General features: G+C 72.8%; 55 protein-coding genes and 1 pseudogene (1 of these 56 running past the window's edge). 19 read left to right on the forward strand and 37 right to left on the reverse strand.

What is annotated here, in order from left to right:
- A partial coding sequence (locus tag SM573_RS18905) for a C39 family peptidase (RefSeq protein WP_474616716.1) occupies positions 1-250 on the forward strand: 250 nt, incomplete at its 5' end.
- A 164-nt stretch (positions 251-414) separates the two neighbouring features.
- Here the strand turns inward: SM573_RS18905 and SM573_RS18910 are convergent.
- The gene (locus SM573_RS18910; protein WP_474612463.1) at positions 415-1,056 is read right to left on the reverse strand and encodes a DedA family protein; all 642 of its coding nucleotides are present in this window, start codon (positions 1,054-1,056) and stop codon (positions 415-417) included.
- Between the two features lie 78 nt (positions 1,057-1,134).
- Positions 1,135-1,491 (reverse strand): VOC family protein, encoded by a 357-nt coding sequence (locus SM573_RS18915; RefSeq protein ID WP_474616717.1) that lies wholly within the window; start codon positions 1,489-1,491, stop codon positions 1,135-1,137.
- Between the two features lie 156 nt (positions 1,492-1,647).
- Between SM573_RS18915 and SM573_RS18920 the strand changes: the two genes are divergently transcribed.
- Complete coding sequence (locus SM573_RS18920) at positions 1,648-4,503, forward strand: aconitate hydratase (protein ID WP_474612461.1); 2,856 nt, start codon at positions 1,648-1,650, stop codon at positions 4,501-4,503.
- A gap of 89 nt (positions 4,504-4,592) precedes the next feature.
- On the opposite strand, the gene SM573_RS18925 is transcribed toward SM573_RS18920, so the two are convergent.
- The 7 genes from SM573_RS18925 to SM573_RS18955 form a co-directional block, all read right to left on the reverse strand.
- On the reverse strand, positions 4,593-5,195 hold the full coding sequence (locus tag SM573_RS18925; protein WP_474612460.1) for a GTP-binding protein: 603 nt from the start codon (positions 5,193-5,195) through the stop codon (positions 4,593-4,595).
- Positions 5,176-5,562: a DUF742 domain-containing protein gene (locus tag SM573_RS18930; protein WP_474612459.1), complete on the reverse strand. Its 387-nt coding sequence runs from the start codon at positions 5,560-5,562 to the stop codon at positions 5,176-5,178. Before SM573_RS18930 ends, SM573_RS18925 begins: the two co-directional genes overlap by 20 nt.
- 5 nt (positions 5,563-5,567) lie before the next feature.
- A complete protein-coding gene (locus tag SM573_RS18935) occupies positions 5,568-5,990 on the reverse strand; it encodes a roadblock/LC7 domain-containing protein (protein WP_474612458.1) in 423 nt (140 codons plus the stop codon).
- A gap of 92 nt (positions 5,991-6,082) precedes the next feature.
- Positions 6,083-8,608 carry a sensor histidine kinase gene (locus SM573_RS18940; protein ID WP_474612457.1) on the reverse strand — a complete coding sequence of 842 codons (2,526 nt, stop codon included), beginning with the start codon at positions 8,606-8,608 and terminating at the stop codon, positions 6,083-6,085.
- Positions 8,609-8,752: 144 nt separating this feature from the next.
- Complete coding sequence (locus tag SM573_RS18945) at positions 8,753-10,375, reverse strand: prenyltransferase/squalene oxidase repeat-containing protein (RefSeq protein WP_474616718.1); 1,623 nt, start codon at positions 10,373-10,375, stop codon at positions 8,753-8,755.
- Positions 10,372-11,265, reverse strand: a complete 894-nt coding sequence (locus SM573_RS18950; RefSeq protein ID WP_474616719.1) for a terpene synthase family protein — start codon at positions 11,263-11,265, stop codon at positions 10,372-10,374. Before SM573_RS18950 ends, SM573_RS18945 begins: the two co-directional genes overlap by 4 nt.
- A gap of 1 nt (position 11,266) precedes the next feature.
- Positions 11,267-12,598 (reverse strand): cytochrome P450, encoded by a 1,332-nt coding sequence (locus SM573_RS18955; RefSeq protein ID WP_474612454.1) that lies wholly within the window; start codon positions 12,596-12,598, stop codon positions 11,267-11,269.
- Between the two features lie 429 nt (positions 12,599-13,027).
- Here SM573_RS18955 and SM573_RS18960 point away from each other — a divergent pair, with 429 nt between their 5' ends.
- Positions 13,028-13,282, forward strand: a complete 255-nt coding sequence (locus SM573_RS18960; protein ID WP_474612453.1) for a DUF2630 family protein — start codon at positions 13,028-13,030, stop codon at positions 13,280-13,282.
- Between the two features lie 48 nt (positions 13,283-13,330).
- On the opposite strand, the gene SM573_RS18965 is transcribed toward SM573_RS18960, so the two are convergent.
- The 3 genes from SM573_RS18965 to SM573_RS18975 form a co-directional block, all read right to left on the reverse strand.
- Positions 13,331-14,263: a serine protein kinase RIO gene (locus SM573_RS18965; protein ID WP_474616720.1), complete on the reverse strand. Its 933-nt coding sequence runs from the start codon at positions 14,261-14,263 to the stop codon at positions 13,331-13,333.
- 198 nt (positions 14,264-14,461) lie between these two features.
- Positions 14,462-15,106, reverse strand: a complete 645-nt coding sequence (locus SM573_RS18970; protein WP_474612451.1) for an HAD family hydrolase — start codon at positions 15,104-15,106, stop codon at positions 14,462-14,464.
- Positions 15,107-15,161: 55 nt separating this feature from the next.
- On the reverse strand, positions 15,162-16,025 hold the full coding sequence (locus SM573_RS18975) for a carbon-nitrogen hydrolase family protein (RefSeq protein ID WP_474612450.1): 864 nt from the start codon (positions 16,023-16,025) through the stop codon (positions 15,162-15,164).
- A 97-nt stretch (positions 16,026-16,122) separates the two neighbouring features.
- On the opposite strand from SM573_RS18975, the gene SM573_RS18980 reads away from it, so the two are divergent.
- The 6 genes from SM573_RS18980 to mug all read left to right on the forward strand — a co-directional run bounded on the left by SM573_RS18980 (position 16,123) and on the right by mug (position 20,583).
- Positions 16,123-16,695 (forward strand): TetR/AcrR family transcriptional regulator, encoded by a 573-nt coding sequence (locus SM573_RS18980; protein WP_474612449.1) that lies wholly within the window; start codon positions 16,123-16,125, stop codon positions 16,693-16,695.
- 117 nt (positions 16,696-16,812) lie between these two features.
- The gene (locus SM573_RS18985; protein WP_474612448.1) at positions 16,813-17,724 is read left to right on the forward strand and encodes a TIGR04222 domain-containing membrane protein; all 912 of its coding nucleotides are present in this window, start codon (positions 16,813-16,815) and stop codon (positions 17,722-17,724) included.
- Positions 17,721-18,539, forward strand: coding sequence for an MbnB/TglH/ChrH family RiPP precursor modification enzyme (locus tag SM573_RS18990; protein WP_474612447.1), 819 nt, complete (start codon positions 17,721-17,723; stop codon positions 18,537-18,539). The genes SM573_RS18985 and SM573_RS18990 overlap by 4 nt, the downstream gene beginning before the upstream one ends.
- Positions 18,540-18,652: 113 nt before the next feature.
- Positions 18,653-19,117, forward strand: a complete 465-nt coding sequence (locus SM573_RS18995; protein ID WP_474616902.1) for an SCO6045 C-terminal-like domain-containing protein — start codon at positions 18,653-18,655, stop codon at positions 19,115-19,117.
- A gap of 24 nt (positions 19,118-19,141) precedes the next feature.
- On the forward strand, positions 19,142-19,903 hold the full coding sequence (locus SM573_RS19000) for an SDR family oxidoreductase (protein ID WP_474612446.1): 762 nt from the start codon (positions 19,142-19,144) through the stop codon (positions 19,901-19,903).
- A gap of 80 nt (positions 19,904-19,983) precedes the next feature.
- On the forward strand, positions 19,984-20,583 hold the full coding sequence (gene mug, locus SM573_RS19005) for a G/U mismatch-specific DNA glycosylase (protein WP_474616903.1): 600 nt from the start codon (positions 19,984-19,986) through the stop codon (positions 20,581-20,583).
- Positions 20,584-20,634: 51 nt separating this feature from the next.
- Here the strand turns inward: mug and SM573_RS19010 are convergent, their stop codons facing one another.
- The 3 genes from SM573_RS19010 to SM573_RS19020 form a co-directional block, all read right to left on the reverse strand.
- Positions 20,635-22,611: an ABC transporter ATP-binding protein gene (locus tag SM573_RS19010; RefSeq protein WP_474616904.1), complete on the reverse strand. Its 1,977-nt coding sequence runs from the start codon at positions 22,609-22,611 to the stop codon at positions 20,635-20,637.
- Positions 22,612-22,727: 116 nt separating this feature from the next.
- On the reverse strand, positions 22,728-23,495 hold the full coding sequence (locus tag SM573_RS19015) for an enoyl-CoA hydratase/isomerase family protein (protein WP_474616721.1): 768 nt from the start codon (positions 23,493-23,495) through the stop codon (positions 22,728-22,730).
- Between the two features lie 46 nt (positions 23,496-23,541).
- Positions 23,542-23,769 (reverse strand): helix-turn-helix domain-containing protein, encoded by a 228-nt coding sequence (locus tag SM573_RS19020; protein ID WP_007462679.1) that lies wholly within the window; start codon positions 23,767-23,769, stop codon positions 23,542-23,544.
- A gap of 329 nt (positions 23,770-24,098) precedes the next feature.
- Here SM573_RS19020 and SM573_RS19025 point away from each other — a divergent pair, with 329 nt between their 5' ends.
- The gene (locus SM573_RS19025) at positions 24,099-24,698 is read left to right on the forward strand and encodes a cadmium resistance transporter (protein ID WP_474616722.1); all 600 of its coding nucleotides are present in this window, start codon (positions 24,099-24,101) and stop codon (positions 24,696-24,698) included.
- A 21-nt stretch (positions 24,699-24,719) separates the two neighbouring features.
- Here the strand turns inward: SM573_RS19025 and SM573_RS19030 are convergent, their stop codons facing one another.
- Entirely contained in the window at positions 24,720-26,324 is a 1,605-nt protein-coding gene (locus SM573_RS19030; RefSeq protein WP_474612443.1) for an ABC-F family ATP-binding cassette domain-containing protein, read from the reverse strand.
- 243 nt (positions 26,325-26,567) lie between these two features.
- On the opposite strand from SM573_RS19030, the gene ypfJ reads away from it, so the two are divergent.
- On the forward strand, positions 26,568-27,479 hold the full coding sequence (gene ypfJ / locus SM573_RS19035; RefSeq protein ID WP_474612442.1) for a KPN_02809 family neutral zinc metallopeptidase: 912 nt from the start codon (positions 26,568-26,570) through the stop codon (positions 27,477-27,479).
- A 189-nt stretch (positions 27,480-27,668) separates the two neighbouring features.
- Here the strand turns inward: ypfJ and SM573_RS19040 are convergent, their stop codons facing one another.
- The 10 genes and pseudogenes from SM573_RS19040 to SM573_RS19085 form a co-directional block, all read right to left on the reverse strand.
- Positions 27,669-28,346 (reverse strand): acVLRF1 family peptidyl-tRNA hydrolase, encoded by a 678-nt coding sequence (locus SM573_RS19040; protein ID WP_474616723.1) that lies wholly within the window; start codon positions 28,344-28,346, stop codon positions 27,669-27,671.
- A gap of 150 nt (positions 28,347-28,496) precedes the next feature.
- A complete protein-coding gene (locus SM573_RS19045) occupies positions 28,497-29,132 on the reverse strand; it encodes a LysE family transporter (protein WP_474612440.1) in 636 nt (211 codons plus the stop codon).
- 289 nt (positions 29,133-29,421) lie between these two features.
- A complete protein-coding gene (locus SM573_RS19050) occupies positions 29,422-29,790 on the reverse strand; it encodes a metal-sulfur cluster assembly factor (protein ID WP_474614722.1) in 369 nt (122 codons plus the stop codon).
- 76 nt (positions 29,791-29,866) lie between these two features.
- Positions 29,867-30,340, reverse strand: coding sequence for a Fe-S cluster assembly sulfur transfer protein SufU (gene sufU / locus SM573_RS19055; protein ID WP_474614721.1), 474 nt, complete (start codon positions 30,338-30,340; stop codon positions 29,867-29,869).
- On the reverse strand, positions 30,340-31,644 hold the full coding sequence (locus SM573_RS19060; protein ID WP_474614720.1) for a cysteine desulfurase: 1,305 nt from the start codon (positions 31,642-31,644) through the stop codon (positions 30,340-30,342). The genes sufU and SM573_RS19060 overlap by 1 nt, the downstream gene beginning before the upstream one ends.
- Positions 31,645-31,672: 28 nt before the next feature.
- Positions 31,673-32,446, reverse strand: a complete 774-nt coding sequence (gene sufC / locus SM573_RS19065) for a Fe-S cluster assembly ATPase SufC (RefSeq protein WP_474616724.1) — start codon at positions 32,444-32,446, stop codon at positions 31,673-31,675.
- Complete coding sequence (locus tag SM573_RS19070) at positions 32,446-32,772, reverse strand: non-heme iron oxygenase ferredoxin subunit (protein ID WP_474614718.1); 327 nt, start codon at positions 32,770-32,772, stop codon at positions 32,446-32,448. The genes sufC and SM573_RS19070 overlap by 1 nt, the downstream gene beginning before the upstream one ends.
- Positions 32,772-33,914: a Fe-S cluster assembly protein SufD gene (gene sufD, locus SM573_RS19075; RefSeq protein WP_474616725.1), complete on the reverse strand. Its 1,143-nt coding sequence runs from the start codon at positions 33,912-33,914 to the stop codon at positions 32,772-32,774. Before sufD ends, SM573_RS19070 begins: the two co-directional genes overlap by 1 nt.
- A gap of 262 nt (positions 33,915-34,176) precedes the next feature.
- Positions 34,177-35,604, reverse strand: a pseudogene (gene sufB, locus SM573_RS19080) (Fe-S cluster assembly protein SufB); the annotation flags it as partial.
- A complete protein-coding gene (locus SM573_RS19085; RefSeq protein WP_474614715.1) occupies positions 35,601-36,368 on the reverse strand; it encodes a helix-turn-helix transcriptional regulator in 768 nt (255 codons plus the stop codon). The pseudogene sufB and the gene SM573_RS19085, both read right to left, overlap by 4 nt.
- 152 nt (positions 36,369-36,520) lie before the next feature.
- Here SM573_RS19085 and SM573_RS19090 point away from each other — a divergent pair, with 152 nt between their 5' ends.
- Positions 36,521-37,468, forward strand: a complete 948-nt coding sequence (locus SM573_RS19090; protein ID WP_474614729.1) for a COX15/CtaA family protein — start codon at positions 36,521-36,523, stop codon at positions 37,466-37,468.
- Between the two features lie 163 nt (positions 37,469-37,631).
- Here the strand turns inward: SM573_RS19090 and SM573_RS19095 are convergent, their stop codons facing one another.
- The 3 genes from SM573_RS19095 to SM573_RS19105 form a co-directional block, all read right to left on the reverse strand.
- Complete coding sequence (locus tag SM573_RS19095; protein ID WP_474614714.1) at positions 37,632-38,543, reverse strand: ATP-grasp domain-containing protein; 912 nt, start codon at positions 38,541-38,543, stop codon at positions 37,632-37,634.
- Between the two features lie 18 nt (positions 38,544-38,561).
- Positions 38,562-38,891, reverse strand: coding sequence for a hypothetical protein (locus SM573_RS19100; RefSeq protein ID WP_474614713.1), 330 nt, complete (start codon positions 38,889-38,891; stop codon positions 38,562-38,564).
- 325 nt (positions 38,892-39,216) lie between these two features.
- A complete protein-coding gene (locus tag SM573_RS19105) occupies positions 39,217-40,176 on the reverse strand; it encodes a heme o synthase (protein ID WP_474614712.1) in 960 nt (319 codons plus the stop codon).
- A gap of 264 nt (positions 40,177-40,440) precedes the next feature.
- On the opposite strand from SM573_RS19105, the gene tkt reads away from it, so the two are divergent.
- The 6 genes from tkt (at position 40,441) to pgl (ending at position 48,820) form a co-directional block, all read left to right on the forward strand.
- Positions 40,441-42,576, forward strand: a complete 2,136-nt coding sequence (gene tkt / locus SM573_RS19110) for a transketolase (RefSeq protein WP_474614711.1) — start codon at positions 40,441-40,443, stop codon at positions 42,574-42,576.
- 16 nt (positions 42,577-42,592) lie between these two features.
- Positions 42,593-43,771 carry a transaldolase gene (gene tal, locus SM573_RS19115; protein WP_474616726.1) on the forward strand — a complete coding sequence of 393 codons (1,179 nt, stop codon included), beginning with the start codon at positions 42,593-42,595 and terminating at the stop codon, positions 43,769-43,771.
- Positions 43,772-43,779: 8 nt separating this feature from the next.
- Positions 43,780-45,414, forward strand: coding sequence for a glucose-6-phosphate isomerase (locus SM573_RS19120; RefSeq protein ID WP_474614728.1), 1,635 nt, complete (start codon positions 43,780-43,782; stop codon positions 45,412-45,414).
- A gap of 2 nt (positions 45,415-45,416) precedes the next feature.
- Entirely contained in the window at positions 45,417-46,967 is a 1,551-nt protein-coding gene (gene zwf / locus SM573_RS19125; protein WP_474614727.1) for a glucose-6-phosphate dehydrogenase, read from the forward strand.
- A complete protein-coding gene (locus tag SM573_RS19130; protein ID WP_474614709.1) occupies positions 46,964-47,977 on the forward strand; it encodes a glucose-6-phosphate dehydrogenase assembly protein OpcA in 1,014 nt (337 codons plus the stop codon). The genes zwf and SM573_RS19130 overlap by 4 nt, the downstream gene beginning before the upstream one ends.
- Positions 47,978-48,049: 72 nt before the next feature.
- A complete protein-coding gene (pgl, locus tag SM573_RS19135; protein ID WP_474614708.1) occupies positions 48,050-48,820 on the forward strand; it encodes a 6-phosphogluconolactonase in 771 nt (256 codons plus the stop codon).
- An 87-nt stretch (positions 48,821-48,907) separates the two neighbouring features.
- Here pgl and SM573_RS19140 read toward each other — a convergent pair whose 3' ends face one another.
- From SM573_RS19140 to rapZ, 8 genes are all read right to left on the reverse strand, one after another.
- Positions 48,908-49,249 carry an RNA polymerase-binding protein RbpA gene (locus tag SM573_RS19140; RefSeq protein ID WP_474614707.1) on the reverse strand — a complete coding sequence of 114 codons (342 nt, stop codon included), beginning with the start codon at positions 49,247-49,249 and terminating at the stop codon, positions 48,908-48,910.
- Between the two features lie 133 nt (positions 49,250-49,382).
- Positions 49,383-49,637, reverse strand: a complete 255-nt coding sequence (gene secG, locus SM573_RS19145) for a preprotein translocase subunit SecG (protein ID WP_474614726.1) — start codon at positions 49,635-49,637, stop codon at positions 49,383-49,385.
- 98 nt (positions 49,638-49,735) lie between these two features.
- Positions 49,736-50,527 carry a triose-phosphate isomerase gene (gene tpiA / locus SM573_RS19150; RefSeq protein ID WP_474614706.1) on the reverse strand — a complete coding sequence of 264 codons (792 nt, stop codon included), beginning with the start codon at positions 50,525-50,527 and terminating at the stop codon, positions 49,736-49,738.
- Complete coding sequence (locus SM573_RS19155) at positions 50,527-51,726, reverse strand: phosphoglycerate kinase (RefSeq protein WP_474616727.1); 1,200 nt, start codon at positions 51,724-51,726, stop codon at positions 50,527-50,529. The genes tpiA and SM573_RS19155 overlap by 1 nt, the downstream gene beginning before the upstream one ends.
- Positions 51,723-52,727: a type I glyceraldehyde-3-phosphate dehydrogenase gene (gap, locus tag SM573_RS19160; protein ID WP_474614704.1), complete on the reverse strand. Its 1,005-nt coding sequence runs from the start codon at positions 52,725-52,727 to the stop codon at positions 51,723-51,725. Before gap ends, SM573_RS19155 begins: the two co-directional genes overlap by 4 nt.
- A gap of 324 nt (positions 52,728-53,051) precedes the next feature.
- Complete coding sequence (whiA, locus tag SM573_RS19165) at positions 53,052-54,032, reverse strand: DNA-binding protein WhiA (protein ID WP_474614703.1); 981 nt, start codon at positions 54,030-54,032, stop codon at positions 53,052-53,054.
- A gap of 54 nt (positions 54,033-54,086) precedes the next feature.
- Positions 54,087-55,058 carry a gluconeogenesis factor YvcK family protein gene (locus SM573_RS19170; protein WP_474614702.1) on the reverse strand — a complete coding sequence of 324 codons (972 nt, stop codon included), beginning with the start codon at positions 55,056-55,058 and terminating at the stop codon, positions 54,087-54,089.
- Complete coding sequence (gene rapZ / locus SM573_RS19175; RefSeq protein WP_474614725.1) at positions 55,055-55,939, reverse strand: RNase adapter RapZ; 885 nt, start codon at positions 55,937-55,939, stop codon at positions 55,055-55,057. Before rapZ ends, SM573_RS19170 begins: the two co-directional genes overlap by 4 nt.
- A 238-nt stretch (positions 55,940-56,177) precedes the next feature.
- Here rapZ and recQ point away from each other — a divergent pair, with 238 nt between their 5' ends.
- Positions 56,178-57,155, forward strand: the 5' portion of a protein-coding gene (gene recQ, locus SM573_RS19180) for a DNA helicase RecQ (RefSeq protein ID WP_474616728.1). The gene runs 858 nt beyond the window's last position; the window shows 978 of its 1,836 coding nt (coding positions 1-978); the start codon lies at positions 56,178-56,180; the stop codon falls past the right edge of the window.

Below are 57,155 nucleotides of genomic sequence, written 5' to 3' on the forward strand. Positions count from 1 at the left end.
GCGTGACGACGTCGTCCGCACCGTCGACGACGGCCGCGCCGTGGTCGCCAACATCGCCGGCACCACCACCGACACCGACGGCAACACCCACTCCTTCGAAGGCGGGCACTACATCAGCGTCGTCGGCTACCGCGACGGCGGCCACGAGGTGAAGATCGCTGACTCGGCCGACCCGGCCACCGCCTCCTACTGGGTGAGCGTGGACCACCTGGCCGACTGGATCGCCACCCGCGGCTACTCGGCCAGCTGACCCGAGCAACACACACCAACCGAAAGGGCCGGCCCCCACCAACGGGGGCCGGCCCTGTCCGCGTCTCCACGAGGCGAACGTCGCCGTTCAGCTCGACCCGGCGCGGCGGCCGCGACGGCCCGCACGCGGAGGGCCACCCCGACCAGGGGCGGCCCTTGCTCGTCTCATCGGGGCCCGGCCGAGACGGTGTCGTCGTTCTCGGGCGTGGCCGGGTGTGCGCGCCGGCGCAGCCACCAGGTGCTGCCCGCACCGGCGGCGAGCGCCAGGGCGAGCCCCGCCCAGGAGAGGTCCTTGAGCCAGTGCTCGGCGACCCGGCCGAGGTGGAAGAGCAGGTACGTGGTGGCGAACGCCCAGACCAGGCCGCCGGCCGCGTTGGCGACCAGGAACCGGCGGTACGGCACGTGCAGCGCGCCGGACAGCGGCCCGGCGAGGATCCGCAGCAGCGCGACGAACCGGCCGAAGAAGACGGCCCACACGCCGTGGCGGGCGAACGTCGCCTCGGCGCGAGCGAGCTGGGTCGGGCCGAGGTGTCGCGGGAAGCGTCGACCGAGGCGGGCGAGCAGCGGACGGCCGCCCCGGCGGCCCACCGTGTAGCCCAGCGAGTCGCCGGCGATGGCGCCGAGCGCGGCGGCCGCCGCCACCCACTCGGGCCGGACGACCCCGGTGGCGGCCAGCAGCGCCGCGCTGAGCAGGGTGATTTCGCCGGGCAGCGGTACCCCCATGCTCTCCACCCCGATGATGCCGGCGACGGTCAGGTAGACCGCCAGCGGCGGCAGAGCCACGAGCCAGTGTTGTACGTCGAGCACGCCCACCCTCCCCGGTCCGGCCCTGGAACGCTACCCGTGGCCGGACGGGGGCGGCGAGGTGCGACGACGCGGCGCGGGTCACTCCGCCGGGGCGAGGAACTCCAGCCGGTTGCCGTGGACGTCCTCCGTGTGGAACCGCCGCATCCCGGGCAGTTCGTCGTCGCCCCAGACCACCGGGGCGCCGGCCGCGGCGAGCCGGACGGCCAGGGCGCCCAGGTCGGGGCGGAGCAGGGCGGGGTGGGCCTTGCGGGCGGGCCGGAAGTCGTCCTCGACCCCGAGGTGCAACTCCGCGCCGTGCCCGCTGAACCAGCATCCGCCCCGGGCGGCGAGCGCCGGCGGCTTGGGCTTCTCGGTCATCCCGAGGAGACCGACGTAGAACGCGCGGGACGCGTCCTCGGAGCCGCGCGGACAGGCGAGTTGGACATGGTGGATCATGGAACACCTCCTCGTACCGCAGCGTGGCACGAGGTTGCGTTCATAGCAAGACGGACGTACGGTTTGGTTGAGCGCGGGATGCGGGTAAGTGTTGCCTTACCTCGGCGACACCCCTGCCGGTGCGACAGACTGCTCAGGACTACTCACGGTCGCTGTGTGAAGGAGTACGACGTGGCGAGCCTCGACACCTTCGGTGCGAAGACCCAGCTACGCGTCGGTGACGCGAGCTACGAGATTTTCAAGATCGACAAGGTGGACGGCCACGCCCGGCTGCCGTACAGCTTGAAGATCCTGCTGGAGAACCTGCTGCGGACCGAGGACGGCGCGAACATCACCGCCGACCACATCCGCCAGCTCGGCGCGTGGGAGCCCACCGCCGACCCGAGCGTGGAGATCCAGTTCACCCCGGCGCGGGTGCTCATGCAGGACTTCACCGGCGTGCCCTGCGTGGTCGACCTGGCCACCATGCGCGAGGCCGTCCGCGACCTCGGCGGGGACCCCAGCAAGGTCAACCCGCTCGCCCCCGCCGAGTTGGTCATCGACCACTCGGTCATCGCCGACCTGTTCGGTCGCGAGGACGCCTTCGCCCGCAACGTCGAGCTGGAGTACGAGCGCAACAAGGAGCGCTACCAGTTCCTGCGCTGGGGCCAGACCGCGTTCAACGAGTTCAAGGTCGTCCCGCCCGGCACGGGCATCGTGCACCAGGTCAACATCGAGTACCTGGCCCGCACGATCATGGAGCGCAACGGCCAGGCGTACCCGGACACCGTCGTGGGCACCGACTCGCACACCACGATGGTCAACGGCCTCGGCGTGCTGGGCTGGGGCGTCGGCGGCATCGAGGCCGAGGCCGCGATGCTCGGCCAGCCCGTCAGCATGCTGATCCCGCGGGTCGTCGGCTTCAAGCTCTCCGGCGAGATGCCGGCCGGCACCACCGCCACCGACCTGGTGCTCACCATCACCGAGATGCTGCGCAAGCACGGCGTCGTGGGCAAGTTCGTCGAGTTCTACGGCCCGGGTGTGAGCGCCGTGCCGCTGGCCAACCGCGCCACCATCGGCAACATGTCGCCGGAGTACGGCTCCACCGTCGCCATCTTCCCGATCGACGGGGAGACCATCCGCTACCTCCAGCTGACCGGCCGCAGCGAGCAGCAGGTCGCGCTCGTCGAGGCGTACGCCAAGGAGCAGGGCCTCTGGCACGACCCGGCCGCCGAGCCGGACTACTCCGAGCGGCTCGAGCTGGACCTCAGCACCATCGAACCGTCCCTCGCCGGCCCGAAGCGGCCGCAGGACCGGGTGCCGCTGGGCAGCGCCAAGACGCTGTTCCGCTCGGCGTTGACCGACTACGTGGCCGCCGACGAGACCGGTGGCGACCGCGGCCGCAAGCCGGGCGTGCCACAACAGGAGAAGCCGTTCGGGGTCGAGGGCCACGCCGACGAGGCCAGCGCCGAGTCGTTCCCGGCGAGCGACTCCCCGGCCAACGGCGTGACCGACCCGGCCGACGCCCCGCGCGACCTGGAGACCGCGGCGGTCGGCTCCGGCGGGCGGGCGAGCAACCCGATCCGGGTCACCGGCGCGGACGGCACCGAGTTCGAGCTGGACCACGGCGCCGTGGTGATCGCGGCGATCACCTCCTGCACCAACACCTCGAACCCGCAGGTCATGATCGGCGCGGCCCTGCTGGCGCGCAACGCGGTGGAGCGCGGCCTGTCCCGCAAGCCGTGGGTCAAGACCACCCTGGCGCCCGGCTCCAAGGTCGTCATGGACTACTACGAGCGCGCCGGCCTCACCCCGTACCTGGAGAAGCTCGGCTTCCACCTGGTCGGCTACGGCTGCACCACCTGCATCGGCAACTCGGGCCCGCTGCCGGAGGAGATCTCCGCCGCGGTCAACGAGGCCGACCTCGCGGTCGTCTCGGTGCTCTCCGGCAACCGGAACTTCGAGGGCCGGATCAACCCGGACGTCAAGATGAACTACCTGGCGTCCCCGCCGCTGGTGGTGGCGTACGCGCTGGCCGGCACGATGGACATCGACCTCGCCAACGAGCCCATCGGCGAGGACAGCGCCGGCCAGCCGGTCTTCCTGCGCGACATCTGGCCGAGCAGCGCCGAGATCCAGGACGTCATCGCCTCGGCGATCGGCGCCACCGGGTTCAGCTCCGCGTACGCCGACGTCTTCGCGGGCGACGAGCGCTGGCAGTCCCTGCCCACCCCGACCGGTGACACGTTCGCCTGGGCCGGTGACTCCACCTACGTGCGCAAGCCCCCGTACTTCGAGGGCATGGAGCGGGAGCCGAAGGCCGTCGGCGACATCACCGGCGCGCGCGTGCTGGCCAAGCTCGGCGACTCGGTGACCACCGACCACATCTCCCCGGCCGGCTCGATCAAGCCCGACTCCCCCGCCGGCAAGTACCTCGCGGAGCACGGCGTGGCCCGGCACGAGTTCAACTCGTACGGCTCCCGCCGCGGCAACCACGAGGTGATGATCCGCGGCACCTTCGCCAACATCCGGCTGCGCAACCAGTTGGTGCCCGGCGTCGAGGGCGGCTTCACCGTCAACCACCTGACCGGTGAGCAGACCAGCATCTACGACGCCTCCGTGGCCTACCAGGCCGCGGGCGTCCCGCTGGTGGTGCTCGCCGGCAAGGAGTACGGCTCGGGCTCGTCGCGCGACTGGGCCGCGAAGGGCACCATGCTGCTGGGCGTGAAGGCCGTCATCGCCGAGTCGTACGAGCGGATCCACCGCTCGAACCTCATCGGCATGGGCGTGCTGCCGCTGCAGTTCCCGGCCGGTGAGACCGCCGAGTCGCTCGGCCTGACCGGCACGGAGACGTTCTCCATCACCGGGGTGACCGCGCTGAACGACGGCACGACGCCGCGTACGGTCAAGGTGACCACGGACAGCGGCATCGAGTTCGACGCCGTCGTCCGCATCGACACGCCGGGTGAGGCGGACTACTACCGGCACGGCGGCATCCTGCAGTTCGTGCTGCGCCGCATGATCGCCGCCTGACGCACCACGCACCAGGGCCCCTCCCGCTCGGCGGGGAGGGGCCCTGTTCGTCGTCGGCGCGCCGGGCCCGGCTCGGCCCGGCGCACCGATCAGCCGTTCGCGCGGCGTGCGTCCCGGGTCTTCATGGCGTGCTCCAGCAGGGTGATGAGCACCTCCTTGCTCGACTCCCGCCTGCGGGCGTCGCAGAGCAGCACCGGCACACCCGGGTCCAGGTTCAGCGCGGCCTGCACCTCGTCCAGCCGGTACTGCTTGGCCCCCTCGAAGCAGTTCACCGCGACCACGAACGGCGTCCCCCGCCCCTCGAAGTAGTCGATGGAGGGGAAGCAGTCGGCCAGGCGGCGCGTGTCGGCGAGCACCACCGCTCCGATCGCGCCGAGCGCCAGTTCGTCCCAGACGAACCAGAACCGGTCCTGCCCCGGCGTGCCGAAGAGGTAGAGCACGAGGTCGTCGCTGATGGTGATGCGACCGAAGTCCATCGCGACCGTGGTCGTCGACTTGCTCTCCACCCCGGACAGGTCGTCGATCCCGACGCCGGACTCGGTCAGGACCTCCTCCGTACGCAACGGGCGGGTCTCGCTGACCGCGCCGACCATGGTGGTCTTGCCCACGCCGAAGCCGCCCGCGATCAGGATCTTGATCGCGGTGGGCAGTGGGGTCGCTCCCGCCGGCCGCTCAGAGGGCCCGTAGTCCATTGATAACCGCCTCGAAAACACTGTTGTCGGGAAGCCCGGCCGAGGTGCGCGGCTCGCGGACCTGGACCAGGTTGCGGGCCACCAGATCACCCAGCAGGACCCGGATGGTGCCCACCGGAAGGTCCAGGTGGGCGGCGATCTCGGCGACGGACTGCATGCGCTGGCACAGCCCCACGATCGCCACGTGCTCCGGCCCCAGGCCGATTTCCGCGCTGACGTCGGCGCGGGTCGCCGTGACCAGAGAGATCAGGTCGAATGTGCCGGTGACCGGGCGGGCGCGGCCACGTGTGACCGCGTACGGACGCACCACCGGCCCGGCATGGTCGTCCACCCACTGGTGCTCCGCGGGCTCCCCGTGCACTGTCATCGCGGCTACTTCTCGCCGCTCGGCTGCTCGGCCGTCCGCGTGGGCGAGGCCACGTGCTTGCCGACCCGCGTGACGAGCATCGCCATCTCGTACGCGATCAGCCCGACGTCGGCGTCCTCACTGGCCAGTACCGCGAGGCAGGCGTTGCGGCCGGCGGCTGTGACGAAGAGGAACGAGGACTGCATTTCAATGATCGTCTGCTGCACCTGGCCGCCACCGAAGCGCTTGCCCGCACCTCGGGCCAGGCTCTGAATTCCGGCCGCCATCGCGGCCAGGTGCTCACCGTCGTCCCGGCTGAGCCCCTGCGAGGAGGCCATCAACAGGCCGTCCGTCGACAGCGCGACCGCATGCTCGGCCTGCTTCACCCGGCCGACCAGATCATCCAGCAACCACGTCAGGTCGGCACCCGATGCCGTCTTCTGGGCCACTCGTCGTCCTCTTCTCCCACGGCTCATGTAGCCGTTCTGGTCTGGACCTCACCGTTCCGTCGCGGGCGGAGGCACCGCACCGCCGGCACAGGTCAGGTCGCTCGCTGCTCGTCAGCGTCCGTGCCCGCCCCGGGCTCGCCCGCGTCGTCGCCACCCAGCAGGCGGGCGGCCTCCGTCCGTCCGCGGCGGGTCCCGGTCTGGTACGAGCTCATCATCCGGCGCACCTGCTCCGGTGGCCGCACCATCTCCTCTTCCTCATCGGCGATGGCCGCGGCCGGATCGTCACGCAGTTCGGGAACGATGTTCGCCTGGCGTACCCGCACGGGCAGGCCCGAGTCGGTCTGCGACGGCTCGGCCCGTGACGGGAGCGGGCCGCCCTCCGGCCGCGTGGGCGCGGGCGTCTCCGCCGCGGCGCGGGGCACCGCCATCGGCAGGCCGGTCGGCACTGTCGGGCCCTCCAGCGCCGCCTGCGGCGGCTCCGGTCCCCGCCGCGTGCGGGTGGGCAACCCCTGCTCGGTCGGGCCACCGTTCCGGTTCCGGGTAGGCAACGTCCCTCCGTCACCACTCTCGTCGGTGTCCGGCGCGGGCGGCGCCGGCTCCTCGCGTACCGGCGGCTCGGCCAGGGCGACCGGCGCGGCGGCCGGGGCCGCCACGGCCGGGGCGGCGGTCACCGTCTCGGTGGGTGCGGCGGCGGGCCGGGCGGCGGCCGGAAGGCCGCCGGAGACCTCCGGGTCGTCGCCGGCGTCGGTGACCAGGTCGACCGGGATCAGCACCACGGCGGTGGTGCCGCCGTACGCTGACTCCTTCAGCTGCACCTTCACGCCGTGCCGCTCGGTCAGCCGGCTCACCACGTAGAGCCCCAACCGGGAGGCGGTGGCGAGGTTCAGCTCGGACTGGTCGGTGATCCGGTGGTTCGCCGCGGCCAGGTCCTCGGGGCTCATCCCGAGACCCCGGTCCTCGATCTCGATGGCGAACCCGTTGGCCACCATCTGGCCGCGCACCTCGACCGTGGTGTTGGGCGGGGAGAACGACAAGCCGTTCTCGATGAGCTCCGCGAGCAGGTGGATGACGTCGCCGACGGCCCGGCCGGCGAGCGACACCCGACCGATGGGCAGCACGTTGACCCGGGTGTAGTCCTCGACCTCGGCGACCGCGCCCCGGATCACGTCCACCATCGGCACGTTGCGCCGCCAGGCCCGGCCCGGCGTGGAACCGGAGAGCACGATCAGGTTCTCCGCGTTGCGCCGCATCCGGGTGGCGAGGTGGTCGACCCGGAACAGGTCCTCCAGCTCCTCGGCGTCCTGCTCGCGCCGCTCCATCGCGTCCAGCAGCGTGAGCTGGCGGTGCACCAGCGCCTGCGTCCGCCGCGCCAGGCTGAGGAACACCTCGCGTACGCTGCGGCGCAGCTCGGCCTGCTCGACGGCCGTACGGATCGCGGTCTCCTGGACCACGTTGAACGCCTTGCCCACCTGGCCGATCTCGTCGTCGCCGAACTCGAGCGGGGGCGCCTCCTTGGCCACGTCGACCTCCTCGCCGTGGCCGAGTCGCTCCACCACGTTGGGCAGACGCTCGTTGGCCAGGCGGAAGGCCGCCTCACGCAGCCGCTCCAGCTGGCGCAGCAGGGCACGGGCCGTGGTGATCGAGACGATGATCGAGGCGACGACGGCGATCAGGCCGAGACCGGCGGCGAGCACCAGCCGCACGATCACGCCGATGGCGACCGGCATCGCCCGGGAAACCACGTCCTCGCCACCGGCGATGATGACGTCGCGCACGCTCTGCATGGCCGGCGTGACGGCGTCGTTCCACTCGGCCGCCTGCACCGGCGGGCGCCCGGGGACGTTGCGGGCCTGGACGATCTCGTTCTCCAGGGCCTGGAACCGCTGGAACACGTCCCCGGCGACCACCCGCTCGTAACGTTCCCGGTCGCCGCGCGCCAGGTCGATCGCCGTCTGCCCGGTGGTGTACCGCTGCGCGCCCACGAGCTGCGCGAACTGCGCCTGCTCGGCCACGGTGATCCGGCCGGCCGCGAGCGCCCCGCTGAGCAGGGCGTCCTCCTGCGACAGCAGCTCCCGGGCGCGGTTGAGGTTGATCAGGGCCGCGGTCTCCTTGGCGATCTGCGGATCGTCCAGACCGCCGAGCGCGTCGAACACGCGGAAGATCGAGTCGATGACTCCGACGTACGCCGCCATGGTCGTGGCGCGGTCGATGGTGCGGGCGTCGACCCCGGCCCGGGTCTCACCCAGCCGGTCCAGATCCGTGAGAAGCTCGTCGATCCGGCGCTCGAGCTGCTCGCTCGCCGGCAGCTCGGTGCGCCAGTCCCGCACCGACTCCCGGAACGCGGTGGCGTAGCCGTCGGTGCGCCGCCGCTCCGCGGCGAGTTCCTCCAGCTGCCCCGCGTCCGGGCCGCCCAGGTAGGCCAACGACAGCCGGCGTTCCTTCTGCAGCTGCACGAGCAGCGGGTCGCTCGGCTCGAAGACCCGGGCGTTCAGGGTCTGGACGCCGAGCAGGTTGAACCCGTCCCGGACGGTGACCCATGCCGCGAAGGCCCAGAGCGCCACCAGCGACACGAGCAGGGCAACGACTTTGGTACGGAGATTCGTACTGCGGGAACCCATCACACCGTCCTGGCCGGATATCTGGTCATGTGTGCCCGAGCATGGGTATCGGTGCACGTATCGACTCCGGCGCACGCTAGCAGTGTCGGGTAGTTCACTCAAGCGGTCCTGATCATGGCTCTGCCGGTTAAGGTCACGCGCCCCTCAGCCGTCCGCCCCACCGTCGTCGGCGAGGAAGCGCGCGGCAACCACCGCGGCCTGCACCACCACGGTCGGGCGGTACAAATCCTTGTCGTGCCACAGCTCCGGCCCGTCGTCGGTGTTGTCCACCCTGGACAACCAGGCCGCTCCCCGCGCGACGGCGGCGCCCACTGACGGGCTGCCCCGGTGTCCCGAGGCGAGCAGCGTCTGCACGGCGTACGCGGTCTCCTCCGCGCTGCCGCCCCAGCGGCCCCACGAGCCGTCCGGCCGCTGGCCGGCCAGCACCCAGGTCGCCGCCCGGTCGACGGCGCGCCGGGCCGCATCGGAGCCGCCGTACTCGCCCAGGGCCAGCACCGCGCAGCAGGTCGCGTAGTAGGGCGAGGCGTGCCACCGGTCCGTCCAGCGGCCGTCCGGCTCCTGCTGCGCCACCAGCCAGTCGGTCACCCGACCCACCGCCGACCCGAGCCAGGGCGCGGCCGGCCCGCCGTGCGGCAGCAGGTGCCCGAGCGCGTCGAGCACGTGGGCGTTGGTGGTGACGGAGGCGCCGTCCTCCCCCGGCCAGGTGCAGAAGTGCGCGCCGGTGTCGTACGGCCGAAGCACCTCCGGGTCCACCGGATGGCCGAGTCGGGCCAGCGCGTAGAGCGTGACCGACGTCGTGTCCGCGTCGGCCGGCAGGCCGGGCCCGGTGGGTGTGCCGGCCGGCCCGAGGGCACCGCGCAGTTCGTCTGCCAGGACGGTGGGCACCCGCACCGGCACGCCGGCCCGGGAGAGCGCGCCGAGCACCCAGGAGCGCTCGAAGACGGTGATCGGGCTGGCGCAGGGCACCGGTCCCCCGTACTGCCGGACCAGGGCCTCCAGGTAGCGCCGTCCCGGCTCGGCGGGGTCGGGCTCGGAACCGAGCCAGGCCGCCGTCGCCGCCGGGGAGGCGCCCACGGTGCCCGGTCCGACCGGGCCGAAGCCGGCCGCCCGTCGCGCGGCCGGCCCGACCACCTCCAGGGCGTGCGCGAGCTTCTCCGGCAGGGGGCGGCCGGCGGCGAGCAGCAGGCGTACGCCGTCCAGCCGCCGGTGGTCCATGCCGTCGGGCAGGGGCAGCCGGCCGGCGCCCCGCCAGCGCGCGAGATCCGCGTGCGCCGGCGGCGCGTCGAGGTGCTCGGCGACCAGGTCCGTGAGGGCGGGCACGATCAGGTCCGTCGCGGGCAGGTCCGGCGGCCGCGGCGCGGCGGGACCGGTGAGGGTGTCGCGCAGCGCGCGGAGTCCGTCGTATACGGCGTGTGCGACGGCGTCCCGTCCGACGGGGCAGTCGTCGCCGCGACGCAGCGCGGTCAGCAGCGCCTCCGTGGCGCTGAGCGTGGGCACCAGGGCGTAGCCGCCGGGACCGCCCCACGCGCCGTCCGGGCGCTGCCGCCGCACCAACCAGGCGATCCGCTCGCCGTGCCCGGCGAGCCACGGCGCCAGGCTGACCAGCCGTCCCGTCTCGTAGACCGACGGGGACGAGCGCCCGGCCGGCTCCGCCAGCATCGCGTCGACCAGCGCGGCGGCCGGGCTGGTCGCCGGTGCCCGGTCGACCAGGACGGCACCCACCCCACCGGAGCGCGGGGAACGCTCCTCGAACCGGCTCCCGCTCATCGGCTGCCCCAGAAGTCCGTCGAACCGTAGAAACCGCTGGTGTAGCCGAGCTGCCGGGTCAGGTACGTGGCCTCGCGCGGGCAGTGGCCGGCCAGGTCGGCGAGGGCCTTGCGGGCGCCGTCGGTCAGCTCGGCCGCGCGCCGCGTGACCTCCGCCGGGTCCCCCACGAGGGTGATGGCGTTGAGGTCGCCCCACTCCCGGTCCCGGTCGTGGGTGGCGAGGTCGTTGACCAGTCGCAGCACGCGCTGCACCCGGTCGCTGGCGTCGACGAGGTCCGGCAGTCGACGGTGGACGGCGGCGTCGCCGGTACGGATCCAGTGCGCGACGTTGACCACGGTGCAGGCGAGGTTGTCGGCGTTGTCGAGGTACTTCTCGTAGGTCGGCGGCGCTCCGGCCGCCGTGGACTCCCGCCAGTCCCACTCCCGCGCCATCGCGGTCACTGTGCGCTGGACGGCGTCCCGCCAGACGCCCCGCGCGTCGGCGTAGCCCGGCGCGCGGGCCAGCTCGTCGCGCAGCTCGGCGAGGAACCGTCCCAGCGGGTCCTCCGCGGCCGGCGCCGCGCCGTCGACCACGGCGAGCGTGTCGGCCACCACCTGGTCGACGTCCTCACGCGACTTCGCGAGGTAGTCGACCTGCCAGTCGAGCGCGAACCCCCAGAGCACCGCCCGGTTGGCGAACCGCAGCTCCTCGGGCGTGCACCAGGGGGAGCTGAAGGCCATCGCCATGGCGATGCTGCTGTAGAGGGCCGGGTCGAACGGACGGGCGGAGAAGAGCTCCGGGTGGGCGGCCGCCTGCCGCTGGAGGTCGCGCTGCCCCTTCGCGGCGAGCGCGCAGATGCGGCCCTGCTCGGCGGCGAGCGTGATCTCGTCGTCTGCTCGGTGTGTCGTCATGTCAGGCCGCGTCCGCCATGCTGGTGAGCGTCAGCTCCACCCGGGTACGCGGCCGCAACGCGGCGGCCAGGCGCAGGCCCGGCACACCGGAGCGGCGCAGCCGGAACCGGTAGCGGCTCAGCATCGTGGCGAGGATGAGCTGCGCCTCCAGATAGAACAGGTACATGCCGAGGCACTGGTGCGGCCCGCCGCCGAAGGGGAAGTGGGCGTAGCGGTGCCGGGCACGGACCCGCTCCGGGAGGAACCGGTCCGGGTCGAACTCGTCCGGGCGGTCCCAGAACGCCGTCATCCGCTGGGTGATCAGAGGGCTGGCGACCATGGTGGCGCCGGCTTCCACCCGCACACCGTCGATCACGTCGTCCGCCACCGCGCGCCGCGGGATGATCCAGCCGATCGGGTAGAGGCGCAGCAGCTCGTCCAGCACCATCCGGGTGTACGGCAGGTGGTCGAGGTGTTCCCGCCGGACGGGCCCGTCGCCCACCACCCGCGCGATCTCGTCGTACAGCCGCTCGGCGACGTCGGGGCGCTCGTCCAGGTGCGGCCACAGCCAGGTGAGCACGTTGATCGTGGTCTCGGTGGTGGCCGCGAACATCGCCACCGTGTCGTTGCGTACCTGCTGTTCGCTGAGCTGACGGCCGTCCTCGGTGCGCGCCCGCCAGAGCGTGGAGATGACGTCGTCGCCCTCCTCGGCGTTCGCCTTGGAGGCGCGCACGATCGGCAGCAGGACGTCGTCCACGATCCGCTTGGCGCGGCGGAACGGCCGGTCGCCGGGCATCGGCACGGAGAGCGGCGCGAACGGCACGACGATCCGTGGGATCACCGCGGTGGCGATGACGTCCTGCGCGTCGACCACCCGCATCGCGTCCGGCACGGAGATCTTGTCGCCGAAGAGCACCTTCATGATGGCGCGGCAGACGATGCGGGCCTGTTCGGCTCCGATGTCGACGGTCCGGCCGTCCCGCGACGGCTCGTCGAGCTCGTCGACCGCCTCGCGGATCGCCTCGGCCATGCCGTCGACCAGTGCCTCGACCCGCTTGGCCGTGAACATCGGCTGGAGCATCTTCCGGCTGGCCGACCAGATCTGCCCCTCGCCGAGGATGCCCTCGCCGAACAGCCGCTTCACGGGTCGCCAGAACAGGCCGTCGCCGGCGCGCTCGTAGTTGTCCGACCGCTCGCGCAGGACGTGCTGCACGTGGCGCGGGTGGGTGACCAGGTACGGCCGGAACGAGCCCAGGTTGAGCCGGACGAGTTCCCCGCCGGTGCGGTTGCCGACGCCGATCAGCGCGCGGGCCGGGTCACGGAGCAGGCTCGGCACCATCCTGTGTAGCGGCACCGTGCGCGCTCGTCGAGTGCGGAACTTCCCGGAATCTTCCGATTGCACCTGCGCGGAACCCCCTTTTGGGTACTGTCCGTCGTGGTCCGACTATGTGGAGTCATGACTCAGGCGAGCATGCCATTGCGGCGTCAACCTTCACCAGTCGCGCGCAGAGAAATTTTCATGGTCGAGAAACGCGTCCCTGGTAATCGCCTCGACGCCAGTGACGCATCTCGCAGATCCCGCGGACGGCGTCCGCCGCCCCCGCCGCCCCGCCCCCGCCCTCGCCCCCATTGCGATGATCAAGAGTTCGCGTCATGCGCGGGCCGGTTCATGACGCCACCCTCTTGATCACCGCACCGCCAGGGGGTAGGCGCCGGCAGGCGGGGAGGCCGTCAGGCGGGGGGAGGGGAACCAGCACGGGTTGGGGCACCCTGTGACAGGCTCATGGTCATGGACGACAAGACCATCCTGAACCGGATCTCCGAGCTGGTCGACGAGGAACACCGGCTGCGCGCGGCCGCGCAGGCCCACGAGCAGGGCACCGACGAGGAGGCCCAGAACCGCCTGCGCGAGCTGGAGGAGTCCCTCGACCAGTGCTGGGACCTGCTGCGCCGCCGCCGGGCCGCCCGGTCCACCCACGGCGACCCCGACGCCCAGGGCGTACGCCCCAAGCCCGAGGTCGAACGCTACCTGCAGTGACCCGGGCGGGCGGACCGGGCGGGTGTACCGCCGCCCGGTCCGCCTGGCTCAGCGGATTCCCGCCTCGCGCAGCAACTCCCCCGTCAGCGCGGCCGGGTCGACCAGGTCGGCCGGCAGCCCTCGCGCCGCGAACCAGGTGCTGACCACCCGTACGTCCCGGGCCAGGAACTCGGGCCCCTGCGGGTTGCCCACCACGTCGACCACCTGGGGCAGGTCGATCATGACGAGCCGGTCGCCGTGCACCAGCAGGTTGTACGGCGACAGGTCCCCGTGCGCGTACCCGGCACGCGCCAGCACGACCAGCGCGTCGACCAGCTGGCTCCAGAGGTCACGCAGGCCCGCCGCGTCCGGCCGCAGCTGGGCCAGCCGGGGCGCCGCCCGCCCCTCCTCCGCGTCGCCCAGGAACTCCAGCATCAGCTCGGTGCCGCGCAGCTGCACGGGGTAGGGCACGGCGATCGTGCCGTGGGTGGCCCCGATCTCCCAGAGTCGGGTCAGCGCGGCGAACTCGGCGGCCGCCCACTGCCCGGCGATCATCTGCCGGCCGAACGCGGTGCGGCCGGCCATCGCCCGGTTTTCCCGGGAGCGGCGTACCCGCCGCCCCTCCAGGTAGCCGGCGTCGCGGTGGAACAGCCGGTGCTCCGCGTCCCGGTAGCGCTTGGCCGCCAGCAGGCAGGAGCGGTCGGTCCCGGGCACCGCCCGGCGGACCAGGTGGACGTCGGCCTCCTTGCCCGTCTTGAGCACGCCGAGGTCGACGTCCTTCGCGGCCAGCTCGGTGACCAGCCAGGCGGGGTGTGGCTCCGGGCCGTGCACGGCATCGTCCCAGGACGACCAGCGTTCGCCGGTCTCCGGGTCGGGTTCGTCGTCGGGTTCCGCGAGCGGCTCGGGCCGCCGCGCGCCCTTCAGGAACTGTGGTTCGTCGTCGTCGAAGCGGCGCCTGCCGCGGGTCCGGCGCTCCTGCGCCGGAGAGTCGTAATCGCGCACTGCGGTGCTTGTCCCTTGTTCGAGGCTGATGGAGGCAGGTGGGAACGACCTGCGAAGACGGCCATGACCGACCCCCTCTCCTCGACCGGGCGCACGCCCGGGTGCACGATGCGGGACCCATGCTCGCCGGCCGCCGGGGCACGGTCAACCGATTTACGACGGCAACGTGGCGGCCGCTGGCGTGCGGGCGGCGAACCTCTAGCGCGCCAGCACGGTGGCGACGGCGGCGATCAATCCGTCCGCCGTACGCGTCGGCCGGAAACGGTCGTCGGTCCACGTACGCCCTCGGTGCAGCCAGACACTGGGCAGGCCGACGGCCGTCGCGCCCCCGATGTCCGCCTCCGGGCTGTCGCCGACCACCCAGGCGCCGCGCAGCGGCATCCGGACCCGCTGGGCCGCCAGCGCGAAGATGCGCGGGTTCGGCTTGCTGACCCCAGCCTCCTCGGAGAGGACCCAGTCGGCCACGTACCGGTCCAGCCCGGTCTTACGAATCTTGGCTTCCTCCTGGCGCACGGTGCCGTTCGCGACCACCACGGGCACCCAGCCGGCCTCGTCGGCGATCCGCAGCGCGCACGCGATCAACGGGTCGAGCCGGGTGTGCGCCACCAGGCCGTCGTGCAGCTCCTCGACCAGGTCGATCGAGGGGATGCGCAACCCGTAGCGGTCCCGGATCGCGTCGGCCACGTCCCAGCGGTCGGTCAGCCCGTCGGCATCGACGGACAGCAGCCAGTCGATGTCGGTGGGGGGCGCGCCGACGCGGTCGAGGAAGCGCTGCCCCCAGGTGCGGAACGGCCCGGCCCGGTCGAGCAGGGTGTTGTCCAGGTCCAGGAGGAGCAGTGGCACTCGGGCACCCTACGGGACCGGGGCGGTCCGCCGACAGATCCGTTGTGTGAACTCCTCAACCCACCAGCGACAGCCGGGTGGACCCCTGGTCGGGAAGCCGGTCGAGGAGCATCGAGTGCGCCGCCCGGGTGGCCGCCAGTTGGGCCGGCTCCAGCGTCGCGGTCAGCACCTCCTCACCCGTGTCGGCGCCGCGGGCCAGCGGCCGCCCCTCCGGGTCGTAGACGGCGGCGCCCCCGTTGAACCGCCACGGGTCCGCACCGCCGGAGGAGTTGGCGAACACGACGTACATGGTGTTGTCGAGCGCCCGGGCCGCGTAGTAGAGGTCGCGCCGGTGCTCGGACCCGGCCAGGTAGCCGCTCGGGCAGAGGTAGCCGTGCGCGCCGTCGGCCGCGGCGGCCCGGCCGTGCTCGGGGAAGCAGCCGTCGTAGCAGATGCCCAGCCCGAACCGCCAGCCGTCGACGAGCAGGGTGGCGCCCCGCGTGCCGGGGCTGAACAGCGCCCGCTCGCTGCCCCAGAGCTGCTGCTTGTCGTAGCCCACCCGCACCGCGCCGCCGCGGTCGACGACCAGGGACGAGATGGTCCGCCGCCCGTCGGGGTGGCGGACCGCCGCGCCGATCACGACGGTCACGCCGCCGGCGGTGGCCGCGGCGCACAGCGGGGCCAGGCGCGGGTCGGTGACGTCCCGGTCCGCGGAGGCCGCCACGTCGGTGGCGGCGGGGTCGGCCGCGAGGGCCGGCGGGTGGTAGGCGGGCAGGAAGAGCTCGGGCAGCACGGCGATCCGGGCGCCCATGCCGGCGGCCCGGGCGACGAGGCGGGCTGCGGTGGCCGCGTTGGCGGCGACGTCTCCGGGGACCGGCTCCGCCTGCACGGTGGCGACGGTCAGCGGCGCGGGAGGCGCGGTGGCGGGGGGTGGCGTCACGGGGCGATGGTAGACCGGCGCACCGACACCGCACGATCGCAATCCCAAGCCGTACGTACGGTTTGCATCACCCGAGGTCAGCTGGGACCATCGAGGCGTGCCCAGAGTAAGCCAGGACCAGCTCGACGCGCGGCGGCAGGAGATCCTCGCCGCCTCTCGGGCGTGTTTCGCCCGGCACGGCTACGAGGGCGCCACCGTGCGCCGGCTCGAGGAGGCCACCGGGCTCTCCCGCGGAGCCATCTTCCACCACTTCCGCGACAAGGACTCGCTCTTCCTCGCCGTCGCCGAGGACGACGCGGTGGCGATGGTCGAGACGGTGGCCCGCAACGGTCTGGTCCAGGTGATGCGGGACCTGCTGGCCCGGGCGATGTCGCCCGACACCACAGGGTGGCTGGGCACCCAGCTGGAGGTGTCCCGGCGGCTGCGGACCGATCCCGCCTTCGCCCGCCGCTGGGCCGAGCGGTCCGCGGCGATCGCCGAAGCCACCCGGGAGCGGTTGGCCCGGCAGCGGGACGCCGGCGTCCTGCGCGAGGACGTCCCGATCGACGTGCTCGCCCAGTTCCTCGAACTCGCCTACGACGGCCTGGTGCTGCACCTCGCGATGGGGCGCCCCGCCGGCGACCTCGGGCCGGTGCTCGACCTCGTCGAGGAGGCGGTACGCCGCCGCTGAACCGCGTCGACACCCGGGCACGCCCCGTGTCGACGTGCACGGCGGACGCCGGGGCCGTGGAGATGGCGGGCCTGCTCCACAATGGTGCCGCCGACCCTCCCGGTGAAGGAGCGACCGATGACCGATCTCGCCGCCACGGGCGACACCTGGGGCATCCCCGGCCCGACGTTCCTCCGGTTCTACCTCGCCGCGGCCGCCATCGTGGTGGTCCTCGCGGTGGTGCACCGGATCCGGCTCTTCGCCGGCTCCCGTGACGCCGACACCCGGCCGATCGGTCCGCAACAGGCGGCGTACCTCAACGGAGGCGACGCGCTCGCGGTGCACGCCGCGGTCGGTGGCCTGCGCGGCAGCGAGGCGATCGGCGTCGGCACCGACCGTCGGCTGACGGTGACCGGGCCGATGCCGGCCGGGGTCACCCCGCTGGAGCGGGCGGTCCACCAGGCCGCCGGTCGGCGGGCCCGCGTCCGTGAGCTGCGGCAGGACCAGCGGGTGAGCCGCGCGCTCGACGAGCTGCGCGCGGGTCTCGAAGAGCGTGGCCTGCTGGTGTCGCCGGCACAGCGCGCCTCCGCGCAGCGCCCCGCGTACGCCCTGATCGTGCTGCTCATCGTCGGTGGGGTGCGGGCGTTCATCGGCCTCACCAACGGTCGACCCACCGGCTACCTGATGCTCAGCCTGGTGCCGCTCTTCGTGATCCTGCTGTTCCTGGGCCGCGTGCCGCGGGTGACCCCGGCCGGCCGGCGGGCCCTTCGCGACCTGCGCCGCCAGCACGTCCACCTCGCCCCGTCGTCCGCCCCGGCCTACGCCACGTACGGCGCGGCCGGCGCGGCCATGGGCGTCGCGCTCTTCGGCACCGCGTCGCTCTGGGCGCTCGACCCGGGCTTCGCCGAGCAGGCCGAGATCCAGCGGCAGGCGATGACGGGCGGCGGTGGCTACACCGGCGGCGGTGGCTCGGGCGACGGGGGCGGCAGCTCCTGCGGCGGCGGCAGCTCCTGTGGGGGCGGGTGCGGCGGAGGCGGGTGCGGCGGATGACCGGCCCGACCGGTGTCGGCATCGGTTGGCGTCCCGAGATCGCCGGTTTCGTCGCCGAGCTGCCCGGGCTGCGCTTCGTCGAGGTGGTGGCGGAGTCGCTCGACGCGTCCGGTCCGCTGCCGCCGGGGCTCGCGGACCTGCGGACGCGGGGCGTGACCGTCGTACCGCACGGGGTGCGGCTCTCCCTCGGTGGCGCGGAACCGGTCGAACCCGCCCGGGTCGCCCACCTCGCCGCGGTGGCCGAGCTGGCGGGCGCGCCGCTGGTCAGCGAGCACATCGCCTTCGTCCGGGCCGGCGGGCTGGAGGCCGGGCACCTGCTGCCGCTGCCGCGCAGCCGCGCGGCGGTCGACGTGGTCTGCGCCAACGTGGCCCGGGTCCAGGAGCAGCTGCCCGTGCCGATCGCGTTGGAGCCGATCGCCGCGCTCTTCGACTGGCCCGACGACGAACTCGACGAGGCGTCCTTCCTCACCGAGATCCTGGAACGCACCGGGGCGTTGCTGCTCCTCGACGTCGCCAACGTGTACGCCAACGCGCGCAACCGCGGCGGCGACCCGCTCGACCTGCTCGACCGGCTTCCGCTGGAGCGCGTCGCGTACGCGCACGTGGCCGGCGGCGCAGAGCACGGCGGCTACTACCACGACACGCACACCGACCCGGTGCCGTCCGCCGTGCTGGAGCTGGTCGGCGAACTCTGCGCCCGGCGGCGGCCACCGGCGCTGCTGCTCGAACGCGACGGCGCCTACCCACCGGCCGCCGTGCTCCGCGCCGAGCTCGACGCCCTCGCGACCGCGGCGGGCTTCCCGGTGGTGACGTGAGCGCCACGGGACGGCCCCGGCCGGCGGACCCGGCCACCCGGCGGGCCGGCGGGGCGGAGCGGTCGGTCGACCCGGCCACCCGGCGGGCCGGCGGGGCGGAGCGGTCGGAAGACCTGGCCGCACGGCAGGCGGAGCTGGTCGCCGCGCTGGTCGCCGGCGCTCCGGTCCCGCCCGGATTCGCACCGGGGCCGCTGGCCGCGGCACGCGCCGCGCTGCTGCGCAAACGCGCCGGGGACGTGGCCCGGCACTGGCCGCTGCTCGCCGCCTCGCTCGGCGACGCCTGGCCGGCGACGTTCGCCGGCTGGGCGGCCGACCGGCCGACCGGAGGGTCGCTGCGCGACGGCTGGGACCTGGCCCGCGCGCTGCGCGACCAGGGCGCCCTGCCGCCACTGGGCGCCGAGGAGCTGGCCCTCCGGGAGGCCCGTGCCCGCTACGACGGCAGCCGCCCGCCGCGACCCCGGCGGCTGCCCGCGCTGGGCCGCGCCGGCGGTGCCCTCGCCGTGCAGCTCGCCGGTCGGGTACGACTGCTGCGTCCGGCCCGCCGCGACGCCCCCGACACCGCGGGTCGCCGTCGCTGACCGCCGTACGGCAGGATCGGCAGCATGGATCTCGGACTCAGCGAACGGGTGTACGTGTTGACCGGCGCCTCCCGCGGCCTCGGCTACGCGACCGCGGAGTGCCTGGTCGCCGACGGGGCCCGCGTGGTGCTCTCGGCCCGGGACGGCGACGCGGTCGCGGCCGCCGCCCAGCGGCTCGGCGGCCCGGAGCGGGCGGTCGGGGTGACGGCAGACCTGGGCGACCCGAGCACACCGGCGCGCCTGGTCGCCGCGGCCACGGAGCACTTCGGCCGGCTCGACGGCGCGCTCGTCTCGGTCGGCGGCCCGCCTCCGGGCAGCGCCGCGACGGTCACCGACGAGCAGTGGCGCACGTCGTTCGAGACGATCTTCCTCGGCACCATCCGGATGGTCCGGGAGGTCACCGCCAACCTCACCGACGGCGGCGCGATCGGGCTGGTCCTCTCCACGTCGGCCCGCAGCCCCGTGCCCGGGCTGGGCATCTCCAACGGCCTGCGCCCCGGCCTGGTCGGCGCCGCCAAGGACATCGCCGACGAGTGCGGGCCCCGCGGCGTACGGGTCGTGGGCCTGCTCCCCGGCCGGATCCTCACCGACCGCAACCGGGAGCTGCTGGCCGCCGCCGGCGACCCCGGCCTGGCCCTCGTCGAGATCGAGGCCGGCATTCCGTTGCGCCGGATCGGCGACCCCGCCGAGTTCGGTCGCGTCGCCGCGTTCGTCCTCTCCCCCGCCGCCAGCTACCTCACCGGGATCACCATTCCCGTCGACGGCGGCGCGCTGCGCGGCCTGTGAACACGGATCCGCCCGGTGGGCGCGGGCCCGGCCGGTCGCGTCCGGGCGCCGGCGCGCCCGGCGACCGCCGACCGGGCTCGCTGCCCTCGTCCGACCGTCGACCCGCCTCGGCGGCGGGGCCGTCCGGCCGCTATCCCCGGCCCACCAGGGAGGAGCTCGCGGCCGCCGCCGACCGCCTCCTCCCCGACGTCATCGCGCCCGGGCTCGACGTGCTCTTCGTGGGCATCAACCCGGGCCTCTGGTCGGCGGCCACCGGCTGGCACTTCGCGCGGCCGGGCAACCGGTTCTGGCCGGCGCTGTACCGCGGCGGCTTCACCCCTCGGCTGCTGCACCCGAGTGAGCAGGACGAGCTGCCCGGGTACGGGCTCGGGATCACCAACATGGTGGCCCGGGCGAGTGCCCGCGCCGACGAGCTGACCGCCGCCGAACTGGTCGACGGGGCGCGGATCCTGCGGGACAAGGTCGCCCGGTACCAGCCCCGTTGGGTGGCCGTCGTCGGGGTGACCGCCTACCGGATCGGGTTCGCCCGACCGAAGGCCACCTTCGGCGCCCAGCCGGAGCGGCTGGCCGACGCCCGGCTCTGGGTGCTGCCCAACCCGAGCGGCCTGAACGCCCACTTCACCCCGGAGAGCCTGGGCGCCGCCTTCGCCGAGCTGCGCCAGGCGTCGACCGCGCTCTGACCGGCGACGACGGGCAGGGCCCCGGGCCGCCGGGTTTCGCGGGAGCCGTCGTCAGTTCGCCGCGGCCGGCGGGAGCGCCTCGTCGGCGAGGTAGGTGCCCATCGGCATGACCACGGGCTCGGGACCGGTCGCGTCGACGTACGGAGTGGGCGAGTCGGCGACCGCGAACTGCGTGCGGTAGAGCTCGGCGTAGAGCCCCCCGACCGCGACCAGCTCCTCGTGCCGGCCCCGCTCGACGATCCGGCCGCCGTCGAGCACCAGGATCTGGTCGGCGTCCCGGACCGTGGAGAGCCGGTGGGCGATCACCAGCGCGGTACGCCCGGCCAGCGCCACCGACAACGCGCGCTGGACGGCGGCCTCGCTCTCCGAGTCGAGGTGTGCGGTCGCCTCGTCGAGGATGACGATCGACGGCGCCTTGAGCAGCAGTCGGGCGATGGCGATGCGCTGCTTCTCCCCGCCGGAGAAGCGGTAGCCGCGCTCGCCGACCGTGGTGTCCAGCCCGTCGGGCAGCGAGCGCACCAGGTCGGCGATCTGGGCACCGGCCAGGGCCGCCCAGAGCTCGTCGTCGGTGGCGTCGGGCTTGGCGTAGCGCAGGTTCTCCCGAATCGTCTCGTGGAACAGGTGCGAGTCCTGGGTGACCACGCCGATCTCGTCGCGCAACGAGGCGAGCGTCGCGTCCCGGACGTCGACGCCGCCGACCAGCACCTGGCCGTCGGTGACGTCGTAGACCCGCGGGATCAGCATGGAGAGCGTCGACTTGCCCGCGCCGGACGGGCCGACCAGGGCGACCATCTGCCCCGGCTCCACGCTGAACGAGACGCCGCGCAGCACCGGCTCGGTGACGGTACGGTCGAGTGCGGCGACCTCCTCGAGCGAGGCGAGCGAGATCTCGGCGGCGCTCGGGTAGCGGAACCGCACGTCACGGAACTCGACCCGGCCGTTGCCCGCGGGCACCGCAACCGCGGTCGGCTTCTCCTCGATGGCGGGCCGCAGGTCGAGCACCTCGAAGACCCGGTCGAACGAGACCAGCGCGCTCATCACGTCGACCCGGACGTTGGAGAGGGCGGTCAGCGGGCCGTACAGGCGGGTGAGCAGCAGTGCGAGCGTCACGACGGTGCCGGCGCTGACGTTGCCGGAGACCGCGAGCCAGCCGCCGAGGCCGTAGGTCAGCGCCTGGGCCAGCGAGGCCACCAACAGCATCGCCACGAAGAACGTCCGCGAGTACATGGCTGACTGGATGCCGATGTCGCGGACCCGCTCGGCGCGCCCGGCGAACCGGCGCGCCTCGGTCTCCGGCTGGCCGAAGAGCTTGACCAGCAGCGCCCCCGCCACACCGAACCGCTCGGTCATCGTGGCGTTCATCTTCGCGTCGAGGTTGTATGCCTCACGGGTGATCTCGGCCAGCCGCCGGCCCACCCGACGGGCGGGGATGATGAAGATCGGCAGGAGCACGAGCGAGAGCGCCGTGATCTGCCAGGAGAGCGTGAACATGACGGCGGCGGTGAGCACGAGCTGGATGACGTTGCTGACCACGCCGGAGAGCGTCGAGGTGAAGGCGCGCTGGGCGCCGAGCACGTCGTTGTTGAGCCGGCTGACCAGGGCGCCGGTCTGGGTGCGGGTGAAGAACTGCAACGGCATGCGCTGCACGTGGTCGTAGACCCGGGTGCGCAGGTCGAGGATGATGCCCTCGCCGATCCGGGCGGAGTACCACCGCTGGGCGAGGGACAGCAGCGCGTCGGCGATCGCGAGGCCGGCGATGACCAGGGCCAGCCGGACCACCAGCGAGCCCGCCTCGGCGCCGCCCCGGTTGATCGCGTTGATCACGTCGCCGGCGAGCACCGGGGTGGCCACGCCGATGATCGCGGCCAGTACGACGGTCAGCAGGAAGACGACGATGTCGCGCCGGTAGGGCCGGGCGAACGACACGATGCGCCGAGCCACGCCACGCTTCAGTCGGTGGGTGGAGATCTCGTCCTCGTGGCGCATCGACCGGAGCATGCTCCAGCCACCCATGCCGCCGCCGCCCATCGGACTGGACACGCTCACCTCCGGGGTCGTCGGGCTGACCACACCGTCAGGTCAATTCTCCCGACGACTGTGACAACCTCGGTCGTAACCCGGATCTTCCCGAACGGTCCTTACCGTTATTCTCCTCGCCCGGCGAGGTCACGCAGCCGGCGGGTCTGCGCCTCGCGCTCGGCCCGCTGCTGCTCGGCGTGCGAGCGGCCGGCGGCGCCGGCGATCAGTGCCTTGATCTCGACGACCGCGTCCCGGTTGTTCGCCAGCAGCCCGGCGACCAGGTCGCGCACGGCCCCGTCCAGCTCGGTCGGCGGTACGACGAGGGTGGCCAGCCCGATCCGGTCCGCCTCGGCGGCGTCCATCCGGCGGCCGGTGGCGCAGATCTCCAGCGCGCGCGAGTAGCCCACCAGCTCGACCAACCGCTTCGTGCCGGCCAGGTCGGGCACCAGACCGAGGGTGACCTCGGCCATCGAGAGCTTCGCGTCCTGGGCGAGCACACGCAGGTCACAGGCGAGCGCCAGCTGGAAGCCGGCACCGATGGCATGCCCCTGCACGGCGGCGACGGAGATGATGTCCGGGCGGTGCAGCCAGGTGAAGGCGGCCTGCAGCTCCGCGATCCGATCCGCGCACTCCTGCTCGGGCAGCGTCGCCAGCTCGGCGAACGATCCCGGCCCGGAGGCACCGGCCACCGACAGGTCGAGGCCCGCGGAGAACGCGCGCCCCTCTCCGCGGACGACCACCACCCGCACGTCACCCGGAAGGTCCCGGGAGAAGTCGCTCATCGCGCGCCACATGACCGGGGTCTGTGCGTTGAGCACGTCGGGCCGGCACAACGTCACCGTCGCGACCGGCCCGTCGTATTCCAGCCTTACTCCGGTCGCCTCGGCCGTCACCCGGCGGCCCCTGGCGCGGCGCTGATGGACGACGTTACGGGCCTGGTCACGCCTTCTTGCGTCGCCGGGCCCCGCCGCGCTGGCGCAGCTGGACGCCGGACTCGGTGAGCACTCGGTGGATGAACCCGTAGGAACGCCCGGTCGAGGCCGCGAGCGCGCGGATGCTCTCACCAGAGGTGTACCGCTTTACCAGGTCCTTGGCGAGCGTCTGACGCTCGGCCCCGACGATCCGGCGACCCTTCTCAGTGCTGGTGGCTGTGCCGGTGGCTGCCATGCTGTGTCCTCACGTCCCAGACTGTGCGGTTCGGATACGGTCCCACCTATTAGACCGCCTCGAACGATCATGCGCCAGATATCAACTATTCGCCAACCGACACGCTATGCAATGTCAGCTTCCCGATAGGGTGATGTCGGCGAGGGGTTCCGGGCCGTCGACCCGGCCGGGGCCGGGCACCGTCCGTACGGGTGAATGACCGGGCTGGAGATCGATTCGAGTTCGGTGAAGTAGCGGGTGTCGCCCCACGCCGGCGGCGCACCGGCGGCGGAGAACGCATTGACCATCGACAACTCGCATCTCCCCCGCGGCGGGCCTAGTCTGCCCGGATGATCGATCTGCTCGGCAGTTCCGGTGCCGCCGCCGGGGTGTTCGCGGGCACGAACGTCGACGACATCGTGGTGCTCACCGTGTTCTTCGTGGCCGCCCGCACCACCGGCCGGCCGCGCCACTGGCGGATCGTCGCCGGGCAGTACCTGGGCATCGGCGCACTGGTCGTGGCGAGCGCGGTGGTCGCCGCGGGGCTGCTCGTCGTGCCGGAGCCCTGGACCGGGCTGCTGGGCCTGCTGCCGATCGCACTCGGCGTCCGCGCCCTGCTCGACCGGGACGACGACCGGCCGGCGGCCGTCGTGACCGGCGCGCTGGGGGTGGCGGGCGTGACCATCGCGAACGGCGCCGACAACGTGGCCGTTTACGTCCCGGTGTTCCGCGCCCTCGGCCCCGCCGACGGCGCGGTCTACCTGGTGGTGTTCGCGGTGCTCGTCGCGCTCTGGTGCGCCGCCGGAGCCTGGCTGGGCGGGCACCCCACGGTGGTCCGGCTCGTGGAACGGGCCGGGCGGTGGCTGGTCCCGGTGATCTTCGTGACGATCGGCGTGGTCATCCTGGCCACCTCCGGCATCCCCTCCCGGCTGCTGACCCTGGCCCGTTGAGCCACCCCCGCACGGGTCGGGTCAGGCCAGCTCGACCAGTTCGAGCAGGTCGTCGCTCCAGGCGTCCTCGTCGCCGTCGGGCAGCAGGATGGCCCGGTCGGGCTTGAGCGCGGTGACCGCGCCCGGGTCGTGGGTGACCAGCACGATCGCACCGGGGTAGCGGGCGATGGCGTCGAGCACCTGCTCGCGGCTGACCGGGTCGAGGTTGTTGGTCGGCTCGTCCAGCAGCAGCACGTTGGCGCCGGAGCACACCAGGGTGGCCAGCGCCAGCCGGGTCTTCTCGCCGCCGGAGAGCACCCCGGCCGGCTTGTCCACGTCCTCACCCGAGAAGAGGAAGGCGCCCAGGATCTTGCGTAGGTCGGTGTCGCTCTGCTCCGGGGCGGCGCTGCGCATGTGCTCCAGAATGGTGCGGTCCACGTCCAGGGTCTCGTGCTCCTGGGCGTAGTAACCCAGCCGCAGGCCGTGGCCCGGGTTGACCTGGCCCGTGTCCGGCTCCAGCAGGCCGCCGAGGATGCGCAGCAGGGTGGTCTTGCCGGCGCCGTTGAGCCCGAGGATGGCCACCCGCGACCCCCGGTCGACCGCCACGCTGACATCGGTGAAGATCTCCAGCGAGCCGTACGACTTGGAGAGGCCGGTCGCGGTGAGCGGCGTCTTGCCGCACGGCGCGGGCGTGGGGAAACGGACCTTGGCGACCTTGTCGGCGACGCGTACCTCGTCGAGCCCGGCCAGCAGCCGCTCGGCGCGGCGGGCCATGTTCTGCGCGGCGACGGTCTTGGTGGCCTTGGCCCGCATCTTGTCGGCCTGGGCCATCAGGGCGCCGGCCTTCTTCTCGGCGTTGGCCCGCTCCCGGCGCCGGCGCCGCTCGTCGGTCTCCCGCGCCTCCAGGTACGCCTTCCAGCCCAGGTTGTAGACGTCCACCACGGAACGGGTGGCGTCGAGGAACCAGACCTTGTTGACGACCGCCTCGAGCAGGGAGGCGTCGTGGGAGATCACGATGAGGCCGCCCTTGTGGTTGGCGAGGAAGCCCCGCAGCCAGGTGATCGAGTCGGCGTCGAGGTGGTTCGTCGGCTCGTCGAGCAGCAGGATGCCGCCGCCGTTCTCCCCGGCGTCCCGGAACAGGATCCGGGCCAGCTCGATGCGGCGGCGCTGACCGCCGGAGAGGGTGCCGATCGTCTGGGCGAGAGCCCGGTCGGGCAGACCCAGGTTGGCGCAGATCCGGGCGGCCTCCGCCTCGGCCGCGTACCCGCCGAGGGAGGCGAACTGGTCCTCCAGCGCGCCGTAGCGGCGCACCAGCCGGTCGTCGGGGCCGTCGGCGAGCTTGGCCTCGATCTCCTTCATCTGCGCCATCAGCACGTCGAGACCGCGCGCGGACAGCACCCGGTCGCGCCCGGTGACGTCGAGGTCGCCGGTGCGCGGGTCCTGCGGCAGGTAGCCGATGTTGCTGCGCCGCTCGATCTGCCCGGCGTACGGCTGCCCCTCCCCCGCGAGCACCTTGAGGGTGGTGGTCTTGCCGGCGCCGTTGCGGCCGACCAGGCCGATGCGGTCACCCGGCTGGACGCGCAGGGTGGTGTCGGACAGCAGGATCCGTGCGCCGGCGCGCAGTTCCAGGCCGGTGGCAGTGATCATGTCGGAAGGCTCGCTCTCGGGTCCGGAAGGCTGACTCAGGGCACGCGAAAGCGCCGGCGGGCGACGGGCCCGTCGGCGCGGGGCGGTTCAGCCTTCGCAGCGCAGCACGCGACAAGTGTACCGGCCGACCGCCGATCGCCCCTCCGGATTACCGCCCAAGATCATCGGGTACCGAAACAGACGTCCGGGCCCGGTCCGGTACCGCAACCACCCCTCACGGACGAATCGGCGATCGGGGACAACATGGAGCTGAACGAGAACGCGCAGATCGACACCAGCCAGGTGGACGACCGACGTGGATCCGGCGGGGGCGGTGTCGCCGGGATACCCATCCCCATCGGCGGCGGGCGGGGCGGAATCGTCGGCGTCATCATCGCCGTGCTGGTCGCCCTGGTGGGCGGCGGCTTCGGGCTCAACGCGGCCTTCGACGACGGCGGCGGCGCGACCGGCGACAACACCTCGCTCGAGCAGAAGTGCGCGGCCGACGACGCGGTGCGGCAGCTCGACTGCCGCAACACCCTGTACGTCAACTCGATCCAGGCGTACTGGCGCACCGCGCTGCCGGAGAAGTTCGGCGAGCAGTACCAGCCGTCGAAGACGGTGTTCTTCAGCCAGGCCGTCAACACGGCGTGCGGCTCCGCCGACTCCGGCGTCGGCCCGTTCTACTGCCCCGCCGACGACCTCGTGTACATCGACCTCACCTTCTACCGCGTCCTCGCCGACCAGCTGGGTGCCGAGGGCGAGTTCGCCCAGCCGTACGTGCTGGCGCACGAGTACGGCCACCACGTGCAGGACCTGCTCGGCACCGAGGCGCAGATGCGCCGCCAGCAGCAGCGCGACCCGGACAACGCCAACGCGCTCTCGGTGAAGCTGGAGCTGCAGGCCGACTGCTACGCGGGTGCCTGGGCGAAGAACGCCACCGGCACCGCCGACGCCAGCGGCCAGAAGATCTTCACGAGCATCAGCGAGCAGGACATCCAGCAGGCGATCGACACCGCCGAGAAGATCGGCGACGACGCCATCTCCGCGCGCGCCGACCGGCCGGTGAACCCGGAGGAGTTCACCCACGGGTCGTCGGCGCAGCGCAAGGAGTGGTTCAGCCGGGGCTACTCGACCGGCGACCCGAAGTCCTGCGACACCTTCGGCAACGGCTGACCCCGCCCTCCCCCACCCGGGCCCCCGGCCGCCGCCGGGGGCCCGACCCTGTCCCCGGGCGGGCACGGGCGGCGCGCCCGGTAAGCGCGGAGCGCGCCGGTCGGGCACCGCGCCCCGGGCCAGGCGGGGCGCCCCGGTCAGGGCGTCTCGCGGTCAGGGCGCGCCTCGCGGTCAGGGCGCGCCTCACGGTCAGGGCGCCTCGCGGTCACGGCGGGGGTCGCGGTCCGGGTCGCGGACGAGGATGTGCACAGCGCGGGCGCCGGCGATCGCGCCGACCAGCACCGCGTGCCGGGGTTCGGGCACGTCCAACAGCCGATTGGCGCGCAGCGCGGCCAGCGGGGCCAGCCGCCGGTCGGCGAGCACGGTGTCGACCGCCCGCCGGTCGCCGCCGACGACGAGCGCGGCCAGTGTCGCCACCTCCGGCAGCAGCAGCCGTACGGCCAGGTCGCTGGCGCCTCCCAGCGCCGCCTTCGTCTGGTTGTCGCGCCGCCGGGCGAAGCGCTGCTGGGACCAGCCCCCCGCGGCGGTACGCCCCTGCACGTAGCTGGTGTCCACCTTCGACACGACGAGGTCGCCACCCTCGGCGATCCCGACCGCCGCCGCGCCCTTGCGGGCGAGCAGCAGCCCGAGCCGGCGGGGCGTGGTCGCGGCGGCCAGGAAGCCGGGCAGGTCGCCGGGGGCGGGTGCGCCGGGCGGGCTGTGCAGCTCGGCGGTCGCGCCGTCCGGGGCGGTCAGCAGCAGCCCGTACGGCACCGTGGTGACGGTGGGCGGGCCGTGCCGGTCGGCGAAGCCCTCCACCCAGCGGGCCACCCGGCCCGGGTCCACCTCGACCCACCGGCCGCCCCCGGCAGCGGGTCGGCTCGACATGGTCCCGACCGTACGCCACCGCACCGCCCCACCCCGACCCACCCACACCCACCCTCTCGTTGATCGAGAGCTCTGGGCAGCAGGACGCGGGATCCTGACCCGAACCTCTTGATCATCGGGGAGGGAAGGGAGGGGCGGGTGGCGGGCGGTTCATCGGGGGGTGGTGGGCAGGAGGGTGATCACCGCCAGGGCGGCGATGATCACGCTGGAGGCGAGCGCGGTCACCAGCCGGCCGCGCGGACCGGAAAGCGCCCGGCCGACCAGGGTGCCGCCACCGGCGACGAGCAACTGCCAGCTCGCCGAGGCCACGAACGCACCGAGCACGAAGGACGCCGCCACCCAGAGATCCGGGTCGGCGGCGTCGCGCCGGCCCAGCACCAGGGCGGCGAAATAGACCACCGTGGCCGGGTTCAGCAGCGTCAACGCGAGGACCCCGGTGAACGCCCGCCCCGGGCTCTCCAGCCCGCGACCGCCCGCCGGCGTGCCCGTCGCCGGTCGCGGGCGCAGCGCCCGCCAGGCCGTGTGGGCGGCGAGCGCGAAGAGGACCACCGCGGCGACGACCCGCAACGGGCCGGCGGCGGGCGCGATGAACGCGGCCAGCGCGGCGCCGCCGAGCGCCGCCACGGCCGCGTACAGGCCGTCGGCGGTGGCCACTCCGAGCGCGGCGGCGGCACCGACCCGGAACGAGGTACGGGCGCTCAACCCGAGGATCAGCACGGCGATCGCGCCGACCGGGATGGCGACGCCGTAGCCGGCGACCAGGCCGGCCAGGAACGCCGCGGTCACGACGGTCGGTGGCCGGTCGAGACGCGGCCGGGGCGCGACCGCTGTCGGCGCGCGGCGGTGGCCGCGGCGACAGGGGCGGGCTGCGAAGCGTACGTCTCGATCACGCCGTCATCCTGGCGCATCCGTGCTCGCGACCGCGACCGCATTTCGCCCGCCCGAAGGGGCCGGAGCGGCAGTGCACCGTCGCAGACACGTCGGGCGCGGCACCCGGTCGGGTGCCGCGCCCGGCATGACTTCCTGACCGCCACCGGTGCGGGGCCGGTCGGACCGCGTCCGACGCGCCGGACGGTCAGACGTTGAAGCCGAGGGAGCGGAGCTGGTCGCGCCCCTCGTCGGTGATCTTGTCGGGCCCCCACGGCGGCAGCCAGACCCAGTTGATCCGCACGTCGTTGACCAGGCCACCGCCCGGCCCCGTCGTCAGCGCCTGGCGGGCCTGGTCCTCGATGACGTCGGTCAGCGGGCACGCCGCCGAGGTGAGCGTCATGTCCAGGGTGACCACGTTCTCGTCGTCGACGTGCATGCCGTACACCAGGCCGAGGTCGACCACGTTGATGCCCAGCTCCGGGTCGACGACGTCCTTCATCGCCTCTTCGATGTCGGCGACAGCGGCCTTGCCGCCGCCGGTCGCCGGCGTCGCGGCGGTGGTTTCCTCGCTCATGCCTTCACCTCGCTCCGCTCGGCGCCGGCATGAGGCACCCGCGCACTGTGCTGATGATTCGCTCGCTGACGCTCGCTCATGCCTTCACCTCCGGGCTCACGCCCACCCCGGCGCGTGCTGCGGCGTCCTTGAACGCCATCCACGGCAGCAGCGCGCACTTCACCCGGGCGGGGTAGCGGGCCACACCCGCGAACGCCACCCCGTCACCGAGCACGTCCTCGTCCGGCGTGACCTGGCCACGCCCGGACATCAACTCGACGAACGCCTCGTGCACCACGAAAGCTTCCCCGGCCCGACGGCCGTTGAGCAGCTCGTGCAGCACGCTCGCCGACGCCTGGCTGATCGAGCAGCCCATGCCGTCGTACGAGATGTCGGTGAGCACCGTGCCGTCCGTCGCCACCCGCACGGTGACCTCGTCCCCGCAGGTCGGGTTCACGTGGTGCGCCTCCGCGGTGCGCGCCGCCGGATCACCGGCGTCGCGCAGCCCGCGCCCGTGCGGGTGCTTGTAGTGGTCCAGGATGATCTCCTGGTAGAGCTGGTCGAGCTGCATCAGCCGAACACCTTTCGCACCTGCTCCAGGCCCGCCACCAGAGCGTCGATCTCCTCGGTGGTGGTGTAGAGGTAGAACGAGGCCCGCGTCGTCGCGGGCACCCCGAACCGGGTGCAGACCGGGCGGGCGCAGTGGTGGCCCACCCGCACCTGCACACCGAGCGAGTCGAGCACCTGACCCACGTCGTGCGGGTGCACGTCGCCGAGGGCGAACGAGATGGTGCCGCCCCGCCCCACCGGCACGGTCGGACCGAAGATCCGCAGGCCGGGCACCGTGGCCAGGGCGTCCAGCGCGTACGCCGTCAGCTCCTTCTCGTGCCACTGGATGGCCTTCATCCCGATGCCCGAGAGGTAGTCCACGGCCGCGCCGAGCGCCACCGCCTCCGCGATCGGCGGGGTGCCCGCCTCGAACCGGGCCGGCGGCGGGGCGTACGTGGAGCCGGCCATCGTCACCGTCTCGATCATCGAACCACCGCCGAACACCGGCGGCATGGCCGCGAGCAGCTCGGCCCGGCCCCAGAGCACGCCGATGCCGGTCGGGCCGCACATCTTGTGCCCGGTGAAGACGATGAAGTCCGCGTCGTAGTCCACCACGTCCATCGGCAGGTGCGGCACGGACTGCGAGCAGTCCAGCAGCAGCAGCGCCCCCACCTCGCGCACCCGCTCGGTGATCCGCGCGGTCGCGTTCACCGTGCCGAGGATGTTCGACATGTGCACCAGCGAGACGATCTTCGTCCGCTCGGTGACCAGGTCCTCCAGGCCCGACTCGTCGAGCCGGCCGGAGTCGGTGACCGGGAACCAGCGCAGGGTCGCGCCGGTGCGCTCGCAGAGCAGCTGCCACGGGACGATGTTGGAGTGGTGCTCCATCTCGGAGATCACCACCTCGTCGCCGGGGCCGAGGCGGAACCGCGGGTCGGCGTCCGGACGCAGCGAGGCGTTGGAGAAGGCGTACGCCACGATGTTGATCGCCTCGGTGGAGTTCTTGGTGAACACCACCTCGTCCGGGCTCGGCGCGTTGATGAACGCGGCGATCTTCGCCCGGGCGCCCTCGTACGCCTCGGTGGCCTCGGTGCCCAACGTGTGCACGGAGCGGGACACGTTCGCGTTGTGCCGCGCGTAGTGCTCGTCGAGCACGTCGAGCACCTGCCGCGGCTTGTGCGAGGTGTTGGCGCTGTCGAGATAGACCAGCCGGTGCCCGTTGATCTCCCGGTCCAGGATCGGGAAGTCGGCGCGCACCTTCGCCACGTCGTATCGCGGCACGTCGTCGTACTGCGGCATCCCGGGCGGGATCGCGATGGTGGTCATCTCAGCGTCCTCACGCATCGTCGGGGAATCAGGCCCGCGCCGAACCGGCCCCGGCCACGTACCGCTCGTAGCCCTCTTCCTCGAGCTTCTCGGCGAGCTCCGGGCCACCCTGCTCGACGATCCGGCCGGCGACGAAGACGTGCACGAAGTCCGGCTTGATGTAGCGCAGGATCCGGGTGTAGTGGGTGATCAGCAGCAGGCCGGTGTCGCCGGTGTCGCGGACCCGGTTGACGCCCTCGCTGACCACGCGCAGCGCGTCCACGTCGAGACCGGAGTCGGTTTCGTCGAGGATCGCCATCTTCGGCTTGAGCAGCTCCAGCTGCACGATCTCGTGCCGCTTCTTCTCACCGCCGGAGAAGCCCTCGTTGACGTTGCGCTGGGCGAACGCCGGATCCATCTGGAGCCGCTCCATCGCCCCGCGCAGCTCGGTGCCCCAGGTGCGCAGCTTCGGCGCCTCGCCGTCGATGGCGGTCTTTGCGGTGCGCAGGAAGTTGGCCACCGAGACGCCGGGCACCTCGACCGGGTACTGCATGGCGAGGAAGAGGCCGGCGCGGGCGCGCTCGTCGACGGACATGGCCAGCACGTCCTCGCCGTCGAGGGTCACCGTGCCGCCGGTGATCTCGTACTTGGGGTGGCCGGCGATCGAGTAGGCCAGGGTGGACTTGCCGGAGCCGTTGGGGCCCATGATGGCGTGCGTCTCACCGGAGCGGACGGTCAGGTCGACACCGGCCAGGATCGGCTTGAGCTCACCCTCGGGCAGCTTGACCGACACCTTCAGGTCGCGGATCTCCAGGGTGCTCATTATCGGGTCACTCCATTGCTCGGCGTGAGGCTGACGTAGATGTCGCCGTCGCGGACTTCGACGGGGTAGACGGGGACGGGTTCGGTGGCGGGCAGGCCGGTGGGCTCGCCGGTGCGCAGGTCGAAACGGGAGCCGTGCAACCAGCACTCCAGCGTGCAGCCGTCGACCTCACCCTCGGAGAGGGCGACGGCGGCGTGCGAGCACTCGTCGTACACGGCGTAGAAGCCGTCGTCCTCGGCGTGCACCACGGCGATCTGGGTGCCGTCGACATCCGCGCTGATCGCGGTGCCCTTCGGGATGTCCTCGGTGGAGCAGATCTTGATCATCAGGCGCCCGCCTTGGCGAGCCGCTCCTCGATCGCCGAGCCGAGGCGGTCGCGCAGCTCCTCCACCGGGATCTTGTTGATCAGCTCGGCGAAGAAGCCCCGCACCACGAGCCGGCGGGCCTCGGCCTCCGGGATACCCCGGGCCATGAGGTAGAACAGCTGCTCGTCGTCGAAACGACCGGTCGCGCTCGCGTGGCCGGCGCCGGCGATCTCGCCGGTCTCGATCTCCAGATTGGGTACGGAGTCGGCCCGCGCGCCGTCGGTGAGCAGCAGGTTCCGGTTGATCTCGTACGTGTCGGTGCCGGTCGCCTCCGCCTGGATCAGCACGTCGCCCACCCAGACGGTGTGCGCGCTCGCGCCCTGCAGCGCGCCGCGGTAGCCGACGTAGCTGCGGCAGTCCGGCACCGAGTGGTCGACCAGCTGCCGGTGCTCCAGGTGCTGGCCCGAGTCGGCGAAGTAGACGCCGTACAGCTCGGCCTCGCCACCCCGGTCGGTGTACTCCACGCTGGTGAACTGCCGGACCAGGTCGCCGCCGAGGCTCACCTGCACGTGGATCACCTTGGCGTCGCGGCCCAGCTTCACCTTGAGGTGCTGCGCCTGGACCGCGTCGTCGGCCCAGTCGGTCACGGTGACCAGGGTCAGCTTCGCGCCGTCGGCCACCGCCACCTCGACGTTGTCGGCGAGCGTGACCGAACCGACGTGCTCCAGCACCAGGGTCACCTCGGCGAACCGGCCCACCTCCACGAAGGTGTGGCCGAACGCCACGCCGTCGGCGCCGTCACCGACCACGCGCAGGGTCACCGGGTCGGCGACCACCGCCTCCCGCGCGACCTGGACCAGCAGCGCGTCCCCGGCGCCGCCGTACGCGAGCGCGCTGATCCGGTCGAACGGCGTGAGCACGCTGCCCACCCGCTCGTCGTCCTTCGCGATCCGGCCGATCGTGACGCCCTCGGGCAGGTCACCGTGCTCGTGCCGGATGGCGCCGGTGGCGGCCTGCGCACCGCCGGTCAGGCCGCGCAGGCGCTTGAGCGGGGTGAAACGCCACTCCTCCTCCATGCCCGTCAGGGCGGGGAAGTCGGCGACGTCGTACGAGCGGAGCGCCTGCGACTTGGTCGTGGGCGGCGCGGAAGCCTGGGTAGTCATCTCTTCCTTGGTCTGTTCTGCGACGGCGGTGTCATTGACTGGAGGGTCGGTCGGTGCTCGCGCGGCCGGCCAGACGGGTCGGCGTTCGCGCGGCCCCGCGAGCGGGTCGGGGGGAACCCCGGCCCGGGCGGGGGGCCGCCCCCCCGCCCCCCCCCAAGAGCGCGAGAACGCGGGGGTGGGGGCGGGGGCGGCCGCCCAGGCGGGGCGGCGTGCGCGCGGCCCCGCGCGGGGGGGGGGCTGCCCCCGGCCGGGGCGGGGGACCCCCGACCGCGCCCTCCATCTGGAGCTCGATCAGGCGGTTGAGCTCCAGGGCGTACTCCATCGGGAGCTCCTTGGCGATCGGCTCGATGAAGCCGCGCACGATCATCGCCATCGCCTCGTCCTCGCTGAGACCCCGGCTCATGAGGTAGAAGAGCTGGTCCTCGCTGACCTTGGAGACGGTCGCCTCGTGCCCCATCGCCACGTCGTCCTCACGGATGTCGACGTAGGGGTAGGTGTCGGAGCGGGAGATGGTGTCGACCAGCAGCGCGTCGCACTTCACGGTGCTCTTGCTGTGGTGCGAGCCCTCCATCACCTGGACCAGACCCCGGTACGAGGTGCGGCCGCCACCCCGGGCGATCGACTTCGACACGATGGTCGAGGAGGTGTGCGGGGCGGCGTGCACCATCTTGGCGCCCGCGTCCTGGTGCTGGCCCTCACCGGCCATCGCCACCGAGAGCACCTCACCCTTGGCGTGCTCGCCGGTCATGTAGACCGCCGGGTACTTCATGGTGACCTTGGAGCCGATGTTGCCGTCGATCCACTCCATGGTCGCGCCCTCGTGGCACACCGCGCGCTTCGTGACCAGGTTGTAGACGTTGTTCGACCAGTTCTGGATGGTCGTGTAGCGGCACCGGGCGTTCTTCTTGACGATGATCTCCACGACCGCGCTGTGCAGCGAGTCCGAGGAGTAGATGGGCGCGGTGCAGCCCTCGACGTAGTGCACGTACGCGCCCTCGTCGACGATGATCAGCGTCCGCTCGAACTGGCCCATGTTCTCCGTGTTGATCCGGAAGTAGGCCTGCAGCGGGATCTCCACGTGCACGCCCTTCGGCACGTAGATGAACGAGCCACCGGACCAGACGGAGGTGTTCAGCGCGGCGAACTTGTTGTCACCCACCGGGATGACCGTGCCGAAGTACTCCTTGAACAGGTCCTCGTGCTCCTTGAGGGCCGTGTCGGTGTCGAGGAAGACGACGCCCTGCTCCTCGAGGTCCTCGCGGATCTTGTGGTAGACGACCTCGGACTCGTACTGCGCCGCGACACCCGCGATCAGCCGCTGCTTCTCCGCCTCGGGGATGCCCAGCTTGTCGTAGGTGTTCTTGATGTCCTCGGGCAGGTCCTCCCAGCTGGCGGCCTGCTTCTCCGTCGAGCGGACGAAGTACTTGATGTTGTCGAAGTCGATCCCGGTGAGGTCGGCGCCCCAGGCCGGCATCGGCTTGCGCTCGAACAGCCGCAGGCCCTTCAGGCGCAGGTCGAGCATCCAGGCCGGCTCGTTCTTCTTCGCCGAGATGTCCCGCACCACCGCCTCGTTGAGGCCGCGCTGGGCGGAGGCCCCGGCGACGTCCGGGTCGGCCCAGCCGTACTCGTAGCGGCCCAGGGCGGCGAGCTGCTCCTCCTGGGTCATGGGCTGGACGATCTGCTCGGTCATCTATCTGTCCTCACAGTGGTGACGGTCTTTCCGGACTGGGCACGCCCCGGCTGGGCCGGGATGTGCGTGGTGCACACCCCGTCGCCGTGCGCGATGGTGGCCAGACGCTGCACGTGGGTGCCGACCAGGCGAGAGATCACCTCGGTCTCGGCCTCGCACAGCTGGGGAAACTCGGCGGCCACGTGCGCCACCGGGCAGTGGTGCTGGCAGAGCTGGCCGCCGGAGGCGATCGTGGACGCGTTGGCAGCGTAGCCCTCGGCGGTCAGCGCACCGGCGAGTGCCTCCGCGCGCGCGAGCGGGTCGTCGCCGGCGTCCTCCATCGCCGCCCGGCAGCGGGCCTCCAGGGCGGAGACCTGCTCGGCGGCGAACGCCTCCACCGCCTCGGACCCGCCGTTGCGGGAGATCCAGCGCAGGGCGGCGGTGGCCATGTTGTCGTAGTGGTGGGTGCCGCAGCGGACGCGGGCGGACTCGGTCAGCACGAACACCTTCGCCGGGCGGCCCCGGCCCCGGTGACCGCGGACCGTCTGCTCGCGGGCGACCACGTCACCGTCCGCCAGCATCGCGTCGAGGTGCCGGCGGATCGCCGCCGGGCTGAGCCCCAGGGCCGAGCCGAGCTGGGCGGCCGTGGTGGCCCCGCGCTCCAGCAACAGCTGGGTCACCCGGTCACGGGTGGAGAGATCGGCCCCCACGACGGCGGACGTGGGCTGACCGGCGACCGGTGCGGTCGCCGGCCGGTGCCCGGAGACCCCCGCCGCCTTTTTCACAACGCCAACGTTACGTAAATGGCGGAAGGCCCGCAAACCCGGGTGCCGGTGATCCCCGACACCAGGGACAGGGATCACCCGTTCGTGGATCCACTACGGTGCGTAGGATTCGCTTCGTGAAGCGATCCGTCCGGTTCCCGGTCCCCGCCGCGCTGCACCGGCTGCTCGACCGGTTCCCGGTCTCCGCGGCGCTGCTGCGCCGGCTCGCGCTCGCCTCGATCATCGCGAACATCGGGATCGTGGTCACCGGCGGGGCGGTCCGTCTCACCGCCTCGGGGCTCGGCTGCCCCACCTGGCCCCGGTGCACCGACGCGTCGTACGTCGCGACCTCCGAGATGGGCGTGCACGGGGTCATCGAGTTCGGCAACCGGCTGCTCACCTTCGCCGTCGGCATCATCGCGTTCGCGACGTTGCTCGCGGTCCTCGCCCACCGGCCCCGCCGGCGCGGGCTGCTCCCGCTCGCCGTCGCGGTCTTCTTCGGCATCCCGGCCCAGGCCGTGATCGGCGGGATCACCGTGCTGACCGACCTCAACCCGTGGGTGGTGGGCCTGCACTTCCTCGCCTCGATGGCGGTGATCGCCGCCGCGTACGCCCTCTGGCGCCGGACCGTGGAGCCGGACGGGCCGGTGGCGGCCGCCGTGCCCGCGCCGCTGCGGACGCTCGCCCGCCTCACCACGGTGGTCAGCGTCGCGGTGCTGGTGATCGGCACCTGGGTCACCGGCAGCGGCCCGCACGCCGGCGACAAGGGCGCGGCCCGCAACGGCCTGGACCCGGAGTCGATCTCCCAGGTGCACGCGGACTCGGTGTTCCTGCTGCTCGGGCTCTCGGTGGCGATGATCCTGGCGTTCCGCGCGGTGGGCGCGACCCGGGCCGCCCGTGCCGCGGTCGTGCTGGTCGCGGTCGAGCTGGGTCAGGGTCTGATCGGCTTCGTGCAGTACTTCACCCACCTGCCGGCCGTGCTCGTCGGCGCGCACATGTTCGGGTCCTGCCTGGTGCTGGTGGCCACCCTGCACGTGCAGTGGTCCACCCGGGAGCGTCGCCCGGCGCCGTCACCCCGGACCACCCCCGCCACCCCCACCCCGGAACCCGTCCCCGCGTAACCCCGGGGCCGCGCGCCCACCCGGATCGGCGCGCCCCACCCACCCCGCGCGCGATCTTGCAGTTGTGGTGCCAGGGAACGGGCGTTTTGCGCCTTTCGTCCACGACCACAACCGCATGATCGCCCGGAGACGGCGGGGAGCGTGCGGGTGGGGTGGGGGTGGGTTAGGGGAGGTGGGTCTGGATCGCTTCGGCGAGGCGGTCCGGGGCGCCGGGGGCATGGCCGAGGAAGAGCGAGGGCTCGGTGAGTTCCAGCTCGACGAGGACCGGTCGGCCGTCCGCGCCCGGGATCAGGTCCACCCGGGCGTACAGCAGCCGGTCCGCGCCGCCCGGCACCGCCGCGAGGGTCTTCCCGGCCACCGCGAGCTGCTCCTCGGTCGCCACCCGGGCGGTGATCTCCTCGGGCCGGTAGAGCCCGTCGACGCCGAAGTCCGGGCCGGTCAGCATCGGCCCCTTGCGGATGGCGTGGCTGAACGCGAGGCCCCGCGGGCCGCCCAGGAAGAGCAGGGCGGTCTCGCCCACCGTGTCGACCGCCGTCAGGTACGGCTGGACCATGGTGACCCGGCCGGCGTCCGACAGCCGCCGCACGTGCGCGACCGCGAGGTCACGGTGCTCCGGGTCGGCCAGGTCGTAGCGGCCGGTGTCCTGGCTGCCCGCGCTGACGGCGGGCTTGATGACGTACTCGCCGGAGTCGGCGGGCGGCTGCCACGACTCGCCCGGCGTCACCCACGACGTGGGGACCGTCCGGACGCCGGCGGCCGACAGGTCGTCGAGGTAGCGCTTGTCCGTGTTCCAGCGGACGACGTCGGCCGGGTTCGCCAGCCTCGGTACGCGCTCCGCCCAGGCCACGAACTCGTCGCGGCGCGACATGTAGTCCCACGGTGAGCGGAGCACCGCGAGGTCGTACGCCGCCCAGTCGGCGGCCGGATCGTCCCAGACCACGGCCTCGGCGGTGACGCCGCGGGCGGCCAGCGGGCCGAGTACGAGCCGGTCGTCCGGGTCGAGGTCGGCGAGTTCCCGGCAGGTGACGAGAGCGACCCGGGGTTCCCCCCGGGTCGACTGGTGGTGGTTGGTCAACTTATCTCTTCGGTCCGCTCAACGGGCCATCGTGCGCCGCGCCATCGACCGCCACAGGTCGTTGCTCGGCCGCATCTGGTCCATCAGCTCCCGCTCCCAGGCGTTCTCGACGGTGACCCCCGCCTTGGCGCAGGCCTGCCGGGCCTCGACCGTGTCGGTCGCGAACTGGTCTCCCCAGGCCCCGTCCTCACCCACGAGGACGATGCGCGCGCCACGCTTGCCGACGTACTCGATGACGGCCTTCGCACCACCGTGTCCGGCGGCGAACGACTTGATCCCCGCCACCAGGCCGTTGGGGGCCTGGTCCGTGTGTTCAGCCGTCAGCGTCGTATCGGAACCATCTGCCATGACGCGAAGCCTATGCAGACTTCCACCCTCGAGTGCGAGAACCGTGAACCTTTTGTGATGCCTGTTACCTGCACGTTTAAAGATCTCCACAGGTAATTTGTCCTGTTTTATAAGGACTTTGGGGACGAACTCCCCCGGCTAAACCCGCCCTTCGGCGGGTGAGGTTGAGCCGGTCCGACTCATGCTGACAGGTATCAGGATGTGACGTTAAACCGGACAACTCATCAATGATGATGATTTGGAGGCCATAGCTGGGCGGTACCGGACATGCGCCGGCTCCCCCGGCCGCGACGCTCGATCCGCTCCGGCCACCCGGGCGGGGCCGTCAGATCAGCGCGTCGAGGGCGACCGCGGCGAACACGATCGTCAGGTAGGTGGTCGACCAGTGGAACAGCCGCATCGGCTTCACCGCCTGGCCGCGCGCCGCCCGGCGGGCGAGCTTGTGCGCCTCGACCACGAGGACGCCACCCACCACGAGCGTCGGCACCCCGTAGACGAAGCTCATGCCCAGCGGCCAGACCGCCAGCGAGGTCAGCACGGTCAACCAGGTGAAGATCAGGATCTCGGCGTTGACCCGGCGGGTGGACGCCACCACCGGCAGCATCGGGATGCCGGCCCGCGCGTAGTCGTCCTTGTACTTCATGGCGAGCGGGTAGAAGTGCGGCATCTGCCAGAAGAAGACCACCGCGAACAGGCCCCAGGCGGCCGGGGCGAGCGAACCGGTCACCGCGGCCCAGCCGATCAGCACCGGAGCGGCCCCGCAGGCCCCGCCCCAGAACGTGTTCGCCGCCGTGGTGCGCTTGAGCCAGAGCGTGTAGACGAGGTCGTAGTACGCGATCGCGGCCAGCGTGAGCCCGGCGGCCAGCAGGTTGGTGAACGCCGCCATCAGCGTCACCGAGACCACTGCCAGCACCAACCCGAAGATCAGCGCGCTGCGCGGCGAGACGGTGTGCGCGGGCAGCGGGCGGCGCTTCGTGCGCCGCATCAGCTGGTCGATGTCCCGGTCGATGTAGCAGTTGAGGACGCTGGCCGCACCGGCGGCGAGCGAGCCACCGACCAGCACCACGGCGATCAGCCAGAGCGACGGCAGCCCGTCGGCGGCGAGCATCATGGCCGGCACCGTGGTGACCAGCAGCAGCTCCACGATCCGCGGCTTGGTCAGCGCCACGTACGCCCGGACGACCGCCCGGACGTCCCGGCGCGGCGCGACCGAGTCCTCCGCCACCGTCCGCGCGGACTGCTGTCCGGCGGGGCTGCTGACGGGGCGCTCGGTGATCATGCTCACGGATTGCCACCTTCCGGCGTCGGCACAGGAGATTCGGGTCGGCCGGACCCGCGAGGGCCACACACCGCCCCACACACTACGCGCTGTCGTTTTGCCTGCCCGGCCGACCCGGCAACGGTGCGGGCCGTCACACGCTCCGGCTCTACACCGGATCCTCCGGTCGGAGTACGAAGGAGCATGCAGTGATCCCCGGGCGGACGTTTAGGACGGCTCGATAGGGTCACCAGTGAGGGTTCCGCCCATCTGCCGAGGAGCACAACCAACGTGGCTGCCAACCGATCCGAGACCGCACTGAACTGGTCCGACCTCGACCGCCGCGCCGTCGACACCGTACGCGTGCTGGCCATGGACGCCGTGGAGAAATCCGGCAACGGTCACCCGGGCACCGCGATGAGCCTCGCGCCCGCGGCGTACCTCCTGTTCAACCGGGTGATGCGGCACAACCCGGCCAACCCGAACTGGCCCGGCCGGGACCGGTTCGTGCTCTCCGCCGGGCACTCGAGCCTGACCCTCTACATCCAGCTCTTCCTCTCCGGCTACCCGCTCAGCCTCGACGACCTGAAGTCCCTGCGCCAGTGGGGTTCGCTCACGCCCGGCCACCCGGAGCACGGGCACACCCCCGGCGTGGAGACCACCACCGGCCCGCTCGGCCAGGGCCTGGGCAACGCGGTCGGCATGGCGATGGCGGCCCGCCGCGAGCGCGGCCTGTTCGACCCCGAGTCCGAGCCGGGCGCCTCCGCGTTCGACCACCACATCTGGTGCATCGCCTCCGACGGCGACATCGAGGAGGGCATCAGCCACGAGGCCAGCGCCCTCGCCGGCCACCAGCAGCTGGGCAACCTCGTCGTGATCTACGACGACAACGAGATCTCGATCGAGGACGACACCCGCATCGCGAAGAGCGAGGACGTGTCGGCCCGCTACGAGGCGTACGGCTGGCACGTGCAGACCGTCGACTGGCGCCGCGGCGACGCCGACCAGGGCGACTACCACGAGGACGTCGAGGCGCTCTACCAGGCGCTGCTGGCCGCCCGGGCGGAGACGGGCCGCCCCTCCTTCATCGCGCTGCGCACCATCATCGGCTGGCCCGCCCCCAACAAGCAGAACACCGGCAAGATCCACGGCTCGGCGCTCGGCGCCGACGAGGTGGCCGCCACCAAGCAGATCCTCGGCTTCGACCCGGCGCAGAGCTTCGCCGTCGACGAGGAGGTGCTCGCGCACGCCCGTGAGGTGCTGGGCCGCGGCGAGCAGGCGCAGCGGGAGTGGACCGCGGTCTTCGACGGCTGGGCGCAGGCCAACCCGGAGCGCAAGGCGCTCTACGACCGGCTGGCCAACCGGGCCCTGCCGGCCGGCTGGACGGACGCGCTGCCGGAGTTCCCCGCCGACCCGAAGGGCATCGCCACCCGCGCCGCCTCCGGCAAGGTGCTGGAGGCCCTCGCGCCTGTGCTGCCCGAGCTGTGGGGCGGCTCGGCCGACCTGGCCGAGAGCAACAACACCACGATGAAGGGCGAGCCGTCGTTCATCCCGGCCAGCCACGCCACGAAGGACTTCCCCGGCCACGAGTACGGCCGCACGCTGCACTTCGGCATCCGCGAGCACGCCATGGGCGCGATCCTCAACGGCATCACCCTGCACGGCGGCACCCGCCCGTACGGCGGCACGTTCCTGGTGTTCAGCGACTACATGCGCCCCTCGGTGCGGCTCGCCGCGCTGATGAAGCTGCCGGTGGTCTACGTCTGGACGCACGACTCGATCGGCCTGGGCGAGGACGGCCCCACCCACCAGCCGGTGGAGCACCTGAGCGCGCTGCGCGCCATCCCCGGCCTGGACGTCGTCCGGCCGGCCGACGCCAACGAGACGGCCTGGGCGTGGCGGATGGCGCTGGAGCACACCGACCGCCCGACCGCGCTGGCGCTGAGCCGCCAGGCCCTGCCGACGCTGGACCGCAGCACGCTGGGCAGCGCCGAGGGCGTGGCGCGCGGGGGGTACGTGCTCGCCGAGGCGTCCAGCGGCAAGCCGCAGGTGATCATCGTGGGCACCGGCTCCGAGGTGCAGCTCTGCCTCACCGCCCGGGAGCGGCTGGAGGCGGACGGCATTCCGACCCGGGTCGTCTCGATGCCCTGCCAGGAGTGGTTCGCCGAGCAGGACGAGGCCTACCGGGAGTCGGTCCTGCCGCGCGGGGTAAAGGCACGGGTGAGCGTGGAGGCGGGCATCGCGATGTCCTGGCGCGGGATCGTCGGCGACTGCGGCGAGAGCGTGAGCCTGGAGCACTACGGTGCCAGCGCACCGCACTCGGTGCTCTTCGAGCAGTTCGGGTTCACCCCCGACCGGATCGTGGCCGCCGCTCGCGCGGCGCTGACCCGGGTGGGCGACATCACCGGTTTCACGACCGGCAACTGAGGGGAGCGTGGACGGCATGACGGACAGGCTGAGCGAGCTCAGCGCCGCGGGAGTGGCGATCTGGCTCGACGATCTTTCCCGGACGCGGCTGAGCTCCGGCGGGCTGGACCAGCTGCGCCGCGAGAAGCACGTGGCCGGGGTGACCACGAACCCGACCATCTTCGCGACGGCGTTGAGTGACGCCGACGAGTACAACTGGCAGCTGCGCGACCTCGCCGTACGCGGTGTGGAGGTCGAGGAGGCCGTCCGCATGCTCACCACGTACGACGTGCGGTGGGCGTGCGACGTGATGCGGCCGTCGTACGACAAGAGCGGCGGCGTCGACGGCCGGGTGTCGATCGAGGTCGACCCGCGGCTGGCGCACGAGACCGAGAAGACGGTCGCCGAGGCGAAGGCCCTCTGGTGGCTGATCGACCGGCCGAACCTCTTCATCAAGATCCCGGCCACCGAGGCCGGCCTGCCGGCGATCACCGCGACGCTGGCCGAGGGGATCAGCGTCAACGTCACGCTGATCTTCGGTCTGGACCGCTACTCGCAGGTGATGGAGGCCTTCCTCGCCGGCCTGGAGCAGGCGAAGGCGAACGGCCACGACCTGTCGAAGATCGGCTCCGTGGCCTCGTTCTTCGTCTCCCGGGTGGACACGGAGGTCGACAAGCGGCTGGAGAAGATCGGCTCGGCCGAGGCGAAGGCGCTGCGCGGCAAGGCGGCCATCGCCAACGCCCAGCTGGCGTACGAGCGCTACGGCGAGGTCTTCTCCTCGGCCCGCTGGCAGGCCCTGGCCGACGCCGGGGCGCACCCGCAGCGGCCGCTGTGGGCCTCCACCTCGACGAAGAACCCGGACTACCGGGACGTCATCTACGTCGAGGAGCTGATCGCCCCCGGCACGGTCAACACCATGCCGGAGTCGGTCATCCACGCCTACGGCGACCACGGGGAGACCCGCGGCGACACCATCACCGGCTCGTACGACGCGGCCCGCAAGGTCTTCACCGACCTGGAGGCGGCCGGCGTGGACATGACCGACGTGATCGCGGTGCTGGAGCAGGAGGGCGTCGAGAAGTTCGAGGCGAGCTGGCTGGAGCTGCTCGACGGCGTACGCAAGTCGCTGGAGTCGGCGGCGCGGGGCGCGGGCACCCCGGGCCGGGCGGCGCAGGGCAACGCGCAGGCGGCGGCCCAGGCGGGAGGCAACGCGTGAGCGACCTGATGGCGACCCCGGCCGAGTCGGCCGCGGGCCTGACCGTGCACGGGGCGGAGGCCGTCGACAAGTCCGCCCCGGCCTCGACGCGCGACGCGCTGGTCTCCGCCGGCGTGCCGGGCAAGCTGGCCGCGAAGGACCCGAGCCTCTGGGGCCCGGACGCCGAGGCCGAGGCGAAGATCCGCCTCGGCTGGGTGGACACCCACCAGCGCAGCCGCGAGCTGCTGCCCCAGCTCGCGGAGCTGAAGGCGGAGCTGGGCGACCTCGACCACGTCGTGCTCGCCGGCATGGGCGGCTCGTCGCTGGCCCCCGAGGTGATCACCCGCACCCTCGGCCGGCCACTGACCGTGCTCGACACCACCGACCCGGGCCAGGTCCGGGCGGCGCTGGGTGACCGGCTGGAGCGCACCGTGGTCGTGGTGGCCAGCAAGTCGGGCTCGACCGTGGAGACCGACAGCCACCGGCGGGCGTACTGGCAGGCGTTCCTGGACGCCGGGATGACCGAGGCGGAGGCCGGCCGGCACTTCGTCATCGTCACCGACCCGGGCTCGCCGCTGGAGGAGATCGCCGCCGGGATGGGGGCGTTCACCGTGCTGGCGGACCCGAACGTCGGTGGCCGCTACTCGGCGCTCACGGCGTTCGGGCTGGTCCCGTCGGCGCTGGCCGGCGTGGAGGTGGCGGAGCTGCTCGACCAGGCCGACGCACTGGCCGCCTCGCTGGCCGGCGACCGGGACAATCCGGCGCTGGCGCTGGGCGCCGCGCTCGGTGCGGCCGCCACCGGCGGCCGGGACAAGGTCGCCCTGGTCTCCGACGGCACCGGCATCGACGGGCTCGGCGACTGGGCCGAGCAGCTGATCGCCGAGTCGACCGGCAAGGCCGGGGTCGGCATCCTGCCGGTCGTGGTGGAGTCGCCGCAGAGCCCCGGCGCCACCGGCGGCGACGTGCTGACCGTGAGCTACGGCGGCGCGCTGGCCCCGGGCGAGGTGCCCGGCGGCGGGGGCGACGTGGACGTGGCGGTCAACGGCCCGCTCGGCGCGCAGTTCCTGGCCTGGGAGTACGCCACCGCGGTGGCCGGCGTGGTGCTCGGCATCGACCCGTTCAACCAGCCGAACGTCACCGAGTCCAAGGAGAACACCAACAAGATCCTCGCCTCGGGGCTGCCGGCGGAGACGCCGTCGTTCACCGAGGGCGCCATCGAGGTGTACGCCCCCACCGGCGCCCCCGGCGACCTGGCCGGCGTGCTGCGCTGGCTGGTCGACGGGCTGGGTGACGACGGATACCTCGCGGTGATGGCGTACCTCGACCGGTTCGCCGACGCCGACGCGGCCCGGCTGCGGCCACTGCTGGCCCGCAGCGGCCGCCCGGTCACCTTCGGCTGGGGTCCGCGCTTCCTGCACTCCACCGGCCAGTACCACAAGGGCGGCCCCCAGGTCGGCAGCTACCTTCAGCTGACCGGCGCGGTCAGCGAGGACCTGCCGGTGCCCGGGAAGTCGTACACCTTCGGCGAGCTCCAGGCGGCCCAGGCCGCCGGCGACCGGCAGGCGCTCGCCGGCCGGGACCGCCCGGTGCTGCGGCTGCACCTGACCGACCGGGCCGCCGGCCTGGCCCAGCTTCTCGATGCGGCCGGTGAGCTGGGCGCGTGAGGATGGAAGACGTGGACAACGCGGAGCGAAGAAGCGGTGTGAACCCGCTGCGCGACCCGCAGGACCGGCGGCTGCCGCGGATTCCCGAGCCGTGCGCGTTGGTGATCTTCGGGGTCACCGGCGACCTGGCCCGGAAGAAGCTGCTGCCCGCGGTCTACGACCTCGCCAACCGGGGGCTGCTGCCACCGGGCTTCGTGGTGCTCGGGTTCGCCCGCCGCGACTGGGGTGACGGCGACTTCGAGACCCTCGCCTGCGAGGCGGCCCGCAAGCACGCCCGCACACCCTGGCGGGACGAGGTCTGGGCCCGGCTGGCCGGCAACATCAAGTTCGTCGGCGGCTCGTTCGACGACGACGAGGCCTTCGACCAGTTGGCCACCACCCTCGACGAGCTGCGCCAGACGCACGGCATCCCGGGCAACGCGGCGTTCTACTTCTCGATCCCGCCGGCCGCCTTTCCCGTGGTGCTCAAGCAGCTCGCCCGCACCGGAATGGCGGACAACGCGAAGTCCGGCGGTTGGCGCCGGGTGGTGGTGGAGAAGCCGTTCGGGCACGACCTGCCGTCGGCGAAGGCGCTCAACGACCTCGTCGACGACGTCTTCACCCGCAAGGACGTCTTCCGGATCGACCACTACCTGGGCAAGGAGACCGTCCAGAACATCCTCGCCCTGCGGTTCGCCAACAACCTGTTCGAGCCGCTGTGGAACTCCAAGTACGTCGACTCGGTGCAGATCACCATGGCCGAGGACGTCGGCATCGGCACCCGCGCCGGCTTCTACGACTCGGCCGGCGCGGCCCGCGACGTGCTCCAGAACCACCTCCTCCAACTCCTGGCGCTGGTGGCCATGGAGGAGCCGACCAGCTTCGACCCGGACGAGATCCGCACGGAGAAGCTGAAGGTGCTCAAGGCCATCACCCTGCCGAAGGACGTGAACGCCGGCACCGTGCGCGGCCAGTACCTCCCCGGCTGGGTCGGCGGCGAGCGGGCCCTCGGCTACCTGGAGGAGGCGGGCGTCCCGCAGGACTCCACCACGGAGACGTACGTGGCGGTCCGGCTGGGCATCCAGAACCGCCGGTGGGCCGAGGTGCCGTTCTACATCCGGGCCGGCAAGCGCCTGCCCCGGCGGGTCACCGAGGTCGCCATCATGTTCAAGAAGGCGCCGCACCTGCCGTTCGACCGCACCGACGTGGAGTCGCTCGGCAACAACCAGCTGGTCATCCGGGTCCAGCCCGACGAGGGCGTGGTGCTCAAGTTCGGCTCCAAGGTGCCCGGCACCGCCATGGAGGTCCGCGACATCGCGATGGACTTCCAGTACGGCGAGGCGTTCACCGAGTCCAGCCCCGAGGCGTACGAGCGGCTCGTGCTGGACGTGCTCATCGGCGACCGGACGCTGTTCCCGGACGCCGCCGAGGTCGAGCAGAGCTGGCAGGTGATCGACCCGCTGGAGCGGGCCTGGGCCGGCACCCGACCGGAGCCGTACCGGGCCGGCGAGTGGGGTCCCCGCGCTGCGGACGAGATGCTGGCCCGCGAGGGCCGGGCTTGGAGAAGAGCATGATCGGCCTGTGGGACACCACCGGCAACGAGGTGGTCAAGGCCCTCGCCGCCGAGCGGCGCAGCGCGGGCGGCGTGGCCAGCGGAATGGCGCTCACCCTCATCGTCGTGGTGGACGAGAAGCGGGTACGCGAGGCGGAGGCGGCGGCGACCATCGCCGCCGCCGCCCACCCGTGCCGGCTGCTGGTCGTGGTCCGCTCCGACATCGAGCGGGAACGCAACCGCCTGGACGCGGAGATCGTCGTGGGTGGCCGGCTGGGCCCCTGCGAGGCCGTGGTCATGCGGATGTACGGCCGGCTGGCGCTGCACGCGGAGTCCGTGGTGATGCCGCTGCTGGTGCCGGACGTGCCGGTGGTCACCTGGTGGCACGGTGAGCCGCCCGCGGAGATCGCCACGGACTTCCTCGGCGTGGTGGCCGACCGCCGCATCACCGACACGGCCCAGGCCGCCGACCCGGTGGCGGCGCTGCGCCAGCGTGCCCACGACTACGCACCGGGCGACACCGACCTGGCCTGGACGCGGATCACCCCCTGGCGGACGCTCGTCGCCGGAGCGTTCGACACCACCGAGGCCAGGGTCACCGAGGCCACCCTGGTGGCACCCCGGCAGGACCCGACCGCCGCGCTGATGTGCGGCTGGCTGGCCAGCCGGCTCGGCATCAGCCCGCGCTGGGAGCACACCGACGAGTTCCCCCGGATGCGGGAGGTGCAGCTGCGCTGCGCCAACGGCGACGAGCTGACCCTCACCCGGGACGACAGCGTGGCCACGTTCCGGCGCACCGGCCAGGAGGACCGGCACCTGCCGCTGGTCCGCCGTCCGCTCGGCGACGAGCTGGCCGAGGAGCTGCGGCGGCTCGACGCCGACCAGGTCTACGCGGAGGCACTGGGTGCCATCGCCGGGGTGACCGGTCTGGAGCAGCGCCCCGGCACCCGGGTCCACGTGTGGAAGGACCCGGCCACCGCGCAGCGGGCCGAGGCGGGCGTCACCGCGCACGCCAGCACCAGCCAGAGCTGACGGCGACGACCACGCACCCGCAAGACCCGTACCGTCCGCGCGGCGGTCGGCGAGAAGACGAAAAGGCACAGGATGAGTGAGGCGAGTGTCGCCGTCCACGCGGACGCCGAGCTGCTGGCGCAGGCGGTGGCGGCACGCCTGGTGGTGAAGCTGCTCGACGCCCAGGCCGAGCGCGGCCAGGCGTCGGTGGTGTTGACGGGCGGCCGTATCGCCGCGGCCGTCTACCGGGCCGTCGCGGCCCTGCCGGCGCGGGACGCGGTCGACTGGTCACGGGTGGACGTCTGGTGGGGCGACGAACGGTTCCTGCCCGCCGGGGACCCGGAGCGCAACGAGACGCAGGCCCGCGCGGCGCTGCTCGACGTGGTGCCGTTGGACCCGGCCCGGGTGCACCCGATGCCGGCCTCCGACGGCCCCGCCGGGGCCGACCCGGAGGAGGGCGCCGCCCGGTACGCGGCCGAACTGGCCGCCGCCGCCCGGCCCGGCACCGCCGCGCTGCCGCACTTCGACGTGCTCATGCTCGGCGTCGGGGAGGACGGGCACGTCGCCTCGGTCTTCCCGGAGCACCCCGTGCACTACGAGAGCCGACCGGTCAGCGCGGTGCGGGGCAGCCCGAAGCCGCCGCCCGTCCGCACCACGCTGACCCTGCCGACCATCAACACGGCCGAGGAGGTCTGGCTGGTGGCGAGCGGCGCGGACAAGGCCCGGGCCGTGGGCATGGCCCTGGCCGGCGCCGGGCCCGTGCAGCTGCCCGCCGCGGGCGTGCACGGCGTGGGCCGTACGCTCTGGCTGCTCGACCGGGCCGCGGCCGCCGACGTGCCGGCCCGGCTGCGCAGCCTCCGCTGACGCCAGACCGGCGGTGCCGGTCTGGCGCACCCGGGTGGCCGTCCCGCGCGACGGCCACCCGTGCCGTTCGGCGGGCCGGCGGCGCGCTCAGCGGCCGCGACGGCGGCGCAGCTCGGCCAGCGCCTCGGCGAGGATCGCGGCGCCCTCCTCGTCGGTGCGTCGCTCCTTCACGTAGGCCAGGTGGCTCTTGTAGGGCTCCGGCCGGGCCCGCCCCGGCGGGTTCCGCGCGTCCCGGCCGGCCGGGTGACCGCAGCGCCGGCAGTCCCACTGCGGCGGCGCGGTGGCGTCGGCCGAGATCAGGATCTCGATGCGGTGGCCGTTGCGGCACCAGTAGGTGACCGCCTGGCGGGGGGCCGGCTCGTACTGCTCGGGCGGGCGCTCGGGGGCGGATCCGATCCGGGAGCCCCGGATCACGTTGCCATGGGGCACGGCTGCTCGCTCCTGTCGTCGGAGGGGAACCGCCGCGGGGGGACGGCGGGCGACGCGGTGGCGTGGAAAAAGATCTGCGCGCGGCCCGTCGGGTGACGGACCGCGCGCAGATTGTACGACTCGGAAGGGCCGCTCAGGTGTTCATCTGGAGCCGGAGCCAGAGGCCCAGACCCACGATGCAGGCGAACCAGACGATGCCGACCAGCACCGTGTAACGGTCGAGGTTCTTCTCCGCGACCGAGGAACCGGCGAGGCTGGAGCTGACGCCCCCGCCGAACATGCTGGACAGCCCACCGCCCTTACCTCGGTGCAGCAGGATCAGCATGGTGAGCAGGATGCTCGTGATGATCAGCAACACGATCAACGTGTATGCGAACCAGGTCGGCAGCATGGCTGGGGTCAGTCCTCTCGTAGCGATCCTCGCCCGGACAGGTCGGGCACGGTGGCACCGACCGGCGGACGGGCGGAGTCAAGGATAGCGAGCGATCAGCGAGCGATGTGCTCCGGGAACCGGCAGATCTGCGCGAATTCCTCGGCGTCCAGGCTCGCCCCGCCCACCAGGGCCCCGTCCACGTCCGACTGGGCCATGATCGCGGCGACGTTCGACGCCTTGACCGAGCCGCCGTAGAGGATCCTGACCTGGTCCGCGATGCCCTGGTCGTACAGCTCGACCAGCCGCTCGCGGACCGCCCCGCACACCTCCTGGGCGTCCTCCGGCGTCGCGGTCTTGCCGGTGCCGATCGCCCAGACCGGCTCGTACGCCACGACCACCTTGGTCACCTGCTCGGCGGAGACCCCCCGCAGGGCGCCCTGGAGCTGGTCCGCGCAGTGGGCCACGTGCCGGCCCTCCTCCCGGACGTCCAGCCCCTCCCCCACGCAGAGGATCGGCGTCAGCCCGTGCGTCAGCGCCGCCTTGACCTTGGCGTTGACCAGCGAGTCGTCCTCGTGGTGGTAGGCGCGCCGCTCGGAGTGCCCGACCACCACGTAGGTGCAGCCGAGCTTGGCCAGCATCGGCCCCGCGATGTCACCCGTGTAGGCGCCGGAGGCGTGCGGCGACAGGTCCTGTGCCCCGTAGCCGATCAACAGCTTGTCGCCCTCCACGGCGGTCTGCACGGTGCGCAGGTCGGTGAAGGGCGGCAGGACCACCGTCTCGACGTCGGTGAGCTGCTTCTCGGTGAGGCTCGCCGCCAGCTTCTGCACCAGCAGGTTGGCCTCGAGGTGGTTGAGGTTCATCTTCCAGTTGCCGGCCATCAGCGGCCGGCGGGTGGCGCCCGCCATCAGTTCTCCAGAGCAGCGATGCCGGGGAGGGTTTTGCCCTCCAGGTACTCCAGGGACGCCCCACCACCGGTGGAGATGTGACCGAACGCGGACTCGTCCAGGCCGAGCGCCCGCACCGCCGCCGCCGAGTCACCGCCGCCGACCACGCTGAACGCGTCGGCCTTGGTGATCGCCTCGGCCACACCACGGGTGCCGGCCGCGAACGGCGCCATCTCGAACACGCCCATCGGACCGTTCCAGAAGACGGTCTTCGCCTGCGACAGGGCGGCCGCGAAGCCCGCCACCGTCTCCGGGCCGATGTCCAGGCCCAGCCGGTGGCTCGGGATGCCGTCCGCGCGGACGGTGTCGTGCGCGGCGTCCGGGGCGAACGCGTCCGCGGCCACCACGTCGACCGGGAGCATGATCTTGCCCGGCGCGCGCTCCATCAGGTTGCGGCAGGTCTCGACCATCTCCTCCTCGAGGAGCGACGTGCCCACCTCGTAGCCCTGGGCCTTGAGGAACGTGAAGCACATCCCGCCGCCGATGAGCAGCCGGTCGACGGTCGGCAGCAGGGCTTCGATCACCGCGAGCTTGTCGGAGACCTTCGAACCGCCCAGCACCACCACGTACGGCCGCTCCGGGTCACCGGTCAGCTTGCTGAGCACCTCGACCTCGCGCAGCACCAGCCGGCCGGCGAAGTGCGGCAGCCGGGTGGCCACGTCGAAGACGCTCGCGTGCTTGCGGTGCACCGCGCCGAACGCGTCGTCGACGTACGCCTCGCCGAACCCGGCGAGCTGGTCGGCGAACGCACCGCGCTCGGCCTCGTCCTTGCTGGTCTCGCCGGCGTTGAAGCGCAGGTTCTCCAGCAGCGCCACCTCACCGTCGGCCAGCGCGTCCACCGTGGAACGGGCCGAGTCGCCGACGGTGTCGGTGGCGAAGCGCACCCGGACGCCCAGCAGCTCGCCGAGCCGGTCGGCGACCGGCCGGAGGCTGAACTGCGGATCCGGCGAGCCCTTCGGCCGACCCAGGTGCGAGCAGACGGTCACCTTCGCGCCGGCGCCGGTGAGCGCGCTCAGGGTCGGCAGGACGGCGCGGATGCGGCCGTCGTCGGTGATGGCGCCGGTCTGCTTGTCGAGCGGGACGTTCAGGTCGGCGCGCACCAGCACGCGCCGACCCGACACCCCCTCGGCGAGCAGGTCGTCGAGGGTCCGGATGCTCACAGCGACGAACCCACCAGCTTGACGAGGTCCACGAGCCGGTTCGAGTAGCCCCACTCGTTGTCGTACCAGCCGACGGCCTTCACCTGGTTGCCGATGACCTTGGTCAGCGGCGCGTCGAAGATGCAGGACGCCGGGTCGGTGACGATGTCCGACGACACGATCGGGTCCTCGTTGTAGGTGAGGATGCCCTTCAGCGGGCCCTCCGAGGCGGCCTTCAGCGCGGCGTTGACCTCGTCCACGCTGGTCTCCCGACCCACCGTGACGGTCAGGTCGGTGACCGAGCCGGTCGGGATCGGCACGCGCAGCGCGTAGCCGTCCAGCTTGCCCTTCAGGTCCGGCAGCACCAGGCCGATCGCCTTCGCGGCGCCGGTCGAGGTCGGCACGATGTTCAGGGCGGCGGCGCGGGCCCGGCGCAGGTCCTTGTGCGGGGCGTCCTGCAGGTTCTGGTCCTGCGTGTAGGCGTGGATCGTGGTCATCAGACCCCGCTCGATGCCGAACGTGTCGTGCAGCACCTTGGCCATCGGGGCGAGGCAGTTGGTGGTGCAGGACGCGTTCGAGATGATCGTGTGCTTGGCCGGGTCGTACTGGTCGTGGTTGACGCCCATGACGACCGTGACGTCCTCGTTCTTCGCCGGAGCGGAGATGATGACCTTCTTGGCCCCGCCCTCGACGTGCGCCTTCGCCTTCGTGGCGTCGGTGAAGAAGCCGGTCGACTCGATGACCACGTCGGCGCCGACCTCGCCCCACGGCAGCTTCGCCGGGTCCTTCTCGGCGTACGCCTTGATGGTCTTGCCGCCCACGGTGATCTCGTCGGCGGTGGCCTTGACCTCCTGCGGGAGGCGGCCAAGGATGCTGTCGTACTTGACAAGGTGGGCGAGCGTCGCGTTGTCGGTCAGGTCGTTCACCGCCACGACCTCGATGTCAGCGCCGGACGCCAGCACTGCCCGGAAGAAGTTGCGGCCGATCCGACCGAAGCCGTTGATGCCAACCCGGATGGTCACAGGTCCCATCTCCTCGCGTTCTGGTCCGCCGGTCGCAGACCGTGTCGCCGGCGGAGTGATGTGCGCCGACCGTTGGAGCCGGCCGTTGACAGTTCATCTCGGCCACCCCGCCGCGGTCCGGGAGGACCTGACCGCCCGAGGCGGTTCGCGCGGCGCGGAGTGCCTGTGCCGGCCCCCTTGCCGTACGCTGCGACCTTATCCGAGCGCGTGGCAGCGCGCCGCGCGGGGTGGTGATCGACTCGCGTCTCCGACCTCTCGCGCACCCCGGCGGAAGGCAGGGCGTGCCTGCCGGCCCGCTCGCCTCCGCTGACCGCCACCGTCCTATCAGACCACGAGCATGTCGGGCGTGACGGCCGCTTCCGTATCCGGGATGCCCAGGTCACGGGCGCGCTTGTCGGCCAGCGCCAGCAACCGGCGAATCCGGCCGGCGATGGCGTCCTTGGTCAGCGGGGGGTCGGCGAGCGCACCCAGCTCCTCCAGCGAGGCCTGACGGTGCTCCAACCGCAGCCGGCCGGCCGAGGTGAGGTGGTTCGGGGCGTCGTCGGCGAGGATCTCCAGCGCCCGGGTCACCCGCGCGGCGGCGGCCACCGCGGCCCGCGCCGAGCGGCGCAGGTTGGCGTCGTCGAAGTTGGCCAGCCGGTTCGCGGTCGCCCGCACCTCCCGGCGCACCCGGCGCTCCTCCCACGCGAGCACGCTGGAGTGCGCGCCGATCCGGGTCAGCAGCGCGGCGATCGCGTCGCCGTCCTTGACCACCACCCGGTCCACCCCGCGCACCTCGCGGTTCTTGGCGGTGATGCCGATGCGCCGGGCCGCGCCGACGAGCGCCAGCGCCGACTCGGGGCCGGGGCAGGTGATCTCCAGCGCGCTGGAGCGGCCCGGCTCGGTCAGCGAACCGTGCGCCATGAAGGCGCCCCGCCAGGCGGCGACGGCGCAGCACACGTTCGCGGCGACCACGTGCGGGGGCAGGCCGCGCACCGGGCGGCCCCGGACGTCGAGCAGGCCGGTCTGTCGGGCCAGCGCCTCGCCGTCCTTGACCACCCGCACGATGAAGTGGCTGCCCTTGCGCAGCCCGCCGGAGGCGAGCACGTGGATCTCGCTGGGATAGCCGTAGACCTCGGCGATCTCCCGCCGCAGCCGGCGGGCCACCGCGCCGGTGTCCAGCTCCGCCTCGACCACCACGCGACCGGAGACGATGTGCAGCCCGCCGGCGAAGCGCAGCAGCGCCGCCATCTCCGCCCGCCGGCAGCAGGGCTTGGGCACGTCGACCCGACTCAGCTCGTCCTTGACCGCGGCCGTCATCGCCATTGTGCGTCCCCTCACGGACCCGTTCCGGCGTGTCGCCGGAGATTACGTACGTGTCTAACGATCGGCGCCCAGGACAGGCACCAGCGCGGCGCCCAGGGCGGCTGGATCATGGCGAGGAGTGCCGTCGGTGACGGCGACGGGGGCGAGGACCAGCCGGGCACCCAGCGATTCTGCCGCACGTTCGACCGGTTCGGGGTCACCCACCGCCTTGGCGTCGGCCAGGACGTGATCCACCTTCAGCTCCGGCAGGTACCAGCGCAGCGCGGCCAGATGGTCGGCGACGGAGAGGCCGAGGGTCTCCTTCTCCGCCGCGAGGTTGAGGGTGACCAGGCGGCGGGCCGGGCTGGCCACGATCGCGTCGGCCAGCCGGGGCACCAGCAGGTGCGGCAGCACGCTCGTGTACCAGCTGCCCGGACCGAAGATCAGCCAGTCCGCGGCGTGGATCGCCTCGACCGCCTCCGGGCAGGCCTCCGGCTCGCCCGGGGTCAGCCGCAGCGACTCCACCCGCCCGGTGGTGACCGCGACCTGGTGCTGGCCGGTGACCGTCCGCACCTCGTCGGGGCGGGCCGGGTCGGCGCCGCGGACCCGCGCCTCGATCCCCACCGGCTGGCAGGACATCGGCAGCACGCGGCCCACCGTGCCGAGCATCGCGCCGGCGTGCTCCAACGCCGCCACCGGGTCACCGAGCAGCTCCATGAGCCCGCACAGCACCAGGTTGCCGACCGCGTGCCCGGCCAGCCCGTCGCCCTGGTCCAGCCCCGACACCTCGGCGAAGCGGTGCTGGAAGAGGCCGGCGCTGCGCCGGGTGGAGGGGTGGTCGCCGGCCAGCGCGACGAGCGCCTGGCGCAGGTCGCCCGGGGGCAGGCCGCCCCGCTCGGCGCGCAGCCGGCCGCTGGAGCCGCCGTCGTCGCCCACCGTCACCACGGCCGTGATGTCCAGGTCCAGCTCCGGCGCACACCGGCGCAGCGCCCGCAGCGAGGCGGAGAGGCCGTGTCCGCCGCCGAAGGCCACCACCCTCGTCGTCATTCCCGCCCCAGGTCGCGGTGCTGTGCGTTGGCGGCGAGCCCGGACTGCCGCAGCCGCGCCGCCAGCTCCTCGGCGATCGCCACGCTGCGGTGCTTGCCGCCCGTGCAGCCGACCGCCACCGTCAGGTAGCGCTTGCCCTCCCGCTCGAAGCCCGTGGTGGTGGCGTTGACCAGGTCGGCGTACGAGGCGACGAACGCGTCGGCGCCCTCCTGGCCCAGCACGTACGCGCTGACCGCCTCCTCCCGGCCGGTGTGCTCCCGCAGCTCCGGCACCCAGTACGGGTTGGGCAGGAAACGGGCGTCCAGCACGAAGTCGGCGTCCGGCGGCAGGCCGTACTTGAAGCCGAAGGAGAGCACGGTGACCCGCAGCCGGCGGGCGTCCTCGCCGCCGAAGAGCTCCTCGATGCGCCGGCGCAGTTGGTTGACGTTGAGGTGGCTCGTGTCGATGATCACGTCGGCCTGGTCGCGGGCCTCCTCGAGCAGCCCGCGCTCGACGGCGATCCCGTCCGCGAGCCGCCCGTCGCCCTGCAACGGGTGCGAACGCCGGACGCTCTCGAAGCGTCGGATCAGCACCTCGTCGTCGGCGTCGACGAAGACCACCCGGGGCGAGAAGCCCCGCTCCCGGAGTTCACGGATCGCCCCGGCCAGATCCGTGGAGAAAGCGCGCGAGCGGACGTCCAGCACCATGGCCGTCCGGCGGGCCGCTCCGCCCGCCTTGACGGCCAGCTCGGCCATGTCGAGCATGAGCGCCTGCGGCAGGTTGTCGACCACGTAGTAGCCGACGTTCTCCAGCGCCCGGGCCACCGTGCTGCGCCCACCACCGGAGAGCCCGGTCACCACCACGAGGGTGGTGTCCGACTCCGCCGACGCCGCCTGGCCCACGCCTGTCTCCGCCGGGGTGCCGTGCCGCCCCTCGGCCGTACGCGCCTCGCTCACCGAATAACCCCCAAGCCGCTGGCGCCGCGGCCGCCCCCCGGGCCGCGAACGGTCAATCAGCGACTCTATCCCGCACCACCCGCCGCCCGGCGCCACGCCCCACCCGCACCACCGGCCCCTGCGCCCTCCCCACCGCCTCCCGTCGGTCCCGGGTTCCGTCGGGGTCGGCTCGTAGACTTCGCTGATGGTCTCCCCCACCGACCTGCACACCTCGGAAGCCCGGCAGGTGCTGCGCCGGGTCTTCGGCTACGACACCTTCCGCGGCTTCCAGCAGGACGTGATCGACCACGTGGTGGCCGGCGGCGACGCGCTGGTGCTGATGCCCACCGGGGGCGGCAAGTCGCTCTGCTACCAGATCCCCGCGCTGGTGCGCCCCGGTGTCGGCGTGGTCGTGTCCCCGTTGATCGCGCTCATGCAGGACCAGGTCGACGCGCTGACCGCGCTCGGCGTCCGGGCCGGCTTCCTCAACTCGACACTCGACCTCGACGCCCGTCGCCGGGTCGAGGCGGCGTTCCTCGCCGGCGAACTGGACCTGCTCTACCTGGCGCCGGAGGCGCTCGGCTCCCGGGCCACCGTCCAGCTGCTCGACCGCGGCAAGATCGCGCTGTTCGCGATCGACGAGGCGCACTGCGTGTCCCAGTGGGGGCACGACTTCCGGCCCGACTACCTGGCCCTGTCGATGCTGCACGAGCGGTGGCCGGAGGTGCCGCGCATCGCGCTCACCGCCACCGCGACGAGCGCGACCCGCGACGAGATCGCCCGCCGGCTCGACCTGACCGGCGCCCGGCACTTCGTGGCGAGCTTCGACCGCCCCAACATCCAGTACCGGATCGTGCCGAAGCGGGAGCCCCGCAAGCAGCTGCTGAGCCTGCTGCGCGACGAGCACCCGGGGGACGCCGGCATCGTCTACTGCCTCTCCCGGGCGTCGGTGGACAAGACCGCCGAGTTCCTCACCGCCAACGGCATCGCGGCGCTGCCCTACCACGCCGGCCTCGACGCGGTCACCCGCGCCGCCCACCAGCAACGGTTCCTCCGGGAGGACGGGCTGGTCATGGTCGCCACGATCGCCTTCGGGATGGGCATCGACAAGCCCGACGTCCGCTTCGTCGCGCACCTCGACCTCCCGAAGTCGGTCGAGGGCTACTACCAGGAGACCGGCCGC

It is taken from the genome of Micromonospora xinjiangensis (assembly GCF_056150165.1).

Bases quoted from the DNA above. Each gene is read 5' to 3' on its own strand.
- SM573_RS19120 (WP_474614728.1), top strand. From the start codon at position 43,780: ATGGCGACCCCGGCCGAGTCGGCCGCGGGCCTGACCGTGCACGGGGCG.
- zwf (WP_474614727.1), top strand. From the start codon at position 45,417: ATGGAAGACGTGGACAACGCGGAGCGAAGAAGCGGTGTGAACCCGCTG.
- SM573_RS19070 (WP_474614718.1), bottom strand. From the start codon at position 32,772: ATGATCAAGATCTGCTCCACCGAGGACATCCCGAAGGGCACCGCGATC.
- SM573_RS19130 (WP_474614709.1), top strand. From the start codon at position 46,964: ATGATCGGCCTGTGGGACACCACCGGCAACGAGGTGGTCAAGGCCCTC.
- SM573_RS18945 (WP_474616718.1), bottom strand. From the start codon at position 10,375: ATGAGCGGGAGCCGGTTCGAGGAGCGTTCCCCGCGCTCCGGTGGGGTG.
- SM573_RS18990 (WP_474612447.1), top strand. From the start codon at position 17,721: ATGACCGGCCCGACCGGTGTCGGCATCGGTTGGCGTCCCGAGATCGCC.
- SM573_RS18985 (WP_474612448.1), top strand. From the start codon at position 16,813: ATGACCGATCTCGCCGCCACGGGCGACACCTGGGGCATCCCCGGCCCG.
- SM573_RS18915 (WP_474616717.1), bottom strand. From the start codon at position 1,491: ATGATCCACCATGTCCAACTCGCCTGTCCGCGCGGCTCCGAGGACGCG.
- SM573_RS19060 (WP_474614720.1), bottom strand. From the start codon at position 31,644: ATGACCACCATCGCGATCCCGCCCGGGATGCCGCAGTACGACGACGTG.
- SM573_RS18960 (WP_474612453.1), top strand. From the start codon at position 13,028: ATGGTCATGGACGACAAGACCATCCTGAACCGGATCTCCGAGCTGGTC.
- sufC (WP_474616724.1), bottom strand. From the start codon at position 32,446: ATGAGCACCCTGGAGATCCGCGACCTGAAGGTGTCGGTCAAGCTGCCC.
- tal (WP_474616726.1), top strand. From the start codon at position 42,593: ATGACGGACAGGCTGAGCGAGCTCAGCGCCGCGGGAGTGGCGATCTGG.
- sufD (WP_474616725.1), bottom strand. From the start codon at position 33,914: ATGACTACCCAGGCTTCCGCGCCGCCCACGACCAAGTCGCAGGCGCTC.
- SM573_RS19040 (WP_474616723.1), bottom strand. From the start codon at position 28,346: ATGTCGAGCCGACCCGCTGCCGGGGGCGGCCGGTGGGTCGAGGTGGAC.
- sufU (WP_474614721.1), bottom strand. From the start codon at position 30,340: ATGCAGCTCGACCAGCTCTACCAGGAGATCATCCTGGACCACTACAAG.
- SM573_RS19050 (WP_474614722.1), bottom strand. From the start codon at position 29,790: ATGAGCGAGGAAACCACCGCCGCGACGCCGGCGACCGGCGGCGGCAAG.
- whiA (WP_474614703.1), bottom strand. From the start codon at position 54,032: ATGGCGATGACGGCCGCGGTCAAGGACGAGCTGAGTCGGGTCGACGTG.
- SM573_RS18940 (WP_474612457.1), bottom strand. From the start codon at position 8,608: ATGGGTTCCCGCAGTACGAATCTCCGTACCAAAGTCGTTGCCCTGCTC.
- SM573_RS19030 (WP_474612443.1), bottom strand. From the start codon at position 26,324: ATGATCACTGCCACCGGCCTGGAACTGCGCGCCGGCGCACGGATCCTG.
- SM573_RS19100 (WP_474614713.1), bottom strand. From the start codon at position 38,891: ATGGCAGATGGTTCCGATACGACGCTGACGGCTGAACACACGGACCAG.
- SM573_RS19000 (WP_474612446.1), top strand. From the start codon at position 19,142: ATGGATCTCGGACTCAGCGAACGGGTGTACGTGTTGACCGGCGCCTCC.
- SM573_RS18950 (WP_474616719.1), bottom strand. From the start codon at position 11,265: ATGACGACACACCGAGCAGACGACGAGATCACGCTCGCCGCCGAGCAG.
- SM573_RS19170 (WP_474614702.1), bottom strand. From the start codon at position 55,058: ATGACGACGAGGGTGGTGGCCTTCGGCGGCGGACACGGCCTCTCCGCC.
- SM573_RS19020 (WP_007462679.1), bottom strand. From the start codon at position 23,769: ATGGCAGCCACCGGCACAGCCACCAGCACTGAGAAGGGTCGCCGGATC.
- SM573_RS18925 (WP_474612460.1), bottom strand. From the start codon at position 5,195: ATGGACTACGGGCCCTCTGAGCGGCCGGCGGGAGCGACCCCACTGCCC.
- ypfJ (WP_474612442.1), top strand. From the start codon at position 26,568: ATGGAGCTGAACGAGAACGCGCAGATCGACACCAGCCAGGTGGACGAC.
- SM573_RS19010 (WP_474616904.1), bottom strand. From the start codon at position 22,611: ATGGGCGGCGGCGGCATGGGTGGCTGGAGCATGCTCCGGTCGATGCGC.
- pgl (WP_474614708.1), top strand. From the start codon at position 48,050: ATGAGTGAGGCGAGTGTCGCCGTCCACGCGGACGCCGAGCTGCTGGCG.
- tpiA (WP_474614706.1), bottom strand. From the start codon at position 50,527: ATGGCGGGCGCCACCCGCCGGCCGCTGATGGCCGGCAACTGGAAGATG.
- SM573_RS19025 (WP_474616722.1), top strand. From the start codon at position 24,099: ATGATCGATCTGCTCGGCAGTTCCGGTGCCGCCGCCGGGGTGTTCGCG.
- SM573_RS18930 (WP_474612459.1), bottom strand. From the start codon at position 5,562: ATGACAGTGCACGGGGAGCCCGCGGAGCACCAGTGGGTGGACGACCAT.